The following is a 57288-nucleotide window of genomic DNA, read 5'->3' as shown; positions in this document are numbered from 1 at the left end:
CAGGAGCTAAAATATCTCGCACAAAAAGCGGGACCGCTGAAAGTGGAAGATCAGTTGACTGGTCGCCCGGTAACGATTATGGCGGATCAAAAAGTTCCCTACCAAATTTTGAAAAAAGTCATGGCCACTTGTGCGGCAGCTGAGTATCGCGATATTTCCCTGGCGGTAACCAAAAAAGAACTGCCCGCGAATGGGGGAGGTTGATATGGCCAGCCTCACTCTGAATCTGGAGCTGCCCTGGAGTTCATCAATCGATGACGATAGGCGCTTCAATAAAATTTTATCGATCAGTTTTGTGGTGTTATTGCTTGCCAGTATTGCCGTAACCATTATCAGTGTCCCGGAAATGGAGCGCACGGAAAAAGAAAAATTGCCGCCGCAATTGGCGCGCGTGGTGTTGGAGAAGCAAGAGTTGCCACCGCCCAAACCTGTGGAGCTGCCCAAACCAGAAGAAAAAAAGCCTGAGCCAACACCGGAAGAAAAACCGGTAGAAAAACCGCCCGAGGTAAAGCCGGTTGAGAAACCGAAAGAGCCGGTCAAGGCGCCGCCCAAAGCAAGCTTGGAAAAAGCGCGTGAACAAGCCGAGAACAGCGGGGTTATGCAGTTCAAAGATGACCTCGCCGAAATGCGCGAAATGATGCAAACCTCGGCGGTAGAGACAGCGGCAACGACGGTGACGAATAGTACCGGCGAAGCGGCTCAGGTTGATAGGGCGATGATCACTAGCGGGGCCAAGGTAGCGAGTGGTGGCATCAACACCGCTGCCCTGAGCCGCGATACTGGTGGTGTTGCCTTGTCTGGCCGTGAAACAACCAAGGTGAAAAGTGGCTTGGCAGACGGCACTAAAAAAGCCGGCCAGGCTACTGCCGGTAATAGCAATGGAGCGGGTGGCGCAGCGCGCAGTGAAGAAGAAATCCGCAAAATTATGGAGCAACACAAGGGCGCTATTTATTCGATCTACAACCGCGCCCTACGTCAGAACGCCGCCCTTGAAGGTAAGATGGTGGTGAAGATAGTTATCGACCCCAACGGCAAAATTGTTGAGGCCAGTCTGGTGTCCAGTGAACTGGGTGATAAGGATCTGGAGATGAAGATACTGCAGCGCATCAAACTGATCACTTTCCCAGCCTCCAATGTGGCGCGTACGACCCTTAACCAGACATTCGACTTCCTACCACAGTGATACCTGCCTCACAAAACCCCCGATTCGTCGGGGGTTGTTCTTTATATTCCGCCATAAATTTCACCGGAATCAATAATTTTGTAAGGAAGGCACATAAATGATTGAAACCGGTTACATATTTATGGATAATGGATGTCGCTAAGGCCTTTTATTCATGGTTATTTGTTGGTAATCGGTTACAGTTTTATGCTTTTGAGCAATAGACTGTTACACAAGATTGCTGGCAGTTGTTAGTGATGAATTGCTAAGCCGTAGCCCGCTGTTGTGTTTTTTGCACCCCGGTTCGCCGGGGTTTTTTATTTGCGCCCTGTGTAATCCTCCCGCAAAATGCCCCTGCCACATCAGCCGCAATCAATCCGATCATTACTTTTCTCGCCAGGGGCGGCGCTGCGAATTGGGAATCCTTATGACACAAACATTGCGTGCGGCGGCCAGTCGCCTTGAACACTGGATCAGAAACGATGCCCTGCCTCTTTGGTTAGCGCGCGGTATCGAACCTTACACCCAAGCGAACTACGAGCGACTAACACCTTCGGGCGTGCCTGATCTGGAGTCCAGTACCCGCGTGCGTGTACAGGCGCGGCAAGCGTTTTTCTTTGCCGCCGCCTATCATCGCGGCTGGTGCCCGGAAGGCAAAACCGTTGCAAAAAACTTGCTCGCATTTGTCCAAAAAACAGCGTCACATCCAACAGCTGGTGGCGGTTACACACATTTGCTCAATAAAGATTTTGTGGTGGTCGATACCAAACAGGATCTTTACGACCACGCTTTTTTTCTGCTCGCTAACGCCTGGTGTTATCGTGCGTTTGGCGAAGAATCTTATCTGCAGGAAGCTGATAAATTAGTTGCCCATTTGGATGCACGTTTTGGTTCTGCAGTCGGTGGATGGATTGAAGGCGATTATGACTACGCCTGTCGCCGCCAAAATCCGCACATGCATTTGTTTGAAGCGTTTCTCGCGCTTTATGATGCGACTCATGATGCAAAATATTTAGCGCGCGTCGGTGAATTGTTTGCACTTTTTCAAGCGCATTTTTTTGATACAGAACACGGTGTGTTGTTTGAATTTTTTGATGACAACTGGGTGCGCTTGCCCAACGCCAAAGGTGACACGGTTGAACCCGGTCATATGATGGAATGGGTATGGCTGCTCGATTGGTATCAGCGCCGGACAGGCCGCCCGGTCGCGCATTACACTAAGGCGCTCTACGCACGCGGATTGGAGATCGGAATGGATAAGTCCGGGTTGTTATTTGATGCGGTGCGCTATACCGGTGAGGTGATTGACCCTAATAAACGCTGCTGGGGTATCACTGAATTAATTAAAGCGAGTTTGGTGCAAATCCGCGAAGGTAATTCAGATGCTGAGGCAATTGCCATCAGAGGAGTGGATGATTTATTTACCTACTATCTCTGCGCATCAACACCGGGTTCTTACGTTGACCAGCGCGGCGCTAATGATGAAGTGGTAGTGGATGTTGCTCCTGCGAGCACGCTTTATCATTTGATTGTGGCAGCGATGGAATTGATTGATCACTTTGAGTTGGCGGCGCAGCAGTAGCATGTAGCCGCTTACCGGATCATTGTGTCAGTAGTTGGAAGTCGTAGCCAATATCACTCAAATGCCGTTGTTCTGTTTCCAAATCTGCCTGGGTAAGTGGATGGTCTTCTATCCATTTTGCAGGCAGTATTAATTTTATTTTTCTGCCGTCGGCTTTGACGGCAATAGTTGGTAACCCGTCTTTAATTTTTCCGCGATGAAAAATTGCGGCCATGCGCAATAAAATCGCAAGCCGAACCAGGTCGCTGTTGTCGAGCGGAAAACTTTTTGCGGGGAAACGTTTGCGATGTGCGAGCACCAAAGCGGCGAGTTGGGTTTGCTCGGCACGAGAGCAACCAGCGAGATCGACGTTTTGTACTATATACGCCGAGTGTTTGTGATAGTCGTTGTGCGCTATATCCAAACCGACTTGATATAAACGTGCGGCCCAGCCGAGCAGTTTACTTGCATCCTCTGCGGTGAGCTGCCAATTGGGGGCGACTTGGCTTAACAGGTTGAGCGCCGTTTTTTCCACGGCGCGAGCCTTGTCCATATTCACATGAAAGCGCGCTGCGAGCGCATCGACGCTCGCCTGGCGAATATCGTGATTTTCCAAACGGCCTTTTTGGTCAAACAACAGGCCTTCGCGCAATGCCCAATCGGCCGCGACCATTTGTTTGAGTTCAAGCGCCTCAAACAGCGCGCTCAGCACCATAACGCCACCGAGGAATACCGGTTGGCGATCTTCCGAGAGGCCGGCAATTTGCGCATCCACTTTGCCGTGGTTTAAATAAATTGCAATAATTTTTTCGAGTGAATCGAGCGTGATAGTGCCATCGCTCCAGCCGTTGGCCTGACAGACTTTGGCAACCGCTTTGATACTACCCGACGCACCTATTACCTGCTGCCAACCGGCTTGTAAAAATTCATCTTTTACCGGTTCCAATTCCTGTAGACAGGCGATCAAGGCTTTGGTGATCAACTTTTCGCTGACCTTGCCGTCCATAAAGAATTTTTTGGTGATGGCAATGCAGCCCATGTTCAAACTTTCTTTCAGGCGCGGTTGCATGCCCTTGCCCAAAATCACTTCGGTACTGCCGCCACCGATATCCATCACGATGCGATTGCGATCATCCGGCGCTATGTCATTGGCGACACCGAGATAAATCAAGCGCGCCTCTTCGTCGCCGGAAATAATTTCTACCGGATGGCCGAGGCGTTTCTCGGCTTCCGCAAGAAATTGGCTAGAATCCTTAACGCTTCGCAGAGTTTTGGTGCCCACAATACGTACGCTGCGCGAAGGATAACCGCGCAGGCATTCGCCAAACCGCTCAAGGCAAGCGAGTGCACGATCGCGCGCATCCTCACTTAGGCTGAGGTCTTCCTGCAGGCCAAAACCAAGGCGCACGGGTTCGCGTAAACGGTCGAGCAAGGTGAGTTGGCCGTTGTCCCAGCGCGCCACAATCATATGGAAACTATTGGAGCCAAGGTCGATGGCGGCGATATGGCTGGTTTGATTGGCATTTTGGGCGGAAAGGTTAAACATGAGCAGTTACTCCCTGCGGTCGGCAGGCTTGATTATGCGAGACTTTGGCGAGATTACAATGACAGATTTCCTTTCGTATCTACACGCAATAAAAAAGGCAACCACCTGCGTGATTGCCTTTGTGTCAACCTGAGTGGCTCGAGCCGCTCAGGTCGCGCACGGCGGCTGAATTAATTCACAACTTCCGGCTTTTCCGCTTGCGCCTGTGCAGCTTGTTGTTGCGCAGCAGTAATTGCCTGCACAAATACCGCATCAAAATTGATCGGCGCGAGCATCAGGGGTGGGAAGCTGCCGCGACCGAGAATGCTGTCAACTGCTTCGCGCGCATAGGGGAATAGAATTTGCGGACACGCGGTGTTGATCAGCTGGGTAACTGCCGGGCCTTCAATACCTGAGATCGCAAACAAGCCGGCTTGTTTTACTTCAACTAAAAATACCGCGCGATCTTCAGTGCGCGCCGTGATAGTGAGCAGCAGTACCACCTCAAACAGACCTTCCTCAACCTGGTTGGCCTGGATGTTTAGATCCTGCTGAATATTTGGCTTATAGGCTTTGGTAAACGCCTCAGGACCCATAGGGGTTTCAAAGGATATATCTTTTAAGTAGATACGTTGGATTGCAAATACCGGGCCGCCCGCAGCTGCTTGGCCAGCATCTTGTTGGTTATTTTCTTCTGACATAGTGAACTCGACTTGACTGGTTTATGAATGATTTGTTTAGCTTTTTTGGTAAAAAATCGGTTTAGTTTTGCGCCAGTAGCGCATCCAATTTTCCGGCTTTGTCCAGCGCCCAAAGATCGGTAAAGCCGCCGACATGTTGCTCGCCGATCCAGATTTGTGGGACAGTCCGCTGGCCGCTTTTGGCCATCATTTCCTGGCGCAATTGCGGTTGGCTGTCGACGCGAATTTCTTCCACTGCAACGCCTTTTTGCGCCAACAACTTCTTGGCATTAACGCAGTAAGGGCAAACTGCGGTGGTATACATCAACACGCGCGCCATAGTTGACTCCAGGAATAACAATAAAAGTAAGCGAAGGATTACTTGCCTTTCACCAGCGGCAAACTTTGCGCCTGCCATTCGGCAATCCCGCCGCCGAGGCGACGCACATCAAAACCTTCTTTACCGAGGAAACGGCCAACAGCACCGGCATGCTGGCCGAGCTTGTCGACGAGGATGATGGTTTTATCTTTGTAACTCGCCACTTCGGTCGATTCTTTGCTGAGCTTGGCGAAGGGGATGTTCAAGGCACCCACGATATGACCTGCTTTAAATTCAGCACTATCACGCAAATCCACCAACACTGCATTGCCGCCATTTACCAGCTTGGTGACTTCGTGCGGAGATACCGGACGACCACTCTTGATACGGTCGCGCCAGACATAGACATAAATCAACACAATCAGGGTGGTGACGAGCAGCCACTCCTGGGAAACAAATGCAAAAAAATCCACGATACTTGCCTTTTGGTAGTTAGCGATGAGGAGGTTTAGACCGCCCGGATTGCGCTAGTTGGACGAAAGTGGGGGCAGGCAAAGTGGATTTCAATGCAGGCTGCGGCAAACTTTATCCAGAGCGGGCGGTAAGGCCGCGAAGTATACACGATGGATAGCGTTGGTCGACGCCGCTTCGGGGCCGGTTTAATCGCCGCAGTAACCGGATTGCACATAGACCTTTTTTGTTCAGACATAGAGTTGAGGCTCCCAACCCGCTAGAATGCCTATCACTCTTGGGCGGCTGCCCAAACCATCACCTAGCGGTTGACTACTTTGGTTGCCACAAGCAGCTGCCAGCATCGACCGATTCATGTTAATCCGACATTGGAAATCATTTATGAGCGCGAAAAAACCGGTAGTTCTGTTGATCCTCGACGGCTTTGGTTACTCTGAAAAGACCAAATACAACGCGATTGCCGCGGCCCACAAACCCGTGTTCGACAAACTCTGGGCCAACAACCCAAAAAGCCTGATTGAAACTTCAGGCATGGCGGTAGGGTTGCCCGAAGGCCAAATGGGCAATAGCGAAGTGGGGCATATGACCCTCGGTGCTGGACGCGTGGTCTACCAAAACTTTACGCGCATCAATAAAGCGATTAGCGATGGCGATTTTTTTACCAATCCGGTTTACGTCAAGGCTATCGATAGCGCTATCGCCAACGGCAAAGCCGTGCATATTCTCGGCCTGCTTTCTGAAGGCGGTGTACACAGTCACGAAGACCACATCTATGCAATGATGAAAATGGCAGTGCAGCGCGGTGCAAAAGACGTTTACCTGCACGCGTTTTTGGATGGCCGCGATACGGCGCCACGCAGCGCGGAAAAATCCCTCCAGCGCGCCCAGGATATTTTTAACGAATTAGGTGCTGGCCGCGTTGCCTCGATTGTCGGCCGCTACTTTGCACTCGACCGCGACAACCGTTGGGATCGAGTAAAAGCCGCCTACGATGTGATGGTTACCGGCGACGCTGAATATGATGCGCTCACCGCTGTTGACGGTTTAAAAGCAGCTTATGAACGCGGTGAAAACGACGAGTTTGTGAAAGCGACAGTGATCTGTGCCGAAGACGAAGAAGTCGCCACCATTAACGATGGCGACTCAGTGATTTTTATGAACTTCCGCCCCGACCGCGCGCGCGAAATTACCAATGCGCTGATCGAAGAAAACTTCACCGGGTTTGAGCGCGAAATGAATCCAGAAATCGCACACTTTGTACAAACTACTGAATACGCCTCCAGCATAAATGCGCCTATCGCGTTTCCGCCGGAAGATTTAACCAATTCATTTGGTGATTACATTTCGCAACTGGGCAAAACCCAATTGCGTATCGCAGAAACTGAAAAATACGCGCATGTGACTTTCTTTTTCAACAGCGGTAATGAAGTAGTTTATCCCGGTGAAGATCGTATTTTGGTTCCCTCTCCACAAGTCGCCACCTACGATTTGCAACCGGAAATGAACGCACCGATTGTGACTGACAAATTGGTTGAAGCGATTGAATCAGGCAAATACGACGCAATCATTTGCAACTATGCCAACTGCGATATGGTGGGCCACTCCGGTATTATGGAGGCAGCGATTAAAGCCGTTGAAGCAGTGGATATTTGTGTGGGCCGCGTATTGGCAGCGGTAGAAAAAGTGGGCGGCGAAGCCTTGATTACTGCCGACCACGGCAACGTAGAAGAAATGTTCGATGAAGAAACCGGGCAACCGCACACCCAGCATTCCACTTTACCGGTTCCATTTATTTTCTGCAGCTCGCGCAAAGGCACCATTGCACCGGGTGGCTCACTCGCTGATGTAGCGCCCACCATGTTGCATTTGATGGGTTTGCCACAACCAGCAGAAATGACTGGCAGAAATTTAATTACACTCGGTTAATTCCGGTCGAGGTGGGACTCTGGTTCCACCTCGGCGCTTACTCCCGAAAAATTCCCTACTAAGATAACTAAAAAACATGAAGCGTTTTTTTGTATTTTCCAAAACTATTACGCTTAACAGTCTGCTCTGTGCGGCCCTTTTTTTTGCCGGTCATGCCTACGCCGATGAAAAGGCCGAAATGGTAAAGCTGCAAAAAGAAATTGAAGCGCTGCAAAAAGAATTAAAGCAAGTGCAAGGCACTCGCTCGGATTTACAAAAAAATCTGGAAAAATCCGAAACCCAAATTAATGAGCTGCAAAAAAAAGCCAGCGATATTAATAAACAGCTCAATGAACAAAATAAAGAGTTGGATAAATTAAAAAACGAACGCAGTCAACTGGAACAAGCGCGTAAAAATCAACAGACACAAATCGCTGAACAGATGCGTGCGGCGCACAAACTCGGAGAGCAGAGTGAAGTCAAGGTATTGCTGAATCAGGAATCGCCCGACCAGTTGTCGCGCATCATGAAATACCACAGCTATTTTATGGAAGCGCACACTGCCAAAATGCAAACCTATCTTGATACCATCACCCGCATTGACGCGCTCACACCAGAGATAGAAAAAAAAACACTTGAGTTAGGCGTTATGCAAACCGAGCTGGACGCCCAGCGCGCGCAACTCAAAACCATTCACGGTGAGCGCCAGCAGGCGCTTGCCAAAGTGAACAGCCAACTCAAAAACAAAAGTCAGGAACTCAAGCAGCTCAGCGAAGATCGCCGTCGCCTACAAGCCTTGCTGGAACGCGTGGCCAAAAGTGTCGCCACCACTGGTGCAATCAATTCCCCCGGTTATGTGCCTTTACCCAAGGGCGGCGAAAAATTCTCGCTGCGCAAAGGCCGCTTGCCCTGGCCAACCCAAGGCAGCATGATCCATCGTTTCGGCAGTGCACGGATTGCCGGGCAGATGAGCTGGAGCGGTGCTTATATCTCTGCTCCTATGGGCAATTCCGTTATTGCGGTTCATCATGGCCGCGTGGTGTTTGCTGATTATTTTGGCGGTCACGGATTGCTGGTGATTGTGGATCACGGTGAAGGCTATTTAAGCCTCTACGCACACAACCAGAATTTATTGAAAAAAGCTGGCGAACCTGTGCACGCTGGAGAGGCTATTGCTAATGTCGGCAACTCAGGTGGGCAGGCAAGCGCCGGGCTCTATTTTGAAATTCGCCACAATGGCAAACCTATAGATCCAGGCGGCTGGTTAGCGCGCGGTTAAGCGCGCGCAACACAGGAATTATTTTTGGTAACACCTGTCATTTTTTTATGGTTTAGCTTAGTGTGCGCCCGCTAAGCCGCTCTATTGGCGGCTCGGGTTTACTGTTTATATTTCAGCTGTTGCGGTCATCGGAGACGCTATGTTTCGCGCTGCTTTTACATTCCGGCTTAAAGCACCTGTTTTCACCCGGCTAGCCGCCCCAGGCATACTGCTTAGCCTGTTTATATCGCCCGTCTTTTTAGCTGCCCCCGTCCTAGCTGACGACAAGCCTGTTGCTACCGACGCTGGCCTTTTACCGCTGGAAGAGCTGCGTACCTTTACGCGTGTTTACGACCATGTCCGCAACGGTTATGTCGATGAAATCGATGATGCCAAGCTGCTTGAGTATGCCATCAAAGGCATGATCTCTGAACTCGACCCCCACTCTGCCTATCTCGATAAAGAGGCCTTCGCTGATCTGCAAGCTAGCACCTCAGGCGAATTTGGTGGGATCGGATTAGAGGTCAGCATCGACGAAGGTTTTGTCAAAGTCATTACGCCCATTGATGACAGCCCTTCCGCCAAAGCGGGGATTCTCTCAGGCGATGTGGTGATCCGTATCGACGACAAACCCGTCAAAGGTATGGATTTGAATAAAGCCGTGAACTTAATGCGCGGCCCCAAAAATAGCCCGATCAAAATTACCGTGATGCGCGAGGGCGTTGATCAGCCGCTCGATTTTGAGTTGATGCGCGATATCATCAAGGTGCAGAGCGTGCGCACGCGCATTCTGGAGCAGGATTATTTCTACATTCGCCTGGCCCAGTTTCAACTGGATACTGGCAAAGATGTCGCCAAAAAATTGCGCGAGCAATTAAAGAAAAACCCGGACACCAAAGGCATTATTCTCGATTTGCGCAATAACCCCGGCGGCGTTTTGCAGGCATCAGTAGAAGTAGTGGATGCATTCCTCGATGGCGGACAGGTCGTCTATACCCAAGGTCGCCTCGACAATAGCAATATCGGCTACAACGCCGAAGCAGGCGACATCACTAATAACTTACCACTCGTCGTGTTGATCAATGATGGCTCGGCTTCCGCCTCGGAAATCGTCGCCGGTGCCCTGCAAGACCATAAGCGTGCAGTGATTATGGGTACACGGAGCTTTGGTAAAGGCTCGGTGCAATCAGTCATCCCAATCAGTAACGATCGCGCCATCAAACTCACCACCGCGCTCTATTACACCCCCAATGGCCGTTCGATCCAGGCGCAGGGCATTGAGCCGGATGTAGATGTAGAACGCGTAGAAATTACTGCTATCCAAAAAGGCTTGGGTACTACCGAAGCAGACCTCGCGCGCCATCTCGGCAACACCAAAGGCGGCGAGGAGAGCACGAGTAAGGATCGCGCCAACAAGCGCATCAGCAGTGCGGAATTGCTCAAAGAGGACAATCAGCTACACGAGGCATTGAACCTGCTCAAAGGGCTGAATATTTTTATCCAAAACACCCCGCTCGCTGCTGCTCCGGCTGCAGCAGAGGTGGCTCCCATTGCGCCCGATATAGTTGTCCAGCCAGAGCTGCCCCCCGAAGGCGATAGCGAATAAATCCACGTGCTGACGGTCATGGCCAAGTGCTTCGCTTCCGGTTCACTATGGCTGGCTGTGCTAGCACTTTCACTGAGCCAGCCGGTATTTGCGCAAGGCAGTCTGGCTATCATTATCGATGATATTGGCTACAGCCTCGCACTCGGTAAGCGCACGGCCGATTTACAGGGCGACTTCACCCTCGCCGTTTTACCTTTCACCCCTCACGGTATTGAACTTGCGCAGCGCGGCCATCAGCGCGGCAAAGAAATTATGCTGCATGCCCCCATGAGCAATCGCCGTAACTATCCTTTGGGGCCTGGCGGTTTGGTAAGCGGTATGCGGCGCGCCGAATTCCTCACCGTGTTACGCCAAAATCTCGCCAACATCCCGCATGTTCAGGGTGTCAACAACCACATGGGCAGCCAGTTGACCGAGCAGGCCGAACCTATGCGATGGTTAATGGCAGAGCTCAAGCTGCGAGGCTTATATTTTGTCGATAGCCGTACCAGTCCGCAGACCAAGGCGCTGACAATGGCCGAAAAAATCCAACTCCCCAGTCGCAAACGCGATGTATTCCTCGATGACGAACCTACCCGCAGCAATATTCGATACCAGTTGCTGCGCGCACTCGAACTGGCACAGCAACAGGGTTCAGCTATCGCCATAGGCCACCCCTACCCGGAAACCCTCACCGAACTGGAACAACTGCAACCACTTCTGAACCAATATAAGGTGCAACTGGTCAAAGCATCACAATTGATGTTGCTCAGTGGCAAATATCAACAATTGGGGGAGCAAAGCAATACAACCTGTATTGCGCCCCCGATCAATCTTTGGCCGCAGATATGGGTGCCCATTGACCCATTTTCTCTTGATCTAGTCTTAATGCCCTGAAAAATGGCGCATGAATTTTAAAATACAAACTTTTGGTTATTAAAAGCCAACTTTGCAAGACCAACTAAATCTAGCCGGCATTTATAAATGATGTCTATAATCAGCGAGGGTGATAATTGATCAACCCGTGAGGGATTCGATTTTCAGGAACTTTAGCGAGGGGGCTTATATGGCTACATTCAACAGAGCGGGCGAACAGGGTTCAGTACCTTCACGCCATGGTCGCTACTTACAGAAAGATGGCTACTGGTACTACACCACCCGTGAAGGAGTGGATATAGGTCCATTTGATAGCCGCGACGATGCTGAAACTGGCGTCGGTGAATTTATCGACTTTATTCAAGCATCTGAACCGAAAGTGTCGGACATGCTGAAACAGTATCGCGCGGCCTAAAGTACGCTTTAGGCCGGGCACGAAAAAGGGCGCTCCGTGAGCGCCCTTTTTCGTTTTTCAAAAATCTATTCTGTCATTACAAACGCACCTCAATCCCCCGGGCGCGCATAAATTCTTTGGCTTGCGGCACAGTGTATTCGCGGAAGTGAAAGATACTCGCTGCCAGCACCGCATCGGCGCGCCCTTCGGTCACCCCATCCACCAAATGCTGCAGATTGCCCACGCCACCAGAGGCGATGACGGGTACCGGCACTGCATCGCTGATCGCACGGGTGACACCCAGGTCATAGCCTTTTTTAGTGCCATCACCATCCATACTGGTCAGCAGGATTTCGCCAGCGCCAAATTCAGCCATTTTGATCGCCCACTCCACAGCATTAATCCCGGTCGGTTTGCGTCCTCCGTGGGTGAAAATCTCCCAGCGTGCCGCTTCGCCTGCAAGGCTCACTTTTTTGGCATCAATGGCCACCACTATGCACTGGGCGCCAAAGCGGTCAGATGCTGCTTTAACAAAATCGGGATTAAATACCGCAGCAGAGTTGATACCCACCTTATCGGCCCCGGCGTTGAGCATGGTGCGGATATCGTCCACGGTGCGGATGCCGCCGCCCACCGTAAGCGGGATAAACACTTCGCTGGCGATCTTCTCGACGGTGTGCACAGTCGTCGCCCGCCCTTCGTGGGTGGCAGTGATATCGAGAAAGGTGATCTCATCCGCACCTTCCTGGTTATAGCGCTTGGCGATTTCGACTGGATCGCCCGCATCGCGGATATCCAGAAATTGCACACCTTTGACTACGCGGCCATTATCCACATCAAGGCAGGGAATTATGCGTTTTGCGAGTGCCATAATCAGTTCCGGAATTAATTAGCGTCGCAGTAGGCCTGCGCTTCCGCCATAGTCAGCGTGCCTTCGTAAATCGCGCGGCCGGTGATAGCGCCACAGATGCCTTTGTGGGCTTCGGCTTTAAGCGCGATGATATCGTCCATATTGGTGACACCACCGGAAGCGATGATCGGAATACTGGAAGCCTGCGCCATGGCCACAGTCGCCTGCACATTCACACCCTGCATCATGCCGTCGCGGGCGATGTCGGTGTAGACGATGCTGCTCACGCCATCTTGCTCAAAACGTTTAGCCAATTCACTCGCCTGCACGTTGGATACTTCAGCCCAACCATCGGTGGCAACCCAACCGTCTTTGGCATCCAGGCCGACGATGATATGACCTGGGAATTGCTTGCACATATCGGTCACAAACTGCGGCTCTTTTACCGCTTTGGTGCCGATAATCACGTATTCAACACCCGCATTCAGGTAGTACTCGATAGTTTCCGCGCTGCGGATGCCTCCCCCGATCTGGATCGGCAGCTTGGGGTAAGCTTTGGCGATAGCAGTAACCACACCGCCATTGACCGGCTTGCCTTCAAAGGCACCATTCAAATCGACCAAGTGTAAACGGCGACAACCTTGTTGCACCCATTGTGCAGCCATAGCGACGGGATCATCGGAGAACACGGTGGAATCGTCCATCAAGCCCTGACGTAAGCGCACACATTGGCCGTCTTTTAAATCAATTGCGGGGATAATTAACATCTTCAATCTCACGTAGGGGCACTGCTTGCTGCGCCCTGATAATCGTTGTGTATTTTTGGATAACAAATTGCGTGTTGTTGGGCAGTTTTGAGGCGCTGCTTGCTGCGCCTTAATTACGGCCATCCCAATGTAAAAAATTCTTCAGGAGCTGCAGGCCAGCCGTATGGCTTTTTTCCGGGTGGAATTGCACCGCAAACAGGTTGCCGCGTGTCAGTGCTGCATGAAACTGCACGCCGTAATCGCACGTTGCCGCAACTTGGCTGGCATCATCGGCCAAAATGTAGAAGCTGTGCACGAAATAGAAACGGCTATCTTGCTCGATCCCCACCCAAAGCGGGTGATCGTTATGATGCACCTGATTCCAGCCCATATGCGGTACTTTGAGATGTGCACCAGTGCTATCTGTATGGTTTTCGCCGAAGAAGCGCACTTTTCCCGACAGTATGCCGATGCAATCCACACCACCGTTTTCTTCGCTGTGATCCATCAACGCCTGCATGCCAACACAAATTCCCAGTACCGGCTTGCCGGTAGCGATTTGCTCGCGCAGCAACTTATCAAAGCCGAGGCGTTTGATTTCTGCCATGCAATCGCGAATCGCGCCCACACCAGGGAATACCACCCGGTCAGCAGCAGCTACAACAGCGGGATCGGATGTCACCACGACGTTTTGTTCAGGAGCAACATGGCTTAGGGCGCTAGCCACCGAGTGGAGATTGCCCATGCCGTAATCGATAACGGCAACGGTCTGCTTACCAATAGTCATAAATCAGAGGCTACCTTTGGTGGAGGGCATAATGCCTTCCATACGCGGATCCAGTTCAAGCGCCATACGCAGGGCGCGACCGAAGGCTTTGAACACGGTTTCGATCTGGTGATGGGCATTGTGGCCGCGCAGGTTGTCCACATGCAGGGTGACGCCGGCGTGGTTGACGAAGCCCTGGAAAAACTCCCAGAACAATTCCACATCAAACTGGCCGACACGCTTTTGCGTAAATGGAATCTGCATGACCAGACCGGGGCGGCCGGAAAAATCGATCACCACCCGCGACAAGGCCTCATCGAGTGGTACATAGGCGTGACCATAACGGCGGATGCCCTTTTTATCACCGATGGCTTTGGCAATCGCCTGGCCGATGGTGATGCCGATATCCTCGACTGAGTGGTGGTCATCGATATGAGTATCGCCATCGCAGGTCACGTCCAGATCGATCATGCCGTGACGTGCGATCTGGTCCATCATGTGCTCCAGAAAGGGCACGCCGGTGTTGAACACGCCTTTACCAGTGCCATCGAGATTGAGGCTGACACTGATTTTGGTTTCCAGGGTGTTGCGATCCACTGTAGCAATTCGTGGATTGGGGGCTATACGATCAGACATGCCGAACTCCATCAAACCGGACAATTACCGGCGACACATAATAAAGCGCGAATTATATAGACTTGGGGCGCCGAATTCACGGAAAGCCGCTCTATCAGGCTGATTGTTAAGTTGCCATACAGTTTATTTCGCCCAAAATCCTACCAACTTGCGTTACAAACCGGTTCAATCGCAGTGTGTTGCGCACCGTTTTTAAACCCTCGTCAATTTATGATGGATCACAGCTATGACTAATCTGCTATTAAAAACCTGCTTTCTGGGTGCGAGCCTGCTCGCCTCAACCAGCTTTGCGGCAGGGCCGTACAACAATAATCCGAATAACGCTGACTACACCGGCTGGAGCTGGTCGGGTCATGTGGATCATGTAAATATCGATAAAGAAGCTGCAGCCAAATTTGAAGCGCGTGTTGAAGAGACTGCCACTGCTGTGGGCGGTGCAGCCGAGTATTATTCCAGTAGGAGCGAAAATACGCTTTCATTGGGAGTCAGTTTTTTGTTTTACCGTGACAATGCAGCCTTCAGTCAATATGTGAGGGATAATTGGTACGGTGATGAAGGCTATGAAGAGTCAGATGCGAACGCCTTAATGCTGTTCGCTGAATACGGTCCCAAGTATCGTTTCGGGCAAGACAATATGAGTTTTTTTACGATTCGGGGTGGCGTTAGCGGCATGTTGGCTTCAGAGCGCAGCATCAGCAACTGTAGTAATTGCTATGAAGAAGACATTGAAATTAATGGTGGAGTGTATGGCGTTGTAGGTATAGGACAAACCCTTGGATCTCTCGATATCAGTCTGCAATTTCAACAATATTTTAGCGGCGATCTTGATAATAGCCTGCGGTTAAAAATTGCAGGCGCTTTCTAAAAAAATGCGGGCTACATTGTTAAGCCCGCACTTTTTTAGAACAAAAGTATCACTAATTATCGAGTGCCAAAATTAACCCAAGCACTACAGCCACTCTCATTACATGCCTGAACACCCCCGGAGGAGGAAGGGCTGCTATAAGAAGTCGTCGAAGTAGTAGTAACCCGTGCAATGCTTCCCGAAACAGTTGCTCTCCAATTGTAATAAGTTGCACCCTCTGACGCTGGCCAGCCCACAAAATAACCGGGACAGTTAGCGTAAGAAGGGCAACCGGTCGAACCATAGTATGCATATTGTGGTGCGGCTGGGGCTGGTGATGACTTTTTAGTTAACTTCCATCCAGACGCTTCAACAGTATGAATTGTGGTTCGAATTGCACTTACCGTATTTCCAGCATCGTTTAATGAAATATCATACTGGTTTTTATTTCTAAACTTCAGATTTCCATCAACATCCGTTAATTTCCAATAAGCAAATGAGTTATCAGCAGGCATGGCGGCCAACACGATAACACCATTTTTAAGCTGCAGGAATAGTTGGTTCAACCGGCTCTTTATGGTGAAAAACTCACCATTTCTTTCGAAAATCCACTGTGCTGATGCGGACGAACCATCAGAAGCTCCCACAAAAACGCCGTAACCGTCTGTATATATCAAACCGCCACCGGTACTACTCGCCACGTTGTAATAGCCATTTGCTACAAACATTTTATCAGCATAATATTGGATCAATACTCTATCAGCATAATTTCTTGGCCGCATTCCACCAAACTTTGCCATCTCCCACCATTGGTCCAAAATGGTGTAGCTTGATTTGTAGACATCACCAATAAATTTGCGCGCAATATTTTCTGCCGCCGTATTTACCATAGCCCTGCCACTGTACGAATTAGAGCCATCATTCAACGGCATTTGCGATGCATTATCCGGGGTACAATCAGAGGCTTTATACGTACTGGTGTATGAGTAAAGCTTGGGGGTTATACCAAGCTTGGTAAAATCACCTTGCGGAAAATCAGTTTCACACTGACCCGTTTTAATAGAACATACATTCCTGATCGTAAAATGTTCATTCAAGTAATCAAATTCATAAAGTTTTCCTATTGCGCATCCACCAAGTTTGTTACCAACGTTCCAAACAGTTTCTTTTTTATTTCGTTCGAATGCTTCTGCTCCTTTTACCCAATCAATATTATTCATATGCAGAAAAACTTCAGCTAATTCTTCTTGATAATGATTGGTTAGCGCAGGGCCAATTCTCTCCGGCTCGCCTGAAATAGAATAATTGTAAACAGTTAACTGCGACCTAAGCATAATCTCCAACGAGACTATTGCCATGTAGGCCTGCAAGGAATCTATCGTCTCGCCCGCACCAAGAAGGTTAGTGTGAGTTTCAAATAAATTTCGCAATTCAACAGAAGTGTTCCATAGGTTTTGTAGTTCATATAAATTATTTTTCTTTACAGTTTCGGAGTACAACATATAACTTCGGACCCTGAGCTTAAACGCATCCAAACTCGCAAAATCCCTAGTGATAAGTATTTTATTTACTTCCTGAACAACTTTTTCCTGGGATACCTTAATCGCATCCAGAATTTGATTTACAGCAAGCTGCAATTCCGATGGGCCACTTTTATCCCCAAATGCAGCAAGGAATGAACCTCCAGGAATGACCGATGCTAAATAGTTCAGCGCGACCGCTTTCACTTTTTCACCAGCCGATTTTTTCAAAGAATCCAACAGTGACTCTTTTGTTTGATCTGCCCATCCACCATCGGCATTCCATTTACAACCGGCCCACTCAAAAGTGGTCGACAAAGTCCAGTTCTCACATTTGGCAACGGTCTGTTCTCCAAACGAATACGAACTAAAACTTAACAACGATCCTAGAACTAAGGCCGCTTTCACCTTGTTAAAACCCAAATTCATACAATAACTCCTTAATGTGAAAAAATCATAATCCTTAAATCTCCAGGGATTTTAAGGACGATTATAATACTCTATTGAAATCACCTCGCACTAGCGAATAATTCTCGATATGCTGTTCACAGGTGGCACACATTTCATCTCTTAAGCAGGTGGATGGAAAATTTTCACATTGATATAAAAAGTTGGTATTAAGACTCACTTGCGTTTGCTTGGTCATGGTTTACTTTTAAAGCGCGACTTATGAATGTCAGCAGCAACATGCGGGACTGCTAATGTGATTACCTATAACCACTATCAGAGAAATAGATTGACCGACCCCTTGAACCCTATTCGCCAACTGATCCAGCAGGCGCAGGAGCAGGATTCTGCTACTGGAAAACTGTTGGAATTTGTGGAGTGCCGCAAGAAGCGCCTGCACGCCGCAATTAAATTGCCGGAACAGCAAGCCGCTAAAGGCTTGGCGGATTTTGTGGTGCGCTACATTAAACACGTGCCCGATTTTATCGATGCCATCCGCAGCATGGCGCACGAGGCAGGCATTGATAAAGATGTTGAACCGCTGCTAAAAATCGCGAGTGACTATTTTATGTCACCGCCGTCGATTGTCGATCCGCACAGTCAGCTGGAGGCACTGCTCGACGAAGCTTATCTTGCACACCGTTTACTCGAAGAAGTGAATGACCGCTTTATGGCGAAAAGTGGAATTCCTCTCGCACCCATGGATATGACCGTCGCCAATGTGATCGCGCACGAATTAATTGGCGAACCTTTTGCGAATGAACTGGATCAAGCGGTGTTGTTTTCAGCGGAATTATTATTAAACGAACATGGTTTTGAAGGCGCTAATATCTCCAACTATGTCAATGCACATCGCGAGAGAGGCTGGACCGAAGAGCTTGAGAAATGGCCTTGTTTGGTTGAAGATCTATCGATCAGTGTTGAGTTTGATACAGAGAACAGCACGCGTCATTAATCAATTAATCCACACAGCTATTTAAAACAAAAAGGCGAATTGTTTTTTCACAATTCGCCTTTTCTATTTGCACAGATTTCTCTGCAGTTATGTGCCGGAGTTGTTAACTTTTTTCAACGGGATCATTTTCTGCATTGAGTGTCATATCGTTGTAGCGCTCTATATCCAACATGTTTTCACTTTTTGCGACTATGACAGCAACCACCGCATCGCCCGCCACATTGACACCAGTGCGCACCATATCCAATAGGCGATCTACACCGATTATCAACGCAATACCTTCTACCGGCAAACCGACGGATTGCAACACCATTGTCAAGGTCACCAGCCCCACACCGGGAACACCGGCAGTGCCAATGGAGGCGAGGGTCGCGGTGAGAATTACCATTAAATAACCGGCGATACCTATATCAATATTGTAGGCCTGCGCGATGAACACTGTTGCCACACCCTGCATGATCGCAGTGCCATCCATATTCACAGTGGCGCCCAGCGGAATTGAAAAACTCGCGACTTTATTGTCCACACCTAAATCATGCTCAACGGTACGCAGAGTGATAGGGATAGTGGCATTACTGGATGCAGTACTAAATGCAAACAGCATGACTTTTTGCATTTTTTTAAACAATACAACAGGGCTTAACCCCGAGAGTGTCTTGATCAACAGACCGTAAAAACCAATGCCGTGTAGAAACAAAACAAATAATACGGTAAAAAAATATTTGGCCAAATCGAGTATCGCACCCACGCCCAATGACGAAAACAATTTTACCAACAGACAGAACACGCCATAGGGAGCCAACTGCATCAACATCATGACCATTCTTAAAATGACATCATTCAAATTATTGAATAACTGCATGATATTACTGCCCGCCTCACCACCTGTACGCGAGATAGCCAGCCCAAATAAAATCGAAAAGATAATGATCTGCAACATGTTCGCCTCAACCATGGATTGCAGCGGATTGCTGGGCACTATATCGATCAGGGTTTCTTTAATAGAAGGAATTTCAGGCGCAGTAAAACTGCTGGCAGTGGCCATATCAACATTCTCACCCGGCTGCACAAATACAGCACAGCTAATGGCGAGCGCTACGGCGATAGATGTACAACAAAAGTATAAACCTAGCGTCTTGGTTGCCAGCGCGCCCATACGACTTTGCCCACCGAGCGCTGCCGCACCGCACACCAAAGAAACAAATACCAACGGCACCACTAATAATTTCAGTGACGCAATAAAAATCTGTCCGATGATATCGAACACACCATCAATCACATAGGTTTGCAACCATTGGCCAACCGCACTGGCAGGCACCTGATTTTCATCCGCGCCTAAAACCAGATTGAAAATTACACCGACAACGAGCCCCAGCACCATGCCGAGTAAAATTTTATTGGTTAGCGTCATGCGGGAAACCTCTTGGAATTATTGTGTGGCCGGAGTGAGCAAGGGATGCGGCAGGCGCCTGCCGCAAGGGGACAAAAATCTTATTCGTTGACCGCGTCTTTCAGGCCCTTGCCCGGTTTAAAGGTCACGGTTTTGCTGGCGGCGATTTGGATGGTCGCACCGGTTTGTGGATTGCGGCCTTCGCGCGCCGCGCGGGCGCTCACATTAAATGTGCCAAATCCGAGCAGGGCAACCGATTCGCCGCGGCTCAACGCATTGGTGATCTGCTCGATAAAGGCAGAGACCACCAGGTCAGCCTTGTTGACGCCGAGGTCGGTATTATTCGCCAGTGCTACTACTATGTCGGTCTTATGCATGATTTCTCTCCTGGGTTTTTAGCGATAAGTCAGGGGGAGTTTACCTGCAATAACTTGTTTGCGGCAGACTTGCGCTGGCTTTTTCCGCATAGGGTTCCCATACACAATGCCGTACCCGGTAGAACGCAAGCTGATAAACTGCCGCCCCATTCATCCCCTTCGCCCTGTTTTTTCGCATCGATAAAGGAGTCAGGTTTTGCCCCAGTCTTCACCGTCGTGGCAGCCATTAGCGCGCATCGCCAAATGCCAACGCCCAAGCCTGGCCATGCAAGATTGGCTTACGGATAGCGGCTCCCTGACTGCTCGCCTGATCGCCCAAAGCAGCGGTCAATTCAAGGTGCAACTGGTGCGGCAGATTATCGGGCTACCGTGTCTGAATGAATGTCATGCGCTGGGGATGAAACGGCCGGCACTGGCGCTGATCCGTGAGGTGATCCTGTGCGGCAATGGTGAACCCTGGGTATTTGCGCGCAGTATCTTGCCACTCGCCAGCCTGACCGGCCGGTTGCGCCATTTGCGCAAGCAGGGCACGCGCCCGCTGGGCGCGTTTTTGTTCAGTCAGCCACAGTTAACACGCAGTGCCATTGCAGTGGCGCGGATTAGCCGCGATCATGCCTATGTCCCCGGCGATTTGGTTGGCGACCAATTACTCTGGGGGCGTCGCTCGATGTTTTACTTGCAGCAGAAGCCGCTGCTGGTGAGCGAAGTATTTTTACCGGCCTTTGCCGCCCAGCTCACGCTGCACCTGCCCCGATAACCTTAATAAAACGGCGTTTTGGCTATGACAAATCCCGACGATGTAAAACCACCCGCTGCTGCGCCCAAAAAACCGGCGACGAAAAAGGTTGCACCGACAGATGCCGGCGGCACCAGCACCAAACCTAAAACAGCGGCAAAACCGGCGACAAAGAAAGCCGCCAAACCTGCTGCCAGCGAAGCAGCAGCTAAGGCACCCGCAGCTACAGTGACTAAACCCGCTCAAGGCAAACCAGTCGCGGCCAAAATAACGCTCAAAAAAGCAACCAGTGCAGCAACCACCAAACCTGCGGTGCGCAAACCCAAAGTTACCGTCCCGGATCCAGCACTGATCGCACCGTCAGTAGATCCTGTTGGCCCTACATCACCTGACACTGGTGATCAGCCAACAACACCAGCCACGGACTGGGCGAATGTCCATGCTGCAAAAATCCTCAAACGTGCAGCGAAAAATAGCGGAAAGGCTGGCTTTATCGCCCAACTCAAGCACAAAGCAGGCAGTTACTGGCGCTTGACGCGCATGGATCGCCCGATTGGCACACTGCTGTTGCTCTGGCCCACACTATGGAGTTTATGGATCGCCGCCAAAGGCGTGCCCAGCATTAAAAATCTGGTGATTTTTGTGTTGGGGGTGATAGTGATGCGCGCCGCCGGCTGCGTCATCAACGACTTCGCTGACCGCAAGATCGACGGCAAGGTGCTGCGCACTAAAGATCGGCCACTGGCTACGGGTGCGGTATCCAGCCGTGAGGCGATTGGGTTGTTTATCACACTCTGCCTGATAGCCTTTGCGCTGGTGCTGTTTACCGACCCGCTAACCATTAAGTTGTCGGTCGGCGGCCTCATCCTCGCCTTCTGCTACCCATTTATGAAGCGCCATACCCATTTACCGCAAGTGGTACTGGGTGCCGCCTTTGCTTGGGGCATACCCATGGCCTATGCGGCAGAGGCAGGGGAATTGCATCAGGGAATGTGGCTGATTTACTTGTCGGTCGTACTTTGGACCGTCGCCTACGACACTTTTTACGCCATGGTAGACCGCGATGACGACCTGAAAATCGGCGTCAAATCCACCGCCATCCTTTTTGGCGAGCAAGACCGCTTGATGACCGGCGTATTGCAAATCATGGCGCTCTATTCGCTGGTGCTGGTCGGCAACCGCTTTGAGCTCGGCAGCTTTTACTATCTCGGTCTGGCGGTAGCGGCCGGTTTATTTATCTACCAACAGTGGCTGATCCGCTTTCGCGTGCGCGAAGCCTGCTTTAAAGCGTTCCTCAATAATAACTGGGTGGGTGTAGCAGTCTTTGCCGGGATTATTATGGACTATAGTTTTCGCTAGGAGCCAAATATCCTGCAACCTGTCATAAATGTGTAACACTGAACTTATTTAATAAGCTGCAACAATAGCTTCACAAACCTGTGAGGCACACCGTGGTTTTTTCAGGCAGAACACTTATGACTGGTCGCAAAATACTGATCGTTGACGATGAATCCGCAATTCGCGATATGCTGCGGGTGGCGCTGGAAATGGCTGAGTATCAAGTCATGGAAGCGAGCAACGCACAGGATGCGCACAGCATCATTATCGATGAAAAACCCGACCTGATCCTGCTCGATTGGATGATGCCAGGGACCAGCGGCATCGAACTCGCGCGCCGCTTGAAGCGCGATGAAGTGACTGCTAACACGCCCATCATCATGCTCACCGCCAAAGGTGAGGAAGACAACAAAATCCAGGGGCTGGAAGTGGGCGCTGATGATTACATCACGAAACCCTTCTCGCCACGCGAACTAGTGGCGCGTTTGAAAGCGGTATTGCGCCGCGCTGACCCGCAAATCAACTCTGCCCCTATCACGGTGCAAGGCCTGTGTCTCGACCCGGCCAGCCACCGCGTGACCATCAATGACCAGTCAGTGGATATGGGCCCGACCGAATATCGCCTGCTGGAGTTTTTTCTCACCCATCAGGAAAGGGCTTATACTCGCAGCCAGTTGCTGGATCACGTCTGGGGCGGCAATGTGTATGTGGAGGAGCGCACGGTGGATGTGCATATCCGCCGCTTGCGCAAAGCGCTGACTATCGACGGCCACGAAGATTTGATCCAGACAGTGCGCGGTACAGGCTATCGTTTTTCTACCCGTATTGAAGCCTGATAACACTATTCGTGAGTAGTCCTAGCAGACGAGCCTACAGGGATGTATTTACGGCGCGTCGCGCAGTGCTCGTCGGCTAGGGCTACGGATTTAGAATCGAGAGGCCCCCTTGTTAAAAGGTTTTAGCGCTGAACTCCAGCGTATTTTGATTATTCTCGCCATCTGCAGCTTGATTGGCTTCTTTAGCGATAACTATGCGCTCTGGATGCTGATCGGCTGTGCGATTTATATCTTGATGATGCTCTGGCAAATGCGTCGCCTCAACCAGTGGCTGTTGCGTCAGGAAACCGATCACCCTCCCGAGGCGAGCGGTATCTGGGGGCAGATTTTCGACAATATCTACCAGTTGCAGCGCGACCAGCGGGGCGAGAAAGACAACCTGCAGGCCGTGATCAACCGCATCCAGGAAATCAGTTCAGCGTTGAAAGACGGCTTGATCATCCTCGACGCGCGCGGCCATCTGGATTTCTGGAACCCTGCAGCACACCGCATGCTGGCGTTGCATACTAAAGACCAGGGGCAATCGGTAATCAACTTTATCCGCCACCCCAAGTTCGTCAGCTATTTTGAAGAGGGTAATTTCGAGGAACCGCTGGAGCTACCCTCGCCGCGCTTTCCCTCCAAACACCTGCAGTTCCAAATCACACCCTTCGGCAAGCAGGAGCGGCTTATCGTGGTGCGCGATGTGACCCAGCTGCACAATCTGGAAAAGATGCGGCAAGACTTTGTCGCCAACGTATCTCACGAATTACGCACACCGCTGACTGTAATCAATGGCTATGTGGAGACCCTTGCGGATAACAACAGCACCCCCAGCTGGGATAAACCCCTGCAGCAGATGCAACAGCAAGCCAAACGCATGTCACTGCTGATCAATGATTTGCTGGTGCTGTCCAAGCTGGAGACGACCGAAGCGGGGCACAACCACAAACCGATTAATATTGAGCAGCTGCTAACCATCGTCAAAAGTGAAGCGGAAGTGCTGAGCAAGGATAAAGAGCAGCAGCTGACGCTGATCTGCAACAACACCACCAAACCCTTGTTGTTATTGGGCAATGAGAAAGAGCTGCACAGCGCCTTCTCCAATTTGGTCATCAACGCGATCAAATACACACCCAATGAGGGCAAGGTAAGTGTGCTGCTCTGGCAAGACCAGAAACACTTCTATGTATCGGTCAGCGATAACGGACCGGGCATCGAAGCTATGCATATCCCGCGTTTGACCGAGCGCTTTTATCGCGTCGATGCCAGTCGCAACAGCAGCACCGGCGGTACCGGTTTGGGCTTGGCGATTGTCAAACATGTACTGATGCGTCATGAGGCGGAGTTGAAAATTACCAGCGAGCCGGGCAAGGGCAGTATGTTTATCTGTGTGTTCCCGCTGCCTCATTGAGAAATCGAGTCTAACGTTGTCATTCGGGATAAAAAGCACATGAATTTGACGTCAAAATAATATTCGAACTTTTTATTTCGTTTTCATCTGAAAATTTTCCAAAAATCAAACCTGCATCGCAAAATATTACCCTCCAAACTGAAAGTCGGACTCGCCAATACAACGTTGTCATTTTAGACTCGATACCTATGGAATGATCTTGGCGCCACGCCAAATCACTTTGCATGTATGGATAACGAGCATCACTCCAAGGTGCCGCACCGGCATCTAACCAACAATAAGTTTCCCGGAGATTGAAAGTGAAAAAGACAATGAAAGCGTGCGGTATTTCCGCTGTAGTAATGGGTTCGCTCTTGCTTGCCAGCCAAGCGTTTGCACACGGTTATGTATCTTCACCAAAAAGCCGTGCTTTTTTCTGTACCAGTGCACAAGGCGGCGCCAGCTCACCTGCGTGTGTTGCTGCTTCTGCAGGCGGTAATGCCAGCCAATATGAACCACAATCTATCGGTATCGGTGGCGCTAACGACAATCACCAGGCTCTGATTCCCGATGGCAAGCTGTGTAGCGCTAATATGGCCAGTAACAACGGCCTTAACCTGGCTCGCAACGACTGGAATGCAACCACTGTAACTGCTGGTCCTCTGGCTTTCGTATGGACTAACACTGCACCACATAAGACTTCTTACTTTCGTTACTACATTACCAAAGAAGGTTTTAACCCTGGTGCGGCACCATTGAAGTGGTCTGATCTGGAACAAATCCACGAGTCAGCGCCAGCGGGCCAAGAGGCAACCTCTACTCACATGGTCAACCTGCCACCACGTACCGGTCGCCATATTGTGTACAGCATCTGGCAACGCGACCCATTGAGAGATGCACCTGAAGGTTTTTACCAATGTATTGATGTTGTTTACGGCAATCCAACAAATAGCTCTTCTTCCGTTGCATTATCTTCAGTGAGATCTAGCAGCGTATCGTCGGTAGCATCCTCTTCAAGTGTTTCCAACAATACCTGTGCCGGTTTGCCAACCTGGAATGCCAGTACCGCTTACCAAGCTCCACAACAAGTGCAACACAACAACAGACGCTACTCTGCCAACTACTGGACTCAAGGTAATGATCCGGCACTGACTTCAGGCCAATACAACTACTGGTTGGATCTGGGTGCCTGTACTGGCAGCACTTCATCAACGCCATCTAGCGTTGCTCCTAGCTCATCAAGCAAGTCAAGCACTGCAGTTAGCAGCAGCCGCTCGAGCGTTGCCTCTTCAGTATCTACCGGTAACTGCACCTCTCCTGCCTACGTAAACGGCGCAAGCTATGCGACTGGCGCTAAAGTAGTAAGTGGTGGCAGCGAATATCAATGTACTGTTGGCGGCTGGTGCTCACAAGGCGGTGCCTATGCACCTGGTACCGGCTGGGCGTGGACCAATGCCTGGTCTCTGGTTCGCGCTTGTAACTAATTAAACAGGATTACCCTGGCTCCCCTGCAAGTTAGCCAGGTGTAAAAAATGTTTGAGATACAAAAAAACGGCAGTCCCTCGGGATTGCCGTTTTTTATTTGGCGCTGCTTTCTATCTATCGCCGTTGGTTATCGCAGATGAATTTCTATTTCGGTCGCCTTATCGACAACCACTTTTGCTTCATCAAAAGACGGCGGTCCATAGCTGCCACCGTTGTTGGAAAAGCCATAAAGTTCAGTGGGAATTCCATTAACGCCAATATCAATCTGGTTGTTTTCGTTTTCATCCTGAAACAGTTTTATCGCGTAATTGCCTGCGGGCAAATCGGCAAAATCCAATAATATGGTTGTCCCTGAGACTTTTACCTGTTTCGCGGCCACCCAATTGCTATTGGCAGTGTAGTGCTCCTCTTTGTCATAAACCGCCACTAACAAGTTACCCTTGACCGATTTGATATTAATCACATTCAAAGTCAGCTCATGGGCAAAGGTTGGCAGGGCAATAATCGCGGCCACAACGGCGAATACACCTGTGTTAATACGCATAGGGATCTCCTTACTCAAATAAATCGGGCCGATTCCCGAAAGAAGCTCCAGCATAAATAGCGTGAGCACAGAACTCAGGTGTCATTACTCACATTTAAGCGCTGACAAAGCTCATGAATTGCGAATGACAAATGTCTATCGCAAGATACAGGGGTGTTTTGCATGATGTACCGACCTGCACGCTGCACGCCGTCTTAACAGCAATCAATGCTAGAACAGCCTGAGAGGATACTTTGAGGAGCTAACATGAGTGGACTAGTTACTAATTGGCTGATGGCCTTTTTACATCATCTTGCTGCATTCGCTTTATTTACTGCGCTCGCGTATGAATTTATTCTGTTGCGGCAACCTTTTAGTTTGCAGACCGCGCAATCACTACTGAAGACAGACCAAATTTATGGCATCTCTGCAGTAACTATCCTGGTTATCGGATTCGGCCGGGCGCTGCATTTTGAAAAGGGCGATGCCTATTACTTTCACAGCTTGCCGTTTATTGTAAAAATTTCGCTGTTTGCACTGGTGGGTATTTTATCGATTTATCCCACAGTGAAATTTTTATCCTGGCGCAGCTCCTTGAAGCAACAGCAATTACCACAGGTAAGTGCAACTACGCTCAACATTATTCGCCGCCTGATTCATCTCGAACTGGCCGCCGTCATTGCCATCATGCTCTGCGCTGCGCTGATGGCAAAAGGCATTGGATATTTTGGTTAGGCATCCAACTGAAATTGCAAACGCGCGAGCTGCTGATACAAATCACTACTCGCCAACAATTCTGTGTGCGTACCACTCGCGACAATTTTCCCCTGTTGCAACACCAGAATGCGATCCGCATTAACAACGGTCGATAGGCGATGCGCAATCATGATGGTGGTGCGGTTTTTCATCAGCACTTCCAGTGCTTGTTGCACCGCTTGTTCGCTATTGGAATCGAGCGCGCTGGTCGCTTCATCCAATAATAAAATCGGTCGGTCCGCGAGAATTGCGCGCGCAATTGCAATACGCTGTTTTTGTCCGCCCGATAAGCGCACGCCGCGTTCACCGAGATAGGCATCCAAGCCTTCCGGTAATTGCTCGATAAACTCCATCGCAAACGCCGCTTTGCAGGCGGCGATAACGTCAGCATCGCTAGCAGCCGGGCGCGCATAGCGAACATTGTCGCGCACGCTCGCGGCAAAAATAACCGGGTCTTGTGGCACCAGTGCGATGCGCTCGCGCACTTGTTGGATATACGCATTTTTTAAATCAACACCATCCAACAAAACTTCACCGGCCAGAGGATCATAGAAGCGCTGCAACAATTGGAACACTGTCGTTTTGCCCGCACCCGATGGCCCCACCAGCGCAATTTTTTCGCCCGGATTAACGCGCAAATCAAAACCATCAAATACCGGTGAATCCAGACGAGTCGGGTAAGCAAAATGTACTGCGCGCATCTCCACCAAACCAAGCGCAGGTGTGGGTAATAATTCCGGGACTTCACGCATGGGCAATGCCGATGGTGTCGCCAGTAATTCAACCAATCGCTCAGTCGCACCGGCGGCGCGCTGCATATCGCCAATCACTTCCGAAATCGTACCCATGGCGCTCGCGACTATCACGGCGTAAAAAATAAACGCCGACAACTCACCGCCACTAATACTACCGGCCAACACATCGTGGCCGCCGACCCACAAAATCATCGCCACCGCACTGAATACCAGTGTGATAACAGCAGCGACCAAAAGTGCGCGCTGGCGAATGCGCTTAATGCCTGTACCAAAGGTTTGCTCAACCCGCTGATTGAAGGATTCAACCGATGCGGTTTCATGCCCATAGGCCTGCACTGTGCGAATCTCATGGATGACCTCGTCGGTATAGGCACCTACATCCGCCACACTGTCCTGGCTGGCGCGCGCGAGTTTGCGCAGGCGACGGCCGAACACGATGATGGGCACCAGCACAAACGGGATCGCCACCAATACCAAAGCCATCAACTTTAAACTGGTCACCGCTAACATCACCAAGCCACCTAACAGCAGCAAAGCATTGCGCAGCGCCATGGATACGCTGGAGCCGATTACAGTCTCTAACTGGGTGGTATCGTTGGTGAGGCGGGAAAGTACATCGCCGGTGCGGTTTTGCTCAAAGAAAACTGGCGAGAGGGTTAATAAATGTGAGAATACCCGGCGGCGCAAATCGGCAGTGATGCGCTCCCCCAACCAGGAGACAAGGTAGAATCGGCTGTAAGTCGCCACTGACATCACCAGAATAACTCCCAATAACCCCAAGAGTGCATAGTTGAGCAACTCCGGGCTACCAGCAACAAAACCCTTATCGATTACCTGCTTTAAACCCTGGCCAATCAACAGCACGCAGGCGGCGGCAACGACCAATGCAATCAGGGCGAATAGGATTCGTAAGTGATAGGGGCGCAAAAGATCGAGCAAAATCTGGCGGCGCGATAAAGGCGCATGCGCGGGTATGGATGCAGACATAATGATTCCCATGGGATGAGCAAGCTCAGGGAACAATTGGGGAGCGGCAGTTAAATACAAGGGTAGAGCGCCTGACTGGTGACCTTTGTCAGGGCTGAGGCTAAACGACAGGCAATAAAAAAGGCGAAATCCGTAGATTTCGCCTTTTTAGCTGTCACATCAGCGACTTTCGCCGCTAATAAACTATCTGATATTAGATAGCTTGGATGTTTTCAGCTTGTGGGCCTTTTTGGCCTTGGGTCACGGTGAAGCTAACTTTTTGGCCTTCGGCCAAGGTTTTGAAACCTGAACCAGAAATAGCGCTGAAGTGAGCAAAAACGTCTGGACCAGATTCTTGTTCGATGAAACCGAAACCTTTAGCTTCGTTAAACCATTTTACAGTGCCAGTAGTAGTTTTAGACATAGTGTTACCTATTAATACAAAAGTAAGTTTACCCCGAGGGGCGTTTGTGCTGGAAATGTGGGAATTACTTATGTAAACAGGACGAAATACTATACTGGAACTTCGAAATGTGGTGCATAAATATTAGACGTACTTTCAAGCTGAGGCTCAGTTTACACGCCTTTATATCAATGTCAATCAATTGGGTTTGCTGATGCGCCAGAGTCTGCGAGTATAATTACTCCCTCATATTGTCCCGCCGAGAATTACGTATGCTATTCATGCGCCAAACCCTGTCGATCCTGTGTCTTCTATTCTCCCTGCTTGCTATGAATACCTACGCGCAAACCGGGAATTTTAATTTGGAAAATTGGCCACAAACACAAGCTGCGCTCAAACCTATGTATGTAAAAGCGATTATGGAGCAGGCGGGAGTACATCAAGTCAGTTTTACTCATCCTGCGAAATTTTATATCTCCGAATTGGATAAGTTTGCGGCATTCGCACAAGAAAAAAATTATCGCCCTTATCTAAAAACTTCCGTTGCACAAAACCTTGCCACTATCGCCGTTATCCATTGCGACTGGAATAACGGTGTTCCACCATGGGAATTTGCGCAGAAATATTTGGGTGATAAACAATTAGAACTTTTGCAGCCACTTTATGGCGATGCTATAACCAAACTGCAAAATAATTGCGGTCATCCCACCAATTCCCAATGATCGAAATTTTAGTGCAATTGCATTTGCTCTATCCCATCGTTTAATTGCCGTCGGGCGCGTAGCATTAACATCACTAGTTAATGCGACCTGATTATGACTAAAGAATCCCATCCGTTTTTAATTGTGCTGCTCGCGGCGGTGATTGCCACTACACCGTTGGCGGTGGATATGTATTTGCCCGCGATGCCCGATATTGCACACGACTTAAATGTTCATATTGGCGGTGTGCAGCAATCGCTCAGTATTTTTCTCGCTGCCTACGGTGTGGGTATGCTGTTGTTTGGCCCACTTGCCGATTCACTCGGGCGCAGACCCTTGGCGATTTTTGGCCTGACCGGTTTTACCCTCTGCAGTATCGCGCTAGCGTTTGTCGATAACATCAACCACTTTTTATTCTTGCGTGCACTGCAAGCATTTTGCGGCGCTGCGGCGACGGTGGTAGTGCCCGGTCTGGTGCGGCATTTGTATCAGGAGCACACCGCTAAAGGCATGTCCTATTTATCGATGATAATGATGCTCGCGCCCCTGCTCGCACCGAGCATAGGTAGCGCAATATTGTGGGTGAGCGAGTGGCGCAGTATTTTTGTAGTACTGGCAATTTATGGTGCATTGATCTTTGCATTGGTGTGGAAGTGGTTGCCAGAAATTGGCAAGCCTGTTAACGATCAACCCAAAGCGGCAGGAAATTTTTTTAGCGGTTACAAAATTGTATTTTCCAACTCACTCGCACGACCGCTGATTGTGAGCATGATGCTTGGCTCTTTTGCTTTTTTTTGTTTTATCACTGCCGTATCCTTTATCTATATCAATTATTTTGGCGTGAGCGAACAAGTATTCAGTGTGTTGTTCGGTGCAAATGTCATCTGTTTGATTGTTGCAAACTTTATTAATAGCCGTTTGGTGACACGTCTTGGCTCGCTACGGATGCTGCGTACCGGCGTTGTGCTTGCTCTTGTCAGCGCTCTCTTGCTCTGCGTTTTTAATTTTCTGGGATTGAATATCTGGTTCAGTGTATTCAGTATTGCACCACTGATGGCAGGCCTTACGTTGATATCGACCAATACTGATGCACTGGTATTAATGAAATTCCCGCACAACTCAGGCACCGCAACAGCAGTAATGGGAACCTTGCGTTTTGGTAGTGGTGCCTTTGCTGGACCATTGCTTGCCTTTTTCTATACAGGTAATGCCATTCCGTTTTCACTGCTGATGCTAACCGGTGTAATAGGCGTTATTATCTGCCAGCTGTGGTTTGCCTATAGCGACAAACAGATTGCAGCAATTAAAAATAGCGTAGAATAGTGGATTCAATTCCTGCGGGATAAAACTATGACCGAACAAAAAAATAATCCGCTCCACGGCCTTACACTGGAAACCATTGTAACGCGTCTCGCCGACCACTACGGCTGGGAAGCACTGGGTAAACAGATTAGTATTCGCTGTTTTCAAGCTGACCCGAGTGTGAAATCAAGTTTGAAATTTTTGCGCAAAACGCCTTGGGCACGCGAAAAAGTGGAACAGCTTTATTTAAATACCCAATTCCCCAATCAGTAAGCCAGAATTATTGCTCCAGACAAATGACTACCGCCGCGTGATAAGCCTTCCAGTAAACCGGAATGACATAAGAGCGCATTTGTGACGGTAGGTGGATCTGGTTGGGAGCACCTTCGATCATCACCGGTACCGAAATCATAAACTCGTGGCCAAAGCGGCTGCGGGCGTTGCCTGAAATGGTATTGGCTACTTCGCCCACCAAATCAAAAATATGTTCGTTGCTGGTATCCAACTCGCCAATGCTGAGCAATAAATGCTTGAGCAAAATGCGTGGTGCAGTGAAATACACACAGCCACGATAGGGGCCGGAAATACCAATAATCCCGGTCACATCATAAGCAGCAGGATTATTATTTTCGACCAGATAAGGTGTACCGACTTTTACATCTTTGTCATTCGTGTGATGAAAATAGCGCACTACGCCATCGATAAATACTTGCAAAGTTTCTTGTGACATGGGTCGGCCTTAATCTTCTGTGAGTTCGGTGAGCGCTTCCAGCAGTTGATCATCCGTAAAGGGTTTGCATAAAAAGCCGCGCGCACCTTTTTTCAGTGCATCAATTCCTGTGGCTTTATCCGATAAAGCAGAAATCACTAAAATTCGTAATCCGGAATCCATTGCCATCAATTGCTGGATGCAGGCAATTCCATCCATTTCCGGCATGGTCAAATCCATAGTGACCACTTGCGGGCGTGCCTGTTTAAATAATTCGAGTGCTTCAGCGCCGTTGGCTGCAGCGGCAACTACACGAAATTTATCCGAGTCATTACAGCGTTCAATTTTGCGGCGGATGATATTGGAATCATCCACAATCATCAGTGACAGCATGGTATTTTCCTTATCGATATCAGGCGGCAATTTCTTCGCTGCTATTGGTGTGCACTATCGGCAGAGTGATGACAAAACGACAGTGGCGCCCGCTGCGGCTGGACACACTGATTTTGCCACGCTGTGCGAGCACATGATTCATGACGGCTTCCATACCCACACCGCGACCGGCATCTTTGTTGACCTCTGCAGCGGTGCTAAACCCATCATGAAAAATCAAACCAAGCAAATGTTTATTAGTCCATGATTCAATTTCGTCTTCCGGCCATTTTCCTGAGCTGAGCGCTTTGGAGCGAATCGCGTCATAGTCAAGACCCTGACCATCATCCATCACGGTCAATTCCATTTCAGTTTCAGATACTTTAGCAAGGCGTAAATCGATACGACCAACGATGGGTTTTTCACTGAGTTCTCTATCGCGCGGTGTTTCAATTCCATGCACAACTGCATTGCGGAGCAGTTGGATACAAATATCTTTTAGCTTTTTTTGATACTCGCTATCCAAATCAATCTCGCTGAGACCACTGGCGACCAACTTGACCATCTTGCCATTGCGCATTGCAATGTTTTGCACAAAATCCTCTAGCCGCTCCCAGCCATCGCTGCGGCGGCTACCAGTAACTTGTTTATTGTTCACCGGGCGCGGGCTGTTGCTACTCACTACTGCAAACTGGCCGAGTTTTTCGGTGAGGTGTTCAACTTGCTGGGTGTAGCTGATCAAACTTTCAAGTTGCACCGTTAAGCCGAGATAATCATTGCCACTCAAATCGCGCTTGTCGCGCAGCAGCGCAAGAGTGTCTTCCATCTTGTGGGCGGCAGTTTCAAAAAAGTCCAGTTTGAGCGATGCAGCCTCACCTTTGAAGTTGTGGATTTCACGAAAGATGCTGGTGGCTTTATCGCGCACTGCCTGGGAGGTTTTGGCGGGTTGGCGTAAAATATTATTCACGCGGTTGAAACAATTGAAACTATTGGCGATAAACTCTTTCAACAAACCCGGATGGGTATGCAACAGCCCGGTGATCATTTCCAGTTGTGATTCATTGTGTTTGCGGCTCTCATTGAGTGCGCGTTCCAATTTGACCTGTTCGGTGATGTCCAGCACCGTAACCAATACATGGGAAATTTTCTGCGCTCCATCGTCATCTTTTTGGTAGGCGCGCGCAAAGCTGAATTGCAAATGCTTGGTGAGGAAACCGCCATTGCTCTGCGCGATGTTCACTTCAACCAAACTGAGCGGGTTTAGATCACCGATCAATTTTTCTTTCACTTTTGGGTCGAACAATAACTCAATAAATCCACGCGCGGTTTCCGCGTCTTTTTCGCTGACAATATTTTCCAGCAATGCCTGGAACGATTTTCCCGCAAACTCCTGTGGCCCCAGTACATCAACCAAGCGTGCCGAATGCTGCTCACCCAGAATTAAATCTTTATCAATCAAAAACAGACCTTCGTTAACCGTTTCCAGAATTTCCGTAGTCTCGCGGCGAGCTTTTTCAATGACTTTATCGCTATCACGCAATTGCCGCACAAAGTGAAACATAATAAACAGGAAGTTGATAATCGCGAGGCTGATGCCCACTGTTTGAATTATCCGCAAGCGCGTCGCCTTGGACGCTGCCACCTGTTCAAGGCTGACCGTCAAATCATTCATGGAGCTGAGCATCGCCAAATTATGCGTGCGCGCCATAGTCACTGCAGCAACTAAAGAAGATTCATAGGGAAGATTGTTCTGTACGTCGGTCGTTAACTGTTCGACGGCACTTTTATAAGGCTGCCACAGCAAGAGAGTATTTTGCAGTGAGTCTTTACCCAAACGATTGGTAACTGGCTCCAGTGTTACCACCTCTTTACCGGCACCGCGCACCACGCCGCCATTGATAAAACCGTTGAGTGTTTCATCAAACAACCCTTTACTCAATTGCAGTTCATCAAATGCTGTTTTGAAACCTGCAGGGTCATCGCGCGATGCATCCAATACAAATAATGTTTTCGCCATACGTTGCGACAACATACGTTGACGGCCAGCCAGGTTCACACCTACTGCATCATCGGCAATTTCAAAGGAGACATAAAAATTGAAGAGCAATACAGATGCGTCAAGCAACAAAAATAACGCAACGGAGATAATAATGCCTTTGTATTTTCCAAAATCAAATCGCGGCTTGTGTTGACTATCGATATTCTGCGACATCTGGTTCACCTATCACCATTAAATGAGTGCAGTTGCATACAACTGCAAGGCGTTCCATTTTGCCCCGACAACTCCAACGTTCAGTGCCATCTTTCACTGTGTAGGAGCCTTAGCGAAACTTATGCCAAGTAATTTTTTAATGGAGGGATTGCGTCCAGGCAAAGAATTGGAGCGGATCAGACAGGCAGCGGAGGTAGTGGCCGCCCTTTTTTGGCGCTTAAATTTGTTTGTGCTACAAAAAGCATCCAGGTTGCAATCAGCTGGCGATACCTAATTGGTGCAGCTCTGAAGTGGTATGCGCACATTTGGCGCCTCAATGGGTTGGGTTACTGATCTTGAAGCTGCATCGCCCACATCTGCGCATATTTCCCATGCTGCGCCAACAATTCAGCGTGTGTGCCCTGCTCAACAACGGCGCCTGCATCCAACACAATAATCTGGTCAGCATCTACCACCGTCGATAACCTGTGAGCAATCACGAGGGTGGTGTGGCCGCTGGCCACTTCATGCATAGCCGCAAGAATCGCCGCCTCGGAATTGGAATCCAGTGCGCTGGTGGCTTCATCAAAAATTAAAATTGGCGAGCCTTTTAATAATACCCGCGCAATCGCGATGCGCTGTTTTTCACCGCCTGATACTTTTAACCCCCGCTCGCCGACCAAGGTTTTATCGCCCTGCGGCAAACTGTTTATAAAGTTTTCCAGATGCGCCATTTTAATTGCGCGGTCAATCTGTTCTTCGCTCGCCTGCGGTTTACCATAGGCAATATTCTCGCGGATGCTGGTATTAAACAGCACTGTATCTTGAGGCACTATGGCGATGGCTCGGCGTAAACTCTCCAGCGTGACATAGCGAATATCTTGCCCGTCGATCTCGATGCTGCCGGAGTTGATATCGTAAAAGCGGTAAAGCAAACGCGAGAGAGTACTTTTACCCGCGCCAGAGGAGCCAACAATCGCCACCTTGGTGCCCGCCGGAATCTGCAAATTAAAGTGTTTGAGAATCGGGCGCTCGGCGTGATAACCAAAATCCACTTGCTGGAAATGGATTGCTCCTTTGCTGACTTGCAGTGGCTGCGCTTCAGCGCTATTGCTAATGGACGGACTGCGTTTTAACAGCGCCAGCATATTTTCCAGATCGGTCAGGGAGCGGCGGATTTCGCGGTAGACAAAACCGAGGAAGTTGAGCGGGATAAATAATTGGATCATATAGGCGTTGATCATCGCCAAATCACCTAGCGTCATTTCCTTATCGATCACACTCTGCGCGGCCATCCACATCATCGCAGTCATCGCCAGCGCGATAATCAATGCCTGCCCGGAGTTTAGTGCCAGCAGCGACATGCGATTTTTTAACTTAGCCGTCTCCCAATTGGCGAGAAATTTATCGTAGGTTTCGGCTTCGAATTGTTCGTTGTTAAAATATTTTACCGTTTCATAGTTGAGCAGTGAATCAATCGCGCGGGTGCTGGTGGATGAATCAGCCTGATTCGCCTCGCGCACAAATTTATTGCGCCACTCGGTCGTGTAAATCGTAAACACTACATAAATCGCAACAGCAACCAAGGTTATGACCGCGTACCAAATCGAAAAGGCTGCGGCAAAAATAATCGCCACCATTAAGATTTCAAATAAGGTAGGAACAATATTGAACATCAAAAAACGCATCAAAAAACTGATGCCATTGGTCCCGCGCTCTATATCGCGGCTGATACCGCCGGTCGCGCGGTCAAGATGAAATGCCAGTTCGAGCGAGTGCAAATGGTTGAACACGCGCAAACCGATTTTACGCATGGCATGTTCAGTGACGCGGCTGAATAATGCATCGCGCACCTCACCAAAAAAAACGCTACCAAAACGCAGCGCACCGTAAAACAGTATAAAAAAAGCAGGCAGCGCCAATTCCGGGGCGATGCTGCGATCTACGCCATCAATAATATGTTTAAGTGCCCAAGGCATCACCAGGGTTGCGCCCTTGGCGGCGAGCAGCGCCACCACAGCAAGAATCACCCGCCCTTTAAAGTCCCACAGATAGGGCAGCAAATAGGCCATGCTCTGGCGCAAATTCACTTTGGCATCAGTGCGTGCTTCTTGATTGGGATGGGCGGACAAACCGGACGAATGCATGCCGTGCATAAAATATTCTTCAGTGAGGAAGGATCAGTGGAGTGGCTCAGGAGTTGGGGGCAGGCAAGCGGATTACAACCTGCAATCCACCGAATGGACTCTCATGCAAGCCCAGCTCGCCTTTGCAGTGTTCCACTATATCGCGCACTATGCCCAAGCCCAAACCGTGACCTTGTATCTGTTCGTCAATACGCGCGCCGCGATTTAATACCTGGGTGCGCAGCTCCGGTGCTATGCCGGGACCATCATCATCAATGGTCAGAATAAAATGATTGTTGTCCTGGGTGATATTGAGCGCGACTTTTTGCTGCGCCCATTTACAGGCGTTATCGAGCAGATTGCCGAGCAATTCCAGCATATCCTGCCGATCCCAAGGCAAGCGCAAGTTATCCGCGGCTGACCAGGTAATTGTTAAATTGCGGCCGTGAATTTGTGCGAGCGTTCCCACTAAATCTGGCAGCTCTGTCGCGCAGACAAAATAAGCGCCAGGCAAGGCCTCACCGGCAAGGCGCGCGCGCCCCAACTCGCGGCTGATGCGCTCTTGCATATGCGTAAGTTGGTTGCGCAAATTATCGCGCAGTTCTTGGTGGCTATTTAATTCCTGGCGATTAGCGAGACTGAATAAAATCGCAAGCGGTGTTTTTAATGCGTGGCCGAGATTACCCAGTGCATTGCGCGAGCGGGTGAGATTATCTTCGGTGTGGTGTAACAGGTGATTGATTTGTTGCACCAATGGCTGTAATTCCTGCGGCACTTGTGCATCCAGTTGCGCACGCTGCCCTTGTTGCAACTGTGCAATCTGCGTGCGCACTTGCTCTAACGGTTGCAGCGCGCGCGCAACTAAATAGCGCTGCAACAACACCAATAGTAGTAATGCGCCCAAGCCAATACCGCCACCAATCCATTGTACGCGGCGAAAGCTATCGAGCATGGGTGTGTAATCCTGCGCGACTACAATCAAAATATTTTTACCAAAGCGGCGATAATCGGCGCGTACAATTAATAATTGCTGCGCCTGCGGGCCATCAACCAGTTCCTGCATCAAGCCTTGTTGTGCAGGTTCTGGCAGTGAAAAATCCCACGACGAGCGCGAGCGCCACTGCTGCTCATCCAAATCAATACAAAAATAATGGCCCGAGAAAGGGCGATGATAAGCGGCGGAAACATGCTGCTGGTTCAGCTCAATGCCATTGGCACCACGCGCCAGTGCCGCGACTAATAATTCCGCCTCATCCTGTAAATGATTTTCCAGATAGCGACGCAGGCCTTGGTCAAATAACCACAGGCTCATCTGCGCGAGCACTAGCCCCACCAGAATCAGCACCGCAATTAAACTGATGCTCAGCCGCTGCTGGATGGAATTCAGCGCGCGCATCATGGACTATCGATACCAATAAAACGATAGCCCTGGCCGCGCTTGGTTTCGATGGCGCTTTTACCCAGTTTACTGCGCAAGTGATTAACGTGTACTTCAATTACATTGGAATCGCGTTCACTTTCGCCATCGTAAAGATGGTCATTGAGTTGGCTTTTGGAAATAATTTTTCCGCAGTGCAACATAAAATAACGCAGCAAACTAAATTCGGCTGCGGTTAACTCAATTTGCTCGCCCTGTTTAATCACGGTTTGATGGGCTTCATCCAGTTGCAATCCGGCCACATCCAATTGCGGCTGATTCACTTGCCCATGGGCGCGGCGCAAGAGCGCCTGGATGCGTAATTGCAGTTCTTCCGGATGAAAAGGTTTAGTGAGGTAATCATCGGCACCGGCTTTTAAACCATCGATGCGCTCTGCCCAGTGGTCGCGCGCGGTAAGAATTAATACCGGGCGATTCATTCCCGTTGCACGCCACTCGCGCAAAATTTCCAAGCCGGATTTGCCGGGCAAACCTAAATCCAACAAAATTAAATCATAAGGTTCACTGGCGCCCTGGTAGAGCGCATCGCGGCCATCGGCCAGCCAATCCACTGCATAACCGGCACGCTGTAAATCGGCGGTGAGTTCGTCAGCGAGGGCAACGTTATCTTCAACAATTAATAAACGCATTAATCGTCTTCCTCGTCTTTTAACAATTTTCCTGTGTGCGCATCAAATTCGAGTTCGCGCACTACGCCGTCGCGCGTCGCGAGTTCCACTTCATAAATATAAATATCGTCGTCTTCTTCCAATTCTAGTTCGAGCAAACTGGCATGCGGGTGACGCTGTGCCACTAGTTCCAGTAATTTTTCCAATGGGATAATGCGTCCCTGCTCGCGCAGGCGCAGGGCTTCGTCTTGCGAAAGGTCGCGCGCGCTGACCCCAAGGGTGAGCGCGGCGAGAAAAACATACAGTGCGATACGCGTAATGGTTTGCATCAAATGCTATTCATGAATAGATCGATAAAAGGGGGATTTAATCATCCTGATGGTTTTTGAGAATCTGGCCGTTAGTCGCATCCAACTCCAGATCCCACTCAACACCCTGTGCATCAACTACTTCCAGTTGATAAACATAGCGGCCCCATTCGTTTTCCAGCTCAGTTTCGCGGATTACACCACCGGGATGTTGCGCCAGTGCCAGTTCGTTGAGTTTCTCAAACGATTGGATAGTACCAGAATCACGCAGTTTCAGCGCCTCATCCGGCCCCAGGTCACGCGCTTGTGCGCTAACGGCAAGGCTAATAAGGCTGGCGATTAATAAGTATTTATGGGTAGTTTTCATGGTAAAGCTCCTGCAGCGGTGAATGAATAAAGTGTGTTTCAACGCTGATCAGATTAAATAGGTCCGCTTAAACCAAACTTAATTTACCCCCGAGCTATTTAACAGGGCTGTGAGATAAGTGCATTGACGCCTAAATCGGGCTTGTAGATACTGCGTGGGGTGCTATTGCAATGGCCAATAGCACCACTTTTACTCTGCAAGCCCTAGGGCTACGAATACCCGGTAGTGATAAAGACCTGATGCATCGTACACAGGGGGCAGGGAATTCAGGCTGTTTGATTTACAGGTGCAACTTTTCACTGGGTTGTAACCATAAATGAACGTGGAAATAAATATTAATTTTGAATGGAACCCAGGATGAATCATTTTTTACGCTATGTTATGGCTAGGCTGCTTTTTTTATTTTGTCTTATTACCCTTCCCGTTCAAGCCAGTATTTCATTAAGCGAATATGGCGCATTGCCCAGTGTTGGTATGGTCGCCATTTCGCCCAACGGGGATTTGGTGGCTTTTCGCAAAGTAACTGGCGATCAAGATGCTGTCTATGTTGTATCCATAAAAGACAAAAAGCTGGTTTTTGCACTGGATGTTTCCAAAATACAACCGGGAGGCATTTACTTTTTTAATGATGAGCAACTGTTTTTGCGTGTATCGCAATACACCAGAGTTAAAGGCTTTAGAGGCAAATTTGACCTAAGCACAGCGTTTGTTTTGAATATCAAGGATAAGAAAATTCGTCAGCTGTTAATTCCGGGGGATAAAATTCTGGCCGGGCAAAGTGGATTGGGCCATGTGGTGGGCATTACTCCCGACGGCCAGTATGCACTTATGCCTGCTTATTCCCAAATTGATAACCATTTTCCAAAACCCAATTATTCGTTATACAAGGTGAGCCTTAAACGGAACCATATAAAGCCCGAGCAGGGCGGGAGTTACCATACAGATGATTTTTTTGTAAACCGCGAAGGCAAGGCGATCGTTCAGGAGGAATACGATGAGCGCAATAATGAGCATAAAGTGCTCGCGCTTAATAACGGTAAGTGGATAGAAATTTTCAAAGAAATAACTGCCGTAAAAAATAGATCCTTTGTCGGACTGACAGCAGATTATCAATCACTGGTAATGTTAACCGATGATGAAAAAACTGGCCGTACCAGCTATTACACTATGAGCCTGAAAGATGGTGCCATCACTGGACCTTTGTTGGGGCGTGATGATGCTGATATTGGAAGCGTCATAACCGATATGCAGCGTGTAGTTTACGGTGTTCGCTATTCTGGCTTCACTCCTTCTTATCATTTTTTTGATGCCAAAGTCGATGCAAAAATAAAAGCTATTCAAAAAGACTTTCCCGATCAGGCAGTGTGGTTAATTGATTGGACTCCCGATTGGCAAAAAGTGGTGGTGCGCGTTGAGGGGTCAGACTACCCGGAAGATTATTTTTTGTTTGACAGCGCTAATCAGGCCAGCTTTTTAACATCAGGACGCCCTGCATTTAAACCGCAAGATATTCACTTGATTGGCAAGTCCATTTATACAGCGCGCGATGGTTTAAAAATTCCTACCTTGCTCACCATTCCGCGCAGCAAGGCAGGCTCACTTAAAAATTTACCGGCAGTGATTTATCCACATGGCGGCCCGGCATCTTACGACACTGTTGGTTTTGATTATTTTGCACAGGCACTTGCCGCACAGGGTTATTTGGTGATCCAGCCTCAATTTCGCGGTTCAACCGGTTTTGGTACGGCACACTATACTGCCGGGCATGGCGAGTGGGGCAAGAAGATGCAGGACGACTTGACCGATGCAGTGAATTTTTTTACCAGCAAAGGTATGGTTGATCCTAAACGTGTTTGTATTGTTGGAGCAAGTTACGGTGGTTACGCCGCCTTGGCGGGTGGTGCATTTACACCAGAGTTGTACAAGTGCGTAGTCTCGATCAATGGTATTGGCGATCTCAATGCTATGCTCGCGTGGGATAAAAATCAGCACGGCAGCAGCAGTGAAGTAGCCGATTACATGGCGATGCAGTTTGCCAATGGCGATGTGGACAAAAAAGCCTTGGAGAAAATGTCACCAGAAACCTATGCCGGCAATTTTACTGCACCGGTACTGTTAGTTTATTCCGCTGATGACAAACGTGTTCCACCCAAACAATCCGAACAAATGTTAAAGGCACTAAAAAAACAACAAAAACTGGCAACTGCGCTTGAACTTAAAGGTGAAAACCACCACTTGCTCGAAGGCGAAACCCGCACCCAAGCGCTAGAGGCAACGGTGAATTTTGTTCGCCAACACTTGCAATAATCCAATCGCCATAAGCGCACCCTAAACCGGTGCGCGTTTTAACCCGCTGAATCTTTTAACAATCCCGCACAAAATTTCACAACTCTCCCGCCGCGATATTTCTATACTCGCGCCCCATCAGGGTTGTGCTCGTCCGTAGCAAGCCGCAACCCGCCTTACTGATGCGGTATCCCTTATGAATAGCTCCCTCGCGGCACAGCGTCCACTCAAAGTCGTGCATTTTGTCACCGGGGGTTTTACCGGTTCCACCAAAGTCGCCATCGACTTGATTCGCGCGGTGAAGAACAATCCTGCCTTTTCTTCTATGTTGGTGCTGCGCAAAAAATCGTCCACCGATCAAGCGCGCGTCAACCAACTTCAGGCTGAAGGTATTTCACTCAAACTGGTTGCAGGTTGGTCGCACCTGGCAACCATTGTCGAATTAGTGCGTATCTGCCGAGAGTACCAACCGGATATTCTCGTCACCCACGGTTTTAGTGAACATCTCTGGGGTAGATATGCGGGTTTGATCGCGCGGGTTCCGCATTTAATTCATGTCGAACACAATTCACGCGAGCGCTATACGCCACTGCGTTTATTACAAGCGCGCTGGCTTGCGCATTACACCGATAAAATTATTGGCTGCTCTGAGGGGGTGCGGTCGCGTTTGCTGGAATTGGGTTTTCCCGCACACAAAATTATGGCGATCAATAACGGTATCCAGTTATCAGATTACGCTAACGCCGATGCAGTTCCACTCACTGAACGCATCCCCGGCATTATCATGCCCGCGCGATTTGCCAAACAAAAAGACCATGAGACATTAATCCGTGCAGTTGCGCTCTTGCGCGATAAAAATATTATCGCGCCGGTATTGTTTGCCGGTGCGGGCAACAAACGCCATATCGCCAAAGCCAAAAAATTGGTAGATGAGTTGCAACTCAATGGACAGATTCACTTTGCCGGTCACTGCGGCAACTTGCCTTTTTTATTGATGCGCCACCAAATTTGCGTGCTGAGCACACGCTACGAAGGCATGCCACTCGCGCTGGCTGAAGGCATGGCGGCTGGTTGTGCGGTGATAGGTTCTGCCGTGATTGGTGTGCAGGAAATGATTATCCACGGTAGCGATGGCCTATTGGTAAAAGCCCAATGCGCTTACGCCATGGCCGATGCGATAGAGATTCTGTTACACAATTCAACCTACGCACAAATTTTGGCACAGCAAGGGCGCCAGCGCGCACTCGCTGAATTCTCTCTCGATCGTATGGCACAGGCTTACGAACAGCTATTTTCGGATTTGCAACAAACTGCTCTTCCGGCGCTGCCCGAACAATTGCTGCTGGAAAATTAATTCACTGTAAATAGAACCCTGATCGTAAAGGTGTAATTGATTGTGATCCACACGCCCAAACCTTGGCTCAGTATTTTAATTCCGGTGTACAACGTTGAAGCTTATCTGCGCGAATGCCTTGAGTCGGTGGTACAGCAAATAGCACCCGGTGTGGAAATTATTGTGCTTGATGATTGTTCTACCGATAGCTCACATCAATTGCTAAAAGAATTCGCTGAAGATTCTATCGTTCCTATAACGATTCTGCGCCACGAATACAATCGCGGTTTAAGCGCAGCGCGCAATACCCTGCTCGACAACGCACGTGGAGATTACGTCTGGTTTCTGGATTCCGATGATGCACTTCATCCGGGAGCGATTGCCGAACTGCAACAGATCACCCGCCAGTATTTACCCGATTTGGTACTGTGCGATTTCCGTGTCTGGCGCGAACAGCAGCGTTGGAAGCATTTGTGGCGTGGCGAAAATCACACGGCGACATTTTCTGGATCAAAACAAAAACTGCTCACTGATCCGCTCAAATTATTTGAGGGTATTTATAAAGAGCGCAATTTGCATATCTGGTCAAAAATTTCCAAGCGCTCGCTCTGGGGCACAGATTTGCGTTTCCCTGAAGGGCGCGTAATGGAAGATATGGTGGTCACACCGCGCCTCGCACTGCGCGTGCAAACTTATTTTTATCAACCGAGTGTATGGGTCGCTTATCGCCAGCGCGAGGGCAGTATTCTCGCCAGCTCCAGTCAGAAAAAAATCGACGATATGTCGATCGCCTGCGCTGGAGTCCTGGATTTGTGGTTACAACACTATCCACAGTTATCCCGCCGCGCGCGCTTTTACTTCAGTTATTTTTGTGTGAAAACCCACATCTGCGTCGCGCGCGATATGCGCAGTTTGCACAAGAATCCCGCACCGGATTTAAGCGTTTATCGCGCGCGTTTTTTTGAACATATCGGGTGGGGCAAACGCGAACTCTTCAGGGAATATCTCAAACGTGGCTGGTTATTGCGCCTGAAGCGTTTTGTACAGGAGTACTGAGGCCAATTACCAATCGTTTTCCGGTAAATGGCTGCGGGTGTTATCATGCGCACAATCCCAGCCCAGACCCCGAGCGCCGATGAAAATACCCAAACGCTTACAGCCATTAGTTGACGATGGCTTGATCGATGAAGTCCTGTTCCAGTTGATGAGCGGCAAAGAGGCGCAAGTCTTTGTGGTGCGCGCCAACGATGAAATCCGCTGCGCCAAAGTCTATAAAGAAGCCAACAAACGCAGCTTTAAACAGGCCGTGCAGTATCAAGAGGGGCGCACCGTGCGCAACTCGCGCCGCGCCCGCGCCATGTCTAAAGGCACTCGCTACGGCCAAAAAGAAGCAGAAGATGCCTGGCTGAATGCCGAAGTCGATGCTCTCTACCGCCTCGCCGAAGCGGGTGTACGCGTACCTACGCCCTTCTGGTTTTTGGAGGGTGTGTTGGTGATGGAGCTGGTGGTCGATGAAGACGGCGATCCGGCACCGCGCCTGGATGATGTCGCTTTTGACCCGGACACCGCGCGCGAATACCACGCGCAGATGATGATGGAAATCGTGCGCATGCTCTGCGCCGGTTTAGTCCACGGTGACTTGTCGGAATTCAACGTACTGGTTGATCACAGCGGCCCAGTGGTTATCGATTTACCGCAAGCCGTGAATGCCGCCGGTAACAACAACGCCAAAATGATGCTCACGCGCGACGTGAATAATATGCGCGACTATTTCGGCCAATACGCGCCGGATTTATTGGTCACCCATTACGCCGAAGAAATTTGGCATTTGTTCGAACACGGCAACCTGCACCCGAATGTTAAACTCACCGGCGAATTTGCCGAGAGCAACGTCGATGCCGATATCGCCACCATGATGCGCATCATCGAACACGCCAAAGCCGAAGAAGAAGACCGCAAAGAGCGCGAACGCATGGCGCGGGATGGGGAATTTTAAGAACACACCGCAATACCGCACTGGCGATAATCGTATCGCCAGTGTTCCCGCAAGATTTACAACATCACCCCACCCGACACCTCAATGCGCTGCGCGTTGATCCAGCGATTACACTCGCATAAAAGCTCCCTTAACTATTTTTAATCAGCCGTCTGATCAATGCCCTCAAACTAATAATTTGCATCTACGTAAGTCTTCGTATATATTTTACGAAGACTTACGTAGTTCGAACTATTTACCTTTCACTGGAGCAAGCTATGACTACACCGACCCCCGCCGAACTGGAAATTTTGCACGTGCTGTGGCAATGCGGTGAAGCCAAAGTCCAGGTGGTGAATGACAAGCTCAGCGAAAGTAAACCGGTTGGCTATACCACTACCTTAAAAACCATGCAGATCATGGAGCAGAAAGGTTTATTGGGGCGCAAAAAAGATGGCAAGAGCCACATCTATTTTCCACAGATTGCGCAGGCCGACACCCAAAGCTCCATGCTCGATAAACTACTGCAGAGTGCATTTGGCGGTTCCAAATCCCAACTGGTGATGCAACTGCTTGGCAATAAAAAAGTATCCAAAAAGGAGTTAGACGAGATCAAAACATTTCTCGACAATCTGGAGAAATAATCATGCAAACCATTTCGCACATCTTACGACAAGACTGGATTAATTCGCTCGGTTGGACGCTGCTACATTCACTATGGCAATACGCCATTATTGCTGCAAGTTGCGCGCTGTTATTATTGTTTACCAAACATTTTTCCGCTAATACACGCTACCTGATTGCACTTGGCAGCCTGATATTAAGTGCGCTTATTAGCGCGATCACTTTCTATAATTATCAGCAAGCCAGTGCAGAAATTATCATGCGGCCGGTACAGCCGGTTGCTGCGATACCGTTTCTTGCAGAGAAAAACCTATTTAGTCTGGTAAATTTTATCAATGAACATATCAATAGCCTTGTCATTATCTGGCTGTGTGGATTTTTAGTCTACAGCTTAAAAACACTATTGGATTATCGTTACTGCCAGCTTATTAAAAATCAGCACATCACTTCCACACCGGAACAATGGCAATCCCTATTCGCGACGCTTGCTGCCAAAGTGGGCGTTAACCCAAACATCGAATTGCGCATTTCAACAATGGCCATTACTCCCTGTGTCATTGGCTATTTCAAACCGGTGATACTACTTCCTATAAGTGTGCTAATGGGTATGAATCAACAGCAAATAGAAGTAATTTTGCTCCATGAGCTTGCCCATGCGCGCCGTCAGGATTATGCGATCGGACTGGTGCAAACCATTATCAAAACTCTATTCTTTTTTAATCCATTTTTACATTGGATTTCCCATAAAATTGACAAGGAGCGTGAACATGCTTGTGATGATATTGCGGTAGCAATTAGTAAAGACCCACTTCTATTCGCCAACACATTGAAGGAATTTGCAAATATGAATATCAATCAAAGATCTGCTATGAACATCACTGGTAACAAATTATTATTAACCCGCATTACTCGTCTTTTTAACAAAAAACAGCGAGCCACAAAATCCCGGTACAGTTTGGTAGCAAGTTTGCTGATTATATTTTCTAGTGTAGTGATCACGGTGTGTGCCCACGCCAAACCGGAAAATGAAAAAACAATATCGCTCAATGTTGCTGAGGTAGCAGCGCAAGATGTGATGCGCGAAGTCAATAAAAAATGTGGCAGCAATGAAACTCTGGTCGCAAACGCAAATGAGAAAGTCACCTTGGTGCTTGAAGATATATCCTGTAAGCAAGCCATCCAACTGTTGAAGGATTTTTCCGAAGGAACAGCAGGCGCGGAGCCAGCGAAACAATAACGTCATAACCAAGAAATGCATAAGACCATTATGCATTTCTTGTGCATCAGGATTTACAACATCATCCCACCCGACACCTCAATGCGCTGCGCGTTAATCCAGCGATTATTCTCGGATACCAGCGACGCAATCATCGGGCCTATATCGTCGGCAACGCCCACTCTCCCTAATGCGGTTTGTGCGGCAATCATTTGGTTTAGCTGATCGTTATCGCGTACCACACCACCGCCAAAATCGGTTTCGATTGCGCCCGGTGCCACAACATTCACGGCAATTCCACGCGCGCCCAACTCTTTTGCCATATAGCGGCTCAACACTTCAATGCCACCTTTCATCGCCGCGTAAGCGGCGTAGCCAGGAAAACTAAAGCGGGCGAGGCCGGTGGACATATTCACAATGCGACCGCCATCTTTAATCAGCGGCAACAATTTTTGCGTGAGAAAAAAAGTGCCTTTCAGGTGGATATTGACCAGCAGATCAAATTGTTCTTCCGTTGTTTCCGCAAAGCTCGCGTGAATGCCGATACCCGCGTTATTGATTAAAAAATCGAAACTGTCGCGCTGCCATTTTGACGATAAAAGCGCGCCTAACTGATCAGCAAAGGCCGCAAAGTTTTTGCTATTGCCCACATCCAATTGCAACGCGGCTGCCTGTACACCCAATGCCTGCACTTCAGCCACTACCGCTTCTGCTTCGGCCTGCCTACTGTTGTAGGTGAAGATGACATCGACACCTTGTTTAGCCAGTGCCAATACGGTGTTTTTGCCCAAACCACGGCTGCCGCCGGTAACCAATGCAATCTTGTTCATATCTGCCTCGTAGCGTTATAAATCGTTTCAAAAGGGAAATCTGTTGACGAGGCCAGTCTATTGCCTAGATATTTTTCGATAAACATGCAAATACCGATTAGACTGTTTGGATAATCCGAACAATAGATGGGACTTATGAATCGATTAGACGCCATGCAAAGTTTTGTGCGGGTGGCCGAGCTCGCCAGTTTTACCAAGGCGGCCGATAGCCTCGGCCTGCCCAAAGCGAGTGTCTCCACCTCGATACAGCAGTTGGAAAGCATGCTGAATACACGCCTGTTGCACCGCACCACGCGCAAGGTGCAACTGACGCAAGACGGCCAGGTGTATTACGAGCGCTGCAAAGATTTATTGGCCGATATGGACGAACTGGAAGGGTTGTTCCAGCAAGGCGCAAGTAATTTAACCGGGCGCCTGCGCGTGGATATGCCCAGCAATATGGCCAAGATGCGGGTGATTCCGCGCCTGCCTGAATTACTGGCGCAACACCCGCAACTGCAGGTGGAAATCAGCAGCACAGATCGGCGCGTGGATGTTATCCGCGAGGGATTTGATTGTGTGGTTCGCGTGGGCAAACTCAGCGACTCATCGCTGATCGCGCGGCCACTCGGAAAATTGGAATTGCTCAACTGTGTCAGCCCTGACTACATCGCACAGTTTGGTACACCGCAAACATTGGATGATTTAGCTAATCACCAACTGGTTCACTATGTCACCACGCTTGGCAGCAAATCGCCCGGATTCGAATACACTGACCAGGGTGACGTAAAATTTATTGCGATGACGGGCAACATTACGGTGAATAATTCCGATGCTTACAGCGCTGCCTGTATCGCAGGATTCGGTATCGCGCAAATCCCACGTATAGGTGTACAGGATTATTTGGCACAGGGAAAGTTGGTCGAAGTATTAAAAAATTATCGCGCGGAGTCCATGCCAGTTTCACTTATTTATCCCAATCGCCGCAACCTCTCGCGCCGTGTGCAGGTATTTATGGATTGGATCGCAACGCTCATGACCGATTATGTGGATATACAATAATGACGGTAAATGTCTGCCCCAAATGCCGTTACCAACGGCAAACAATTGATCATAATATCCACCCGGATATCTGCCCCAGTTGCGGCATTGTGTACAGCAAATTTATTGCAAAACACTCGCCAGAAAATCCAGTGCATGATTCTGAACCTGAAGCAGAATCATTTATCGATAGGGAAGAAGTCATAACCTTGCGCCAGCAATTAGTTGCCGCTTTTCTTTACATACCTGAACGCATTGACGCAGGTGCATTCTGGGCTCGGGTCGCCTGCCTTATCGCTTTCGCCATTTGGGGTGGCTATTTTATTACTGGCGGAGTTGATTGGGAAAAAATCGGCAGCTCGTTTATGCACAATATCAACCTGCCTTTTCACGAATTCGGCCATATTTTATTTATGCCGTTCGGTGAATTCATGATGATCTTGGGGGGTAGTTTATTTCAGGTGTTATTGCCCTTCGCGTTAATGTGCGTATTTGTGTTTAAACAGCGCGATACATTTGCCGGCAGCATTACGCTCTGGTGGTGCGGGCAAAGTTTTATCGATGTTTCACCCTATATCGCCGATGCCGAATATCGCGCACTGCCCTTAGTGGGTGGCGGCGGCGAAGAATCGCATGATTGGGGTAATTTGTTGACCATGATGGATGCGTTGGATAACACCCAAACAATTGCGAATTGCAGTTTTGGAATTGGGGCAATGTTAATTATTGTGGCACTAGTATGGGGCGGATGGATTCTTAAACTTCAGCAGAAAAATATTGTTCCTATTTAGGATTGATTGAATTGAAGTGGCAATTCAATACTGGCACAACAGCCACCTGCATTCTGATTGCTAAGGGTGAGGCGCCCATTATGCGCCTCAATGATTTGGCGGCATAGTACAAGGCCAATGCCTGACCCTTGTTTTTTGGTGCTGTAAAAAGGCACGAATAAATTATCCGGATTACTAATGCCGCTGCCTTGGTCACAGATGTCCAATTTGAAAAACTGACGGCTAACAGCCCAGCGAATCGCAATGGTGCTGCCGGGATTGTTGGGATTGGCGAGTGCAGTTGATTCAACGGCATTCTTGATCAGGTTTATCAACACTTGTTCAAACTGCACCGGGTCGAGCTGCAGAATAAAATCGCGCTCGGCTTCTATGGTTATGGGTTGGTGATTAAACAGGGCAACAATTTTTTCAACCAGCGGGCGAATCGATAGCGGTTGGGTTTGCGGTTCAGGTAATTTGGCGAGTTGTTTATAACTATCCACAAATTGGCTCAGGCCCTTGGCGCGCTCGCTAATAATCCCCAGTCCTTCACGCAAATTGCCGATCACATCGGCATACTGTGCATCGCGCTCAAGCAAGCGTTGTAGGGTTTGGCTAATTGAGGCAATGGGTGAAAGTGAGTTGTTGATTTCATGGCTGATGACCCGCACCAGATCTTGCCAGGCTTTGCGTTCTTCGCTGCGCAACAGCGTGCGGATATCGGTAATAAATAACAATTTGTGCTGTTTACCGTCCTCGCGGAATTCTTCCACGTACACATTAAATCGCCCCTGCTGATAACCGAGCGATAATTCCACTACCTGATGGCAGCCGCTGGTAAGCTCTTGCACAAACGCGAGCTGTTGCAACAATTCCCGATTGGTGAGCGAATTTTTTAACTGCAACAAATTTTCAGCCGCCGGATTTAAAAAGCGGATTTGGTTGTCCTGGTTAAGCGCGATGATCGCGACATCAATATGCTCAATGATCGTGCGCAATAACAACTGGCTTTCAACCGATTCCCAGCGCTGTTGGCTCAGGCGTTTAGCCAAACCGTTAATCGCACCCACCAATTCATCCAGGGCACTATTGTTTTGGTCAGTGCGGGCGCGCAGGGTGTAATCGCCCTGAATCAAAGCCTCTAATAAATTACTGATGCTGCGAAATTGGTAGGACAGTTTTTGGTAGACAGAATAACAACTGAACAAAATCACCAAGCCGCCGATTAAACCGGTCAACAAAATTAACCATATCGAAATATTGGCGAGTACCATCACCCATAGTAATAACAGCAGCAATGGCAGTGAGGCCAGCAGCACCAGGCGAATTAAATGAGCCTCAAATGGACGGCGTTTATGCATATCAGATTTTTAATTTTTCCAGTCGGCGATAAAACGCACTGCGGCTAAACCCGAGTGAGTCGGCCGCTTTAACTGCATCGCCATTAAAATAGGCCAACCGCTGAGCAATAATGTCCATTTCGATTTCTTCCATAACCCGCAAATCCTGCGTTGCAGATTGATTTTGCATTGGTGTTGCCACGAGTGTTTGTTCCGCATTAGCTAAACCAAGATCATGCATATGAATACGCTCACCTTTACACAAAATCTGCGCGCGTTCCATAACATGGCCCAGCTCGCGCACATTGCCCGGCCATGGATAAGCTTTCAGTGCAGCTTCCGCCTCTGGTGCTATAGCCAGCGGCGCGCGCGCATACTTAGTTGCGGCCTTGGCGAGAAATGCAGTGGCCAGCGGAATAATATCCTCAACGCGTTTGCGCAGGGGCGGGATTTCTATTTCCACGGTATTGATACGATAGAGCAAATCTTTGCGGAATTTCCCTTCGCTGGCCGCTGCGTTTAAATCGCAATTGGTGGCGGTGATTAAACGGAAATTGGTGTGTTGGGTTTTGCTGGAACCGACTTTTTCAAATTGCTTTTCTTCCAGCACGCGCAACAATTTTCCCTGCTGTGAATAGGGCGTGTTGGCAATTTCATCGAGAAACAGCGTGCCTTCATCGGCCAATTCAAAACGGCCAATGCGGGTTGCCTTGGCGTCGGTAAATGAACCTTTTACATGGCCAAACATTTCGCTTTCAAACAGCGATTCAGTTACCGCGCCCATATTTACCGAAATCAGCGCTGCATCACTGCGTCCGGAGAGTTGATGCAGGTAGCGTGCAAACAAACTTTTACCAGTGCCATTTTCACCGGTGAAGATAACACTGGCATCGCTGCCTGCCACATGCTGGATAGTATTCAGCACATTCATGGTGAGTGCAGATCTGGCCACTATCGCACCATTGAGATTGGCCTCCTCACGCAGCAATTGATTTTGTTGCAACAATTTTTGCGTTTGTTTTTCGGCATCGGCCAATTTACTTTGGTTATTGATAATGGTCAGCAGCCGATCATTTTCCCAGGGCTTCTGGATAAAATCATTGGCACCTTTTTTTATAGCACTGACCGCGACTTCGATAGTGCCCCAGCCAGTCATCACCACTATCGGCACCAGCTCATCCATGGCGCGAATGGCGCTGATCAGTTTCAACCCTTCATCGCCCGAGGTGGTATCAGCTGAGTAATTTAAATCCATCAAAATGCAGCGAATGTCTTCGTGGCTAAGCACCGCCAACGCCTGCTCCGGTGAGCTGGTCGCAATGGGCGCAAAACCTTCCGAGCGCAACAACATAGTTAATGCGGAAAGGATGCCCTCGTCATCATCGACTACCAGAATTGTTTTTTTCATTCGGTTCCCGGGTTTTTACAAGGGTTGTATTAGTTTGCCTTTATACCCGCTTCAAAGCGTTTGGCAAATTCGGGATTCTTTGCGTAGTCTTCCGTTTGAATTTGTTTAACCAGCAACGCGTATTTGGCTTCATTGCCATTGGCTTTGTAAGCCTGTGCCAGACTCCAGCTTGACCAAAAATAATGTTGATCGTGCGGGTTGTTGTTTTTCTGTTTATATTCTTCCATTAATTCAATGCTGCGCCGGATATCCTGCTTTTCAGCCAACAGGATTTCCCCTAACTGCAACAGGCTGTCGTTAACATACCATTTGTTTTCCAATGTTGCAGGTTTGTTGCGCAGCGACTCATACAAGGGCATGGCATGTGCCAGCTGATTTTTGTCCCGATAAAAACGCGCCAGCTCATATTGATTGCGTGCCGATTGGAATTGTTGTTGGCTTAACTTATCTGCCAATGCCATAGCGGCATCAGATTTTCCCTCTTTCTCTAATAGAAATACACGATAGATATTGGCATCTTCGGGTGAGAGTTTATCCAGACGCGCCAGCAATTCATCGCCTTTTTTACTTGATCCGCAGGCAAAACCGGGCGCTTCAAAATAAAAGCGCATGGCGGATGCCAGAGCATGGGTATTCTCGGGGAATTGTTGTACCGCCGCTTCATAGTGCGCAATACATTTTTTCGCCAAACCCAAAGCCGAAAACATGGATGACTGCTGCGCCTGATTGCAATAGATATCACCCGCTAACACAATTTCTTCCGCCGTATTTGGCTCCAGTTTAAGTACCGCTTCGATATGTTCAACCGCTGCTTCAACTCGTCCCGTGTCTACCGCAATTCTACTCAAGTAAATCAATGAATCATTTTTTTGCACTGGATTGGCTAGCTGTTGGCTGAAGTAATCTTCTGCCTCCTGATAGCGCCCCTGGCTGAAAGCCACCACACCAGGATTGTCTGCTACGCTAAGAGTGCTTTCATTAGCCTGTACATACATTGCGCTAGAGATAGTTAAGACCATTAGCATTAAATGTGCTGACATTAAACGACAAAAAATTTGGAATGCATATTGTTGTTTCATTGTGAAATTATTCCTTTGCTGTGATATTACAAACGCGGCTGTTGGGACATTTCTTTACGCAGTTGATTCACCGGCACACCGAAATATTTATCTCATTCATAGCGCAAGGCATCACCGGGCTCCAGTTGTAACGCACGCTTGGTTGGCAGATAAGTGGCAAGGATTACCACCCCGGCAACAACACTCACCATAATTGTTGTAACCAGGATTAAATCTGCTGCTGCGATACCGATTACATGTGCCATGGCAAACGCCATGGCACAACCTGCAGCAGCACCCGGTATGCCGCCCCACAATAATTGTTTGCCGCCCGTCCATAAAAATTGCCGTGTGATTTGTTCGTCCTGCGCGCCCAGTGCGCGTTTTACGCCAATCTCTTGCGTGCGCTGGCTAATGGTGTTGGACATAACACCGTAAATTCCCGTTGCCGCAAGCACCACTGCCGCCAATCCAAAGATCATAAAAATCGTGCTGATAAAACGTATAGGCGCGCCATTGCGTTTCTTTTTGGTGGCGTAGTCTTCAATCTGGAACAGCGGCAATTCGGGGTCAATTGCGGCCACGGCATTGCGCAGTGTGCGCACAGTGGTGGCGCGATCGGTTTTCATTTCTACGGCGATAGTGAAATCACTTTTTGGTGTCTGGCTAAATGGCCGGAATACCGTCGGCATTTTTCCCGATGCGTTATTGGCATCGCCATAGAGTGTGTGATTCACCACACCAATAATAGTTAGCAATTGGTCAGCATGCCCGACGGCATCCACTACCCGCAGGCGTTTACCGAGCGCGGAATCATTGGGAAAATGTGCGGCAGCAAAACTGTCGGTGACAATGACTGATTTTTTTTCCACGCCTTCATCGCTGTTATCAAAATAGCGCCCCGCTTTTAATTCCACACCGAGTTTGGCAAGTGTACCGGGCGTAACCATAATGTAATTTACTTTTGGATAGGCATTATTCTGCACCTGCGAATATTCTTTTCCCTCCAGTGCGATGCGCGGAGTCCAACCCCAGTCGGCGGGAAACATAGACGCAATCATCACTTTGCCAATGCCAGGGCTGTTTTCCAATTGCGCTACCAAGGCATTAATAAATTGGATTTTTTGCTCAGGTGTCTGGTACTGAACCTCTCTAAGCAAGGTGCGCGCCGTGAGCAGGTTATCGCTCTTCACACCAAAATCGGCGAAGGTAGCGCGGTAGGCACCCACCACCATAGTGGCTGCGGCAATCAATATCGTCATTGATAAAAAAATTTCACTGATCACCAATATCCGGTTGAGGCGGCCCGATTTTTTCCCTAGTGCACCGCGCGTTCCATCGCGCAATGCTGCATTAAAATCGGCGCCGGAATTTTTCCAGGCCGGCAATAATCCGGTGGCTAGAATGGTCGCCAGCACAAAACCGAAAAATATTTTTAGCGTGAAAGCATCTATCCCAAAGTGCCACCAAAATGCGGGCTTATCGGTAAAAAACGTCTCTACTGTTGCAGCGGCCACTTCCAACCCCCAAGCCATCACCAGCAAACCGATCAAGCCACCGAGGCTGCAGATAATGGCGCTCTCCCACAACATTTGGCTGATTAACCGCCCGCGCGGTGCGCCCAGTGCAACGCGAATGGCCGTTTCTTTATTGCGCTCTATCGCACGCGAATACAACAGGTTGCCCACATTAATGGAGGCCAACAGCAAAATTAAGATGGCCGCAATTTGCATGGAGTAAACCACTTCAATCCCATCGCGCTCGGCGCCGCGCTGGAATGCATTGATAAAAACGCCCAGGCCTTTATTGGTTTCGGGGTGGCGCACCGCAATGCGCTGCATAATCATATCCAGCTGGCGATTAATATCGTCCTGCGCACTATTTTTTTGCAACAGCGCAATTGCTTCCAGTTTATCGCCTTTACCGCGCGCAATTGCATTGGGGGTAAGGCGCAGTGGCAGCCAGAGATCAGTGTTATCAGGAAACCAATAACCCTGCGGCATCACACCAATTACTTTGTGGGTTTTACCGTCGATACGCAGTGTTTGGTCAATAATATTTTCATCGCCGCCAAACTGCGTGCGCCAGACTTCATAACCTATTACTACTACAGCTTCCGCACCTTGCTGATTATCCTGCGTATTAAACTCGCGCCCGAACAGTGGCGCAGTGCGCGACAATTGAAAAATACTGGGGTCGGTTTTTGCCGCGCGATAACGCCGTGCACCATCGCGCCCGATTGCGTTGACATTCATTTCTTTGTAAGCGCCAAATAATTCCACGCCCTTTAAATTGGATGCGATCTCGGCGTAATCGTGCAGGTCAACACCATCACTGGCCTCAACACCATCCTGAGTGATGTGAAAGCGCACCAACCGATCGCTGTCTTTAAAGGGCAGGTCTTTAAATAACATGGTGTTGAACATGGAAAATAAAAACACACTTAAACCCACACCCACGGCCATCACCAGTGTGGTTAATAAGGTGAACCCCGGTTTTTTTGCCAATAGCCGCAGTGCGTATTGAATATCCTTAATCATTGTCATGATCAGACCTGCCCGCGTTTTACAGTTTTATCGGACACGACACGGCCATCGAGCACATCAATTTTGCGCTGGCTGCGCTCGGCCGAGCGCGGGTCGTGGGTTACCATACAAATGGTCGCTCCTTCCGCGTGTAATTTATCGAGCAGATCCATCACTGCCTCGGCATTTTTGGTATCCAGGTTTCCGGTGGGTTCGTCGGCCAACAAAATAGAAGGGCGCCCGGCGATAGCGCGCGCAACCGCGACACGCTGTTGTTGCCCGCCCGATAGTTGCGCGGGATAGTGTTTGCTGCGGTGCGCCATATCCACTTTTGCCAGTGCCTCTTTCACCAATTGTTTGCGCTGGGTTTTATTCAGATCGCTGCGATAGGTGAGCGGCAGCTCCACATTTTCTTCCACATCCAAATCGCTGATTAAATTAAACGATTGGAAAATAAAACCTATTTCCTGGTTGCGGATACGCGCCCGCTCGCGCTTGGGAATATTGGATACATCCTGGTTGGCAAGTTTATATTTGCCGCTGCTCGCCGTATCCAATAACCCCAGCAGCGACAGCAGTGTGGATTTTCCGCAACCGGAAGGCCCGGAGATAGACACATACTCGCCTTTATTAATGGTCAGCGAAATATCGCTCAGCGCATGGGTTGCCACTTCTTCAGTCAAAAATATTTTTTGCAGGTTTTCCAAAGTGATCAAGGTGTTATTCATGGCTGGTGCCCGCCGGTAAATTTGAAGGAGTTAGAAGAGAATCCGTGTTAGCTGCTGTAATTTGCTTATTGTCTTTGCTCTGACCGAATACCAGCCATTTGCGCCGCAGCTTACGCGCAATGGGTTTTTCAATCAGATAGGTGCTGATAATGCCCAGTGCAATAGCGCCCACCAATGCCCAGAAAAATTGATGCTGGCCCGCCTCGGGATTAAACATAATAAAGGCGCCGCACATCATCAACACAAAATTTTGCCAGATAAAAATGGAAAAGCCGGTCTCTCCGAGAAAGCCCGTACCGGGCAATGAAAACAACCGCGCAGCAATTCCCCTTCCGCGCGCGAGATCGACAATAATGACCATATAGAGCGGCATCATCAGCCCGTGGCGCAAGAAAAATTTAAACGGCTCCTCAATCTGCTGGGCGCATGCAAAAACGACCACGGCCAGTAATGCCAGATCACCCCAGGCGAACCAGCTACCAGAAGCAGGATCACTCGTATTAGCGGCGCGCGAAAAATTAAATACTCTGGTCAACAAAATACCGGCAATAAAATGCGCTAACCAAAATAGCGGTGTAGAGCCAATAAAAATTTTCCAAAATTGCGGCGCCTCGGT

The 57288-nt window shown here is 49.2% G+C and carries 56 protein-coding genes (2 of these 56 only partly in view); 27 read left to right on the top strand and 29 right to left on the bottom strand.

What is annotated here, in order from left to right; translation table 11 throughout:
• From J2X05_RS16405 to J2X05_RS16395, 3 genes are all read left to right on the top strand, one after another.
• Positions 1 to 204, top strand: partial view of an ExbD/TolR family protein gene (locus J2X05_RS16405; RefSeq protein ID WP_310074500.1) — the end only. It extends 312 nt beyond the left edge of the window; 204 of the gene's 516 nt are visible here — the last part of the coding sequence; its start codon lies off the left edge, out of view; the stop codon is at positions 202 to 204.
• A 1-nt stretch (position 205) separates the two neighbouring features.
• The gene (locus tag J2X05_RS16400; protein WP_310074498.1) at positions 206 to 1183 is read left to right on the top strand and encodes an AgmX/PglI C-terminal domain-containing protein; all 978 of its coding nucleotides are present in this window, start codon (positions 206 to 208) and stop codon (positions 1181 to 1183) included.
• Between the two features lie 406 nt (positions 1184 to 1589).
• Positions 1590 to 2744 (top strand): AGE family epimerase/isomerase, encoded by a 1155-nt coding sequence (locus tag J2X05_RS16395; RefSeq protein ID WP_310074496.1) that lies wholly within the window; start codon positions 1590 to 1592, stop codon positions 2742 to 2744.
• Positions 2745 to 2763: 19 nt separating this feature from the next.
• Here J2X05_RS16395 and J2X05_RS16390 read toward each other — a convergent pair whose 3' ends face one another.
• The 4 genes from J2X05_RS16390 to J2X05_RS16375 form a co-directional block, all read right to left on the bottom strand.
• Positions 2764 to 4269 carry a Ppx/GppA phosphatase family protein gene (locus J2X05_RS16390; protein WP_310074494.1) on the bottom strand — a complete coding sequence of 502 codons (1506 nt, stop codon included), beginning with the start codon at positions 4267 to 4269 and terminating at the stop codon, positions 2764 to 2766.
• A 170-nt stretch (positions 4270 to 4439) separates the two neighbouring features.
• Positions 4440 to 4949, bottom strand: a complete 510-nt coding sequence (gene secB / locus J2X05_RS16385) for a protein-export chaperone SecB (RefSeq protein WP_310074492.1) — start codon at positions 4947 to 4949, stop codon at positions 4440 to 4442.
• A gap of 61 nt (positions 4950 to 5010) precedes the next feature.
• A complete protein-coding gene (gene grxC / locus J2X05_RS16380; RefSeq protein WP_310074490.1) occupies positions 5011 to 5268 on the bottom strand; it encodes a glutaredoxin 3 in 258 nt (85 codons plus the stop codon).
• 38 nt (positions 5269 to 5306) lie between these two features.
• Positions 5307 to 5720 carry a rhodanese-like domain-containing protein gene (locus J2X05_RS16375; RefSeq protein ID WP_310074488.1) on the bottom strand — a complete coding sequence of 138 codons (414 nt, stop codon included), beginning with the start codon at positions 5718 to 5720 and terminating at the stop codon, positions 5307 to 5309.
• A 379-nt stretch (positions 5721 to 6099) separates the two neighbouring features.
• On the opposite strand from J2X05_RS16375, the gene gpmI reads away from it, so the two are divergent.
• From gpmI to J2X05_RS16350, 5 genes are all read left to right on the top strand, one after another.
• Positions 6100 to 7644, top strand: coding sequence for a 2,3-bisphosphoglycerate-independent phosphoglycerate mutase (gpmI, locus tag J2X05_RS16370; protein WP_310074486.1), 1545 nt, complete (start codon positions 6100 to 6102; stop codon positions 7642 to 7644).
• 76 nt (positions 7645 to 7720) lie between these two features.
• Positions 7721 to 8902 carry a murein hydrolase activator EnvC family protein gene (locus J2X05_RS16365; RefSeq protein WP_310074483.1) on the top strand — a complete coding sequence of 394 codons (1182 nt, stop codon included), beginning with the start codon at positions 7721 to 7723 and terminating at the stop codon, positions 8900 to 8902.
• Positions 8903 to 9041: 139 nt separating this feature from the next.
• The gene (locus J2X05_RS16360) at positions 9042 to 10487 is read left to right on the top strand and encodes a S41 family peptidase (protein ID WP_310074481.1); all 1446 of its coding nucleotides are present in this window, start codon (positions 9042 to 9044) and stop codon (positions 10485 to 10487) included.
• Positions 10488 to 10505: 18 nt separating this feature from the next.
• On the top strand, positions 10506 to 11363 hold the full coding sequence (locus J2X05_RS16355; RefSeq protein ID WP_310074479.1) for a divergent polysaccharide deacetylase family protein: 858 nt from the start codon (positions 10506 to 10508) through the stop codon (positions 11361 to 11363).
• A 169-nt stretch (positions 11364 to 11532) separates the two neighbouring features.
• Positions 11533 to 11757, top strand: coding sequence for a DUF6316 family protein (locus J2X05_RS16350; RefSeq protein ID WP_310074477.1), 225 nt, complete (start codon positions 11533 to 11535; stop codon positions 11755 to 11757).
• A gap of 76 nt (positions 11758 to 11833) precedes the next feature.
• Here the strand turns inward: J2X05_RS16350 and hisF are convergent, their stop codons facing one another.
• The 4 genes from hisF to hisB form a co-directional block, all read right to left on the bottom strand.
• Positions 11834 to 12607, bottom strand: a complete 774-nt coding sequence (gene hisF / locus J2X05_RS16345; RefSeq protein ID WP_310074475.1) for an imidazole glycerol phosphate synthase subunit HisF — start codon at positions 12605 to 12607, stop codon at positions 11834 to 11836.
• Positions 12608 to 12621: 14 nt separating this feature from the next.
• Positions 12622 to 13353, bottom strand: a complete 732-nt coding sequence (hisA, locus tag J2X05_RS16340) for a 1-(5-phosphoribosyl)-5-[(5-phosphoribosylamino)methylideneamino]imidazole-4-carboxamide isomerase (RefSeq protein ID WP_310074473.1) — start codon at positions 13351 to 13353, stop codon at positions 12622 to 12624.
• Positions 13354 to 13462: 109 nt separating this feature from the next.
• A complete protein-coding gene (gene hisH, locus J2X05_RS16335; RefSeq protein WP_310074471.1) occupies positions 13463 to 14119 on the bottom strand; it encodes an imidazole glycerol phosphate synthase subunit HisH in 657 nt (218 codons plus the stop codon).
• Positions 14120 to 14122: 3 nt separating this feature from the next.
• A complete protein-coding gene (gene hisB / locus J2X05_RS16330) occupies positions 14123 to 14734 on the bottom strand; it encodes an imidazoleglycerol-phosphate dehydratase HisB (protein WP_310074469.1) in 612 nt (203 codons plus the stop codon).
• Between the two features lie 226 nt (positions 14735 to 14960).
• Between hisB and J2X05_RS16325 the strand changes: the two genes are divergently transcribed.
• Entirely contained in the window at positions 14961 to 15599 is a 639-nt protein-coding gene (locus J2X05_RS16325; RefSeq protein ID WP_310074467.1) for a hypothetical protein, read from the top strand.
• Between the two features lie 56 nt (positions 15600 to 15655).
• On the opposite strand, the gene J2X05_RS16320 is transcribed toward J2X05_RS16325, so the two are convergent.
• The gene (locus J2X05_RS16320; protein ID WP_310074466.1) at positions 15656 to 17527 is read right to left on the bottom strand and encodes an RICIN domain-containing protein; all 1872 of its coding nucleotides are present in this window, start codon (positions 17525 to 17527) and stop codon (positions 15656 to 15658) included.
• Between the two features lie 244 nt (positions 17528 to 17771).
• Here J2X05_RS16320 and J2X05_RS16315 point away from each other — a divergent pair, with 244 nt between their 5' ends.
• Positions 17772 to 18500, top strand: a complete 729-nt coding sequence (locus tag J2X05_RS16315; RefSeq protein ID WP_310074464.1) for a hypothetical protein — start codon at positions 17772 to 17774, stop codon at positions 18498 to 18500.
• Positions 18501 to 18603: 103 nt separating this feature from the next.
• Here J2X05_RS16315 and J2X05_RS16310 read toward each other — a convergent pair whose 3' ends face one another.
• Positions 18604 to 19911, bottom strand: a complete 1308-nt coding sequence (locus J2X05_RS16310) for a dicarboxylate/amino acid:cation symporter (protein WP_310074462.1) — start codon at positions 19909 to 19911, stop codon at positions 18604 to 18606.
• Positions 19912 to 19991: 80 nt separating this feature from the next.
• Positions 19992 to 20267, bottom strand: coding sequence for an HU family DNA-binding protein (locus J2X05_RS16305; protein ID WP_310074460.1), 276 nt, complete (start codon positions 20265 to 20267; stop codon positions 19992 to 19994).
• Positions 20268 to 20463: 196 nt separating this feature from the next.
• On the opposite strand from J2X05_RS16305, the gene J2X05_RS16300 reads away from it, so the two are divergent.
• The 5 genes from J2X05_RS16300 (at position 20464) to J2X05_RS16280 (ending at position 26033) form a co-directional block, all read left to right on the top strand.
• Positions 20464 to 21024, top strand: a complete 561-nt coding sequence (locus J2X05_RS16300; RefSeq protein WP_310074457.1) for a chorismate--pyruvate lyase family protein — start codon at positions 20464 to 20466, stop codon at positions 21022 to 21024.
• Between the two features lie 471 nt (positions 21025 to 21495).
• Positions 21496 to 22362: a 4-hydroxybenzoate octaprenyltransferase gene (gene ubiA / locus J2X05_RS16295; protein WP_310074804.1), complete on the top strand. Its 867-nt coding sequence runs from the start codon at positions 21496 to 21498 to the stop codon at positions 22360 to 22362.
• 116 nt (positions 22363 to 22478) lie between these two features.
• Complete coding sequence (gene phoB, locus J2X05_RS16290) at positions 22479 to 23177, top strand: phosphate regulon transcriptional regulator PhoB (RefSeq protein WP_310074456.1); 699 nt, start codon at positions 22479 to 22481, stop codon at positions 23175 to 23177.
• Between the two features lie 109 nt (positions 23178 to 23286).
• Entirely contained in the window at positions 23287 to 24570 is a 1284-nt protein-coding gene (phoR, locus tag J2X05_RS16285; protein ID WP_310074454.1) for a phosphate regulon sensor histidine kinase PhoR, read from the top strand.
• 299 nt (positions 24571 to 24869) lie between these two features.
• Positions 24870 to 26033, top strand: coding sequence for a lytic polysaccharide monooxygenase auxiliary activity family 9 protein (locus J2X05_RS16280; RefSeq protein ID WP_310074452.1), 1164 nt, complete (start codon positions 24870 to 24872; stop codon positions 26031 to 26033).
• A 128-nt stretch (positions 26034 to 26161) separates the two neighbouring features.
• Here J2X05_RS16280 and J2X05_RS16275 read toward each other — a convergent pair whose 3' ends face one another.
• Positions 26162 to 26578 carry a DUF2141 domain-containing protein gene (locus tag J2X05_RS16275; protein ID WP_310074450.1) on the bottom strand — a complete coding sequence of 139 codons (417 nt, stop codon included), beginning with the start codon at positions 26576 to 26578 and terminating at the stop codon, positions 26162 to 26164.
• A gap of 246 nt (positions 26579 to 26824) precedes the next feature.
• Here J2X05_RS16275 and J2X05_RS16270 point away from each other — a divergent pair, with 246 nt between their 5' ends.
• A complete protein-coding gene (locus J2X05_RS16270) occupies positions 26825 to 27292 on the top strand; it encodes a DUF2214 family protein (protein WP_310074449.1) in 468 nt (155 codons plus the stop codon).
• Here the strand turns inward: J2X05_RS16270 and J2X05_RS16265 are convergent.
• Together J2X05_RS16265 and J2X05_RS16260 are read right to left on the bottom strand one after the other, a co-directional pair.
• Positions 27289 to 29055 carry an ABC transporter transmembrane domain-containing protein gene (locus J2X05_RS16265; protein WP_310074448.1) on the bottom strand — a complete coding sequence of 589 codons (1767 nt, stop codon included), beginning with the start codon at positions 29053 to 29055 and terminating at the stop codon, positions 27289 to 27291. The genes J2X05_RS16270 and J2X05_RS16265 overlap by 4 nt on opposite strands.
• A 193-nt stretch (positions 29056 to 29248) precedes the next feature.
• Positions 29249 to 29458, bottom strand: coding sequence for a cold-shock protein (locus J2X05_RS16260; protein WP_062057542.1), 210 nt, complete (start codon positions 29456 to 29458; stop codon positions 29249 to 29251).
• Positions 29459 to 29709: 251 nt separating this feature from the next.
• On the opposite strand from J2X05_RS16260, the gene J2X05_RS16255 reads away from it, so the two are divergent.
• The 3 genes from J2X05_RS16255 (at position 29710) to J2X05_RS16245 (ending at position 31713) form a co-directional block, all read left to right on the top strand.
• Entirely contained in the window at positions 29710 to 30159 is a 450-nt protein-coding gene (locus J2X05_RS16255; RefSeq protein ID WP_310074445.1) for a hypothetical protein, read from the top strand.
• Positions 30160 to 30252: 93 nt separating this feature from the next.
• Positions 30253 to 31461, top strand: a complete 1209-nt coding sequence (locus J2X05_RS16250) for a Bcr/CflA family multidrug efflux MFS transporter (protein ID WP_310074444.1) — start codon at positions 30253 to 30255, stop codon at positions 31459 to 31461.
• 27 nt (positions 31462 to 31488) lie between these two features.
• Positions 31489 to 31713 carry a VF530 family protein gene (locus tag J2X05_RS16245; protein WP_310074442.1) on the top strand — a complete coding sequence of 75 codons (225 nt, stop codon included), beginning with the start codon at positions 31489 to 31491 and terminating at the stop codon, positions 31711 to 31713.
• Between the two features lie 7 nt (positions 31714 to 31720).
• On the opposite strand, the gene J2X05_RS16240 is transcribed toward J2X05_RS16245, so the two are convergent.
• From J2X05_RS16240 to J2X05_RS16205, 8 genes are all read right to left on the bottom strand, one after another.
• Positions 31721 to 32170 (bottom strand): chemotaxis protein CheX, encoded by a 450-nt coding sequence (locus J2X05_RS16240; protein WP_310074439.1) that lies wholly within the window; start codon positions 32168 to 32170, stop codon positions 31721 to 31723.
• Between the two features lie 9 nt (positions 32171 to 32179).
• Entirely contained in the window at positions 32180 to 32542 is a 363-nt protein-coding gene (locus J2X05_RS16235) for a response regulator (protein WP_310074436.1), read from the bottom strand.
• A gap of 19 nt (positions 32543 to 32561) precedes the next feature.
• Complete coding sequence (locus J2X05_RS16230; protein WP_310074434.1) at positions 32562 to 34733, bottom strand: ATP-binding protein; 2172 nt, start codon at positions 34731 to 34733, stop codon at positions 32562 to 32564.
• Positions 34734 to 35059: 326 nt separating this feature from the next.
• Positions 35060 to 36868, bottom strand: a complete 1809-nt coding sequence (locus tag J2X05_RS16225; protein WP_374725282.1) for an ABCB family ABC transporter ATP-binding protein/permease — start codon at positions 36866 to 36868, stop codon at positions 35060 to 35062.
• A 37-nt stretch (positions 36869 to 36905) separates the two neighbouring features.
• Positions 36906 to 38237, bottom strand: coding sequence for a sensor histidine kinase (locus tag J2X05_RS16220; RefSeq protein ID WP_310074432.1), 1332 nt, complete (start codon positions 38235 to 38237; stop codon positions 36906 to 36908).
• Positions 38234 to 38905 (bottom strand): response regulator transcription factor, encoded by a 672-nt coding sequence (locus J2X05_RS16215; protein ID WP_310074430.1) that lies wholly within the window; start codon positions 38903 to 38905, stop codon positions 38234 to 38236. The genes J2X05_RS16220 and J2X05_RS16215 overlap by 4 nt, the downstream gene beginning before the upstream one ends.
• Entirely contained in the window at positions 38905 to 39213 is a 309-nt protein-coding gene (locus J2X05_RS16210; RefSeq protein ID WP_310074428.1) for a PepSY domain-containing protein, read from the bottom strand. Before J2X05_RS16210 ends, J2X05_RS16215 begins: the two co-directional genes overlap by 1 nt.
• A 37-nt stretch (positions 39214 to 39250) precedes the next feature.
• Positions 39251 to 39559 (bottom strand): PepSY domain-containing protein, encoded by a 309-nt coding sequence (locus J2X05_RS16205; RefSeq protein WP_310074424.1) that lies wholly within the window; start codon positions 39557 to 39559, stop codon positions 39251 to 39253.
• A 357-nt stretch (positions 39560 to 39916) separates the two neighbouring features.
• On the opposite strand from J2X05_RS16205, the gene J2X05_RS16200 reads away from it, so the two are divergent.
• The 6 genes from J2X05_RS16200 to J2X05_RS16175 all read left to right on the top strand — a co-directional run bounded on the left by J2X05_RS16200 (position 39917) and on the right by J2X05_RS16175 (position 47014).
• On the top strand, positions 39917 to 41866 hold the full coding sequence (locus J2X05_RS16200) for an alpha/beta hydrolase family protein (RefSeq protein ID WP_310074421.1): 1950 nt from the start codon (positions 39917 to 39919) through the stop codon (positions 41864 to 41866).
• Between the two features lie 175 nt (positions 41867 to 42041).
• On the top strand, positions 42042 to 43199 hold the full coding sequence (locus tag J2X05_RS16195) for a glycosyltransferase (RefSeq protein WP_310074418.1): 1158 nt from the start codon (positions 42042 to 42044) through the stop codon (positions 43197 to 43199).
• A 42-nt stretch (positions 43200 to 43241) separates the two neighbouring features.
• Positions 43242 to 44234: a glycosyltransferase family 2 protein gene (locus J2X05_RS16190; RefSeq protein WP_310074415.1), complete on the top strand. Its 993-nt coding sequence runs from the start codon at positions 43242 to 43244 to the stop codon at positions 44232 to 44234.
• Between the two features lie 79 nt (positions 44235 to 44313).
• Entirely contained in the window at positions 44314 to 45174 is an 861-nt protein-coding gene (locus J2X05_RS16185; RefSeq protein ID WP_310074413.1) for a PA4780 family RIO1-like protein kinase, read from the top strand.
• Positions 45175 to 45431: 257 nt separating this feature from the next.
• Positions 45432 to 45797: a BlaI/MecI/CopY family transcriptional regulator gene (locus tag J2X05_RS16180; RefSeq protein WP_310074410.1), complete on the top strand. Its 366-nt coding sequence runs from the start codon at positions 45432 to 45434 to the stop codon at positions 45795 to 45797.
• A 2-nt stretch (positions 45798 to 45799) separates the two neighbouring features.
• The gene (locus J2X05_RS16175; RefSeq protein ID WP_310074408.1) at positions 45800 to 47014 is read left to right on the top strand and encodes a M56 family metallopeptidase; all 1215 of its coding nucleotides are present in this window, start codon (positions 45800 to 45802) and stop codon (positions 47012 to 47014) included.
• A gap of 53 nt (positions 47015 to 47067) precedes the next feature.
• On the opposite strand, the gene J2X05_RS16170 is transcribed toward J2X05_RS16175, so the two are convergent.
• Positions 47068 to 47823, bottom strand: coding sequence for an SDR family NAD(P)-dependent oxidoreductase (locus J2X05_RS16170; RefSeq protein WP_310074406.1), 756 nt, complete (start codon positions 47821 to 47823; stop codon positions 47068 to 47070).
• A 135-nt stretch (positions 47824 to 47958) separates the two neighbouring features.
• Here J2X05_RS16170 and J2X05_RS16165 point away from each other — a divergent pair, with 135 nt between their 5' ends.
• Positions 47959 to 48864, top strand: a complete 906-nt coding sequence (locus tag J2X05_RS16165) for a LysR family transcriptional regulator (RefSeq protein WP_310074403.1) — start codon at positions 47959 to 47961, stop codon at positions 48862 to 48864.
• A complete protein-coding gene (locus tag J2X05_RS16160) occupies positions 48864 to 49634 on the top strand; it encodes a hypothetical protein (RefSeq protein WP_310074400.1) in 771 nt (256 codons plus the stop codon). The genes J2X05_RS16165 and J2X05_RS16160 overlap by 1 nt, the downstream gene beginning before the upstream one ends.
• On the opposite strand, the gene J2X05_RS16155 is transcribed toward J2X05_RS16160, so the two are convergent.
• The 6 genes from J2X05_RS16155 to J2X05_RS16130 all read right to left on the bottom strand — a co-directional run.
• A complete protein-coding gene (locus tag J2X05_RS16155) occupies positions 49631 to 50974 on the bottom strand; it encodes a sensor histidine kinase (protein WP_310074397.1) in 1344 nt (447 codons plus the stop codon). The genes J2X05_RS16160 and J2X05_RS16155 overlap by 4 nt on opposite strands.
• A 1-nt stretch (position 50975) precedes the next feature.
• Positions 50976 to 52361, bottom strand: a complete 1386-nt coding sequence (locus J2X05_RS16150) for a sigma-54-dependent transcriptional regulator (protein ID WP_310074393.1) — start codon at positions 52359 to 52361, stop codon at positions 50976 to 50978.
• A 29-nt stretch (positions 52362 to 52390) separates the two neighbouring features.
• The gene (locus J2X05_RS16145; RefSeq protein WP_310074390.1) at positions 52391 to 53386 is read right to left on the bottom strand and encodes a tetratricopeptide repeat protein; all 996 of its coding nucleotides are present in this window, start codon (positions 53384 to 53386) and stop codon (positions 52391 to 52393) included.
• Between the two features lie 146 nt (positions 53387 to 53532).
• Positions 53533 to 55965: an ADOP family duplicated permease gene (locus J2X05_RS16140; RefSeq protein WP_310074387.1), complete on the bottom strand. Its 2433-nt coding sequence runs from the start codon at positions 55963 to 55965 to the stop codon at positions 53533 to 53535.
• Between the two features lie 2 nt (positions 55966 to 55967).
• On the bottom strand, positions 55968 to 56672 hold the full coding sequence (locus tag J2X05_RS16135; RefSeq protein ID WP_310074384.1) for an ABC transporter ATP-binding protein: 705 nt from the start codon (positions 56670 to 56672) through the stop codon (positions 55968 to 55970).
• A protein-coding gene (locus J2X05_RS16130; RefSeq protein ID WP_310074381.1) for an acyltransferase family protein crosses the window boundary here: on the bottom strand, positions 56665 to 57288 show its end. It continues 654 nt past the right edge of the window; the window shows 624 of its 1278 coding nt (coding positions 655-1278); the start codon falls outside the window, past its right edge — the gene reads right to left on this strand; the stop codon is at positions 56665 to 56667. The genes J2X05_RS16135 and J2X05_RS16130 overlap by 8 nt, the downstream gene beginning before the upstream one ends.

It is taken from the genome of Cellvibrio fibrivorans, from assembly GCF_031457055.1.
Classification (GTDB): Bacteria; Pseudomonadota; Gammaproteobacteria; order Pseudomonadales; family Cellvibrionaceae; genus Cellvibrio; species Cellvibrio fibrivorans.
This window is presented reverse-complemented; position numbering and strand designations above follow the sequence as displayed.

What these genes read in the sequence shown, in the direction of transcription:
- J2X05_RS16400 (WP_310074498.1), top strand. Translation starts at nt 206, where the DNA reads ATGGCCAGCCTCACTCTGAATCTGGAGCTGCCCTGGAGTTCATCAATC.
- J2X05_RS16395 (WP_310074496.1), top strand. Translation starts at nt 1,590, where the DNA reads ATGACACAAACATTGCGTGCGGCGGCCAGTCGCCTTGAACACTGGATC.
- J2X05_RS16390 (WP_310074494.1), bottom strand. Translation starts at nt 4,269, where the DNA reads ATGTTTAACCTTTCCGCCCAAAATGCCAATCAAACCAGCCATATCGCC.
- secB (WP_310074492.1), bottom strand. Translation starts at nt 4,949, where the DNA reads ATGTCAGAAGAAAATAACCAACAAGATGCTGGCCAAGCAGCTGCGGGC.
- grxC (WP_310074490.1), bottom strand. Translation starts at nt 5,268, where the DNA reads ATGGCGCGCGTGTTGATGTATACCACCGCAGTTTGCCCTTACTGCGTT.
- gpmI (WP_310074486.1), top strand. Translation starts at nt 6,100, where the DNA reads ATGAGCGCGAAAAAACCGGTAGTTCTGTTGATCCTCGACGGCTTTGGT.
- J2X05_RS16365 (WP_310074483.1), top strand. Translation starts at nt 7,721, where the DNA reads ATGAAGCGTTTTTTTGTATTTTCCAAAACTATTACGCTTAACAGTCTG.
- J2X05_RS16360 (WP_310074481.1), top strand. Translation starts at nt 9,042, where the DNA reads ATGTTTCGCGCTGCTTTTACATTCCGGCTTAAAGCACCTGTTTTCACC.
- J2X05_RS16355 (WP_310074479.1), top strand. Translation starts at nt 10,506, where the DNA reads ATGGCCAAGTGCTTCGCTTCCGGTTCACTATGGCTGGCTGTGCTAGCA.
- J2X05_RS16350 (WP_310074477.1), top strand. Translation starts at nt 11,533, where the DNA reads ATGGCTACATTCAACAGAGCGGGCGAACAGGGTTCAGTACCTTCACGC.
- hisF (WP_310074475.1), bottom strand. Translation starts at nt 12,607, where the DNA reads ATGGCACTCGCAAAACGCATAATTCCCTGCCTTGATGTGGATAATGGC.
- hisA (WP_310074473.1), bottom strand. Translation starts at nt 13,353, where the DNA reads ATGTTAATTATCCCCGCAATTGATTTAAAAGACGGCCAATGTGTGCGC.
- hisH (WP_310074471.1), bottom strand. Translation starts at nt 14,119, where the DNA reads ATGACTATTGGTAAGCAGACCGTTGCCGTTATCGATTACGGCATGGGC.
- hisB (WP_310074469.1), bottom strand. Translation starts at nt 14,734, where the DNA reads ATGTCTGATCGTATAGCCCCCAATCCACGAATTGCTACAGTGGATCGC.
- J2X05_RS16325 (WP_310074467.1), top strand. Translation starts at nt 14,961, where the DNA reads ATGACTAATCTGCTATTAAAAACCTGCTTTCTGGGTGCGAGCCTGCTC.
- J2X05_RS16320 (WP_310074466.1), bottom strand. Translation starts at nt 17,527, where the DNA reads ATGAATTTGGGTTTTAACAAGGTGAAAGCGGCCTTAGTTCTAGGATCG.
- J2X05_RS16315 (WP_310074464.1), top strand. Translation starts at nt 17,772, where the DNA reads ATGTCAGCAGCAACATGCGGGACTGCTAATGTGATTACCTATAACCAC.
- J2X05_RS16310 (WP_310074462.1), bottom strand. Translation starts at nt 19,911, where the DNA reads ATGACGCTAACCAATAAAATTTTACTCGGCATGGTGCTGGGGCTCGTT.
- J2X05_RS16305 (WP_310074460.1), bottom strand. Translation starts at nt 20,267, where the DNA reads ATGCATAAGACCGACATAGTAGTAGCACTGGCGAATAATACCGACCTC.
- phoB (WP_310074456.1), top strand. Translation starts at nt 22,479, where the DNA reads ATGACTGGTCGCAAAATACTGATCGTTGACGATGAATCCGCAATTCGC.
- J2X05_RS16275 (WP_310074450.1), bottom strand. Translation starts at nt 26,578, where the DNA reads ATGCGTATTAACACAGGTGTATTCGCCGTTGTGGCCGCGATTATTGCC.
- J2X05_RS16270 (WP_310074449.1), top strand. Translation starts at nt 26,825, where the DNA reads ATGAGTGGACTAGTTACTAATTGGCTGATGGCCTTTTTACATCATCTT.
- J2X05_RS16265 (WP_310074448.1), bottom strand. Translation starts at nt 29,055, where the DNA reads ATGTCTGCATCCATACCCGCGCATGCGCCTTTATCGCGCCGCCAGATT.
- J2X05_RS16260 (WP_062057542.1), bottom strand. Translation starts at nt 29,458, where the DNA reads ATGTCTAAAACTACTACTGGCACTGTAAAATGGTTTAACGAAGCTAAA.
- J2X05_RS16255 (WP_310074445.1), top strand. Translation starts at nt 29,710, where the DNA reads ATGCTATTCATGCGCCAAACCCTGTCGATCCTGTGTCTTCTATTCTCC.
- J2X05_RS16250 (WP_310074444.1), top strand. Translation starts at nt 30,253, where the DNA reads ATGACTAAAGAATCCCATCCGTTTTTAATTGTGCTGCTCGCGGCGGTG.
- J2X05_RS16245 (WP_310074442.1), top strand. Translation starts at nt 31,489, where the DNA reads ATGACCGAACAAAAAAATAATCCGCTCCACGGCCTTACACTGGAAACC.
- J2X05_RS16240 (WP_310074439.1), bottom strand. Translation starts at nt 32,170, where the DNA reads ATGTCACAAGAAACTTTGCAAGTATTTATCGATGGCGTAGTGCGCTAT.
- J2X05_RS16235 (WP_310074436.1), bottom strand. Translation starts at nt 32,542, where the DNA reads ATGCTGTCACTGATGATTGTGGATGATTCCAATATCATCCGCCGCAAA.
- J2X05_RS16230 (WP_310074434.1), bottom strand. Translation starts at nt 34,733, where the DNA reads ATGTCGCAGAATATCGATAGTCAACACAAGCCGCGATTTGATTTTGGA.
- J2X05_RS16225 (WP_374725282.1), bottom strand. Translation starts at nt 36,868, where the DNA reads ATGCACGGCATGCATTCGTCCGGTTTGTCCGCCCATCCCAATCAAGAA.
- J2X05_RS16220 (WP_310074432.1), bottom strand. Translation starts at nt 38,237, where the DNA reads ATGATGCGCGCGCTGAATTCCATCCAGCAGCGGCTGAGCATCAGTTTA.
- J2X05_RS16215 (WP_310074430.1), bottom strand. Translation starts at nt 38,905, where the DNA reads ATGCGTTTATTAATTGTTGAAGATAACGTTGCCCTCGCTGACGAACTC.
- J2X05_RS16210 (WP_310074428.1), bottom strand. Translation starts at nt 39,213, where the DNA reads ATGCAAACCATTACGCGTATCGCACTGTATGTTTTTCTCGCCGCGCTC.
- J2X05_RS16205 (WP_310074424.1), bottom strand. Translation starts at nt 39,559, where the DNA reads ATGAAAACTACCCATAAATACTTATTAATCGCCAGCCTTATTAGCCTT.
- J2X05_RS16200 (WP_310074421.1), top strand. Translation starts at nt 39,917, where the DNA reads ATGAATCATTTTTTACGCTATGTTATGGCTAGGCTGCTTTTTTTATTT.
- J2X05_RS16195 (WP_310074418.1), top strand. Translation starts at nt 42,042, where the DNA reads ATGAATAGCTCCCTCGCGGCACAGCGTCCACTCAAAGTCGTGCATTTT.
- J2X05_RS16185 (WP_310074413.1), top strand. Translation starts at nt 44,314, where the DNA reads ATGAAAATACCCAAACGCTTACAGCCATTAGTTGACGATGGCTTGATC.
- J2X05_RS16180 (WP_310074410.1), top strand. Translation starts at nt 45,432, where the DNA reads ATGACTACACCGACCCCCGCCGAACTGGAAATTTTGCACGTGCTGTGG.
- J2X05_RS16175 (WP_310074408.1), top strand. Translation starts at nt 45,800, where the DNA reads ATGCAAACCATTTCGCACATCTTACGACAAGACTGGATTAATTCGCTC.
- J2X05_RS16170 (WP_310074406.1), bottom strand. Translation starts at nt 47,823, where the DNA reads ATGAACAAGATTGCATTGGTTACCGGCGGCAGCCGTGGTTTGGGCAAA.
- J2X05_RS16165 (WP_310074403.1), top strand. Translation starts at nt 47,959, where the DNA reads ATGAATCGATTAGACGCCATGCAAAGTTTTGTGCGGGTGGCCGAGCTC.
- J2X05_RS16160 (WP_310074400.1), top strand. Translation starts at nt 48,864, where the DNA reads ATGACGGTAAATGTCTGCCCCAAATGCCGTTACCAACGGCAAACAATT.
- J2X05_RS16155 (WP_310074397.1), bottom strand. Translation starts at nt 50,974, where the DNA reads ATGCATAAACGCCGTCCATTTGAGGCTCATTTAATTCGCCTGGTGCTG.
- J2X05_RS16150 (WP_310074393.1), bottom strand. Translation starts at nt 52,361, where the DNA reads ATGAAAAAAACAATTCTGGTAGTCGATGATGACGAGGGCATCCTTTCC.
- J2X05_RS16145 (WP_310074390.1), bottom strand. Translation starts at nt 53,386, where the DNA reads ATGCTAATGGTCTTAACTATCTCTAGCGCAATGTATGTACAGGCTAAT.
- J2X05_RS16140 (WP_310074387.1), bottom strand. Translation starts at nt 55,965, where the DNA reads ATGACAATGATTAAGGATATTCAATACGCACTGCGGCTATTGGCAAAA.
- J2X05_RS16135 (WP_310074384.1), bottom strand. Translation starts at nt 56,672, where the DNA reads ATGAATAACACCTTGATCACTTTGGAAAACCTGCAAAAAATATTTTTG.